41 protein-coding genes (1 of these 41 running past the window's edge) are annotated in these 50,374 nt (G+C 41.9%); 20 read left to right on the plus strand and 21 right to left on the minus strand.

The window, feature by feature from the left end; translation table 11 throughout:
• Nucleotides 1-2,496 carry the 5' portion of a M16 family metallopeptidase gene (locus A9Z07_RS08895; protein WP_069577990.1) on the minus strand. The gene continues 273 nt to the left of window position 1, outside the view, so 2,496 of the gene's 2,769 nt are visible here — the first part of the coding sequence; its start codon is at nt 2,494-2,496; its stop codon lies off the left edge, out of view.
• Between the two features lie 144 nt (nt 2,497-2,640).
• Nucleotides 2,641-3,459 (minus strand): PhzF family phenazine biosynthesis protein, encoded by an 819-nt coding sequence (locus tag A9Z07_RS08900; RefSeq protein ID WP_069577995.1) that lies wholly within the window; start codon nt 3,457-3,459, stop codon nt 2,641-2,643.
• Between the two features lie 273 nt (nt 3,460-3,732).
• Between A9Z07_RS08900 and A9Z07_RS08905 the strand changes: the two genes are divergently transcribed.
• Nucleotides 3,733-4,344: a DJ-1/PfpI family protein gene (locus A9Z07_RS08905; protein ID WP_005258986.1), complete on the plus strand. Its 612-nt coding sequence runs from the start codon at nt 3,733-3,735 to the stop codon at nt 4,342-4,344.
• Between the two features lie 13 nt (nt 4,345-4,357).
• Nucleotides 4,358-4,522: a DUF1427 family protein gene (locus tag A9Z07_RS17610; RefSeq protein ID WP_081402415.1), complete on the plus strand. Its 165-nt coding sequence runs from the start codon at nt 4,358-4,360 to the stop codon at nt 4,520-4,522.
• Between the two features lie 79 nt (nt 4,523-4,601).
• Here A9Z07_RS17610 and A9Z07_RS08910 read toward each other — a convergent pair whose 3' ends face one another.
• A complete protein-coding gene (locus A9Z07_RS08910; protein ID WP_069577999.1) occupies nt 4,602-5,222 on the minus strand; it encodes a pentapeptide repeat-containing protein in 621 nt (206 codons plus the stop codon).
• Nucleotides 5,223-5,359: 137 nt separating this feature from the next.
• Nucleotides 5,360-6,616, minus strand: coding sequence for an NADP-dependent isocitrate dehydrogenase (gene icd / locus A9Z07_RS08915; protein WP_062846502.1), 1,257 nt, complete (start codon nt 6,614-6,616; stop codon nt 5,360-5,362).
• Between the two features lie 194 nt (nt 6,617-6,810).
• On the opposite strand from icd, the gene A9Z07_RS08920 reads away from it, so the two are divergent.
• The gene (locus tag A9Z07_RS08920) at nt 6,811-7,614 is read left to right on the plus strand and encodes a pseudouridine synthase (protein WP_004770289.1); all 804 of its coding nucleotides are present in this window, start codon (nt 6,811-6,813) and stop codon (nt 7,612-7,614) included.
• 133 nt (nt 7,615-7,747) lie between these two features.
• Here A9Z07_RS08920 and A9Z07_RS08925 read toward each other — a convergent pair whose 3' ends face one another.
• The 3 genes from A9Z07_RS08925 to A9Z07_RS08935 form a co-directional block, all read right to left on the minus strand.
• The gene (locus A9Z07_RS08925; RefSeq protein WP_047426813.1) at nt 7,748-9,979 is read right to left on the minus strand and encodes an NADP-dependent isocitrate dehydrogenase; all 2,232 of its coding nucleotides are present in this window, start codon (nt 9,977-9,979) and stop codon (nt 7,748-7,750) included.
• A 327-nt stretch (nt 9,980-10,306) separates the two neighbouring features.
• Nucleotides 10,307-11,674 (minus strand): heavy metal sensor histidine kinase, encoded by a 1,368-nt coding sequence (locus A9Z07_RS08930; RefSeq protein WP_069578075.1) that lies wholly within the window; start codon nt 11,672-11,674, stop codon nt 10,307-10,309.
• A complete protein-coding gene (locus A9Z07_RS08935) occupies nt 11,667-12,353 on the minus strand; it encodes a heavy metal response regulator transcription factor (protein WP_069578002.1) in 687 nt (228 codons plus the stop codon). The genes A9Z07_RS08930 and A9Z07_RS08935 overlap by 8 nt, the downstream gene beginning before the upstream one ends.
• 150 nt (nt 12,354-12,503) lie before the next feature.
• On the opposite strand from A9Z07_RS08935, the gene A9Z07_RS08940 reads away from it, so the two are divergent.
• Both A9Z07_RS08940 and uraH read left to right on the plus strand, forming a co-directional pair.
• Nucleotides 12,504-13,196 carry an outer membrane protein gene (locus tag A9Z07_RS08940; RefSeq protein WP_062846506.1) on the plus strand — a complete coding sequence of 231 codons (693 nt, stop codon included), beginning with the start codon at nt 12,504-12,506 and terminating at the stop codon, nt 13,194-13,196.
• A 117-nt stretch (nt 13,197-13,313) separates the two neighbouring features.
• Nucleotides 13,314-13,715, plus strand: a complete 402-nt coding sequence (gene uraH / locus A9Z07_RS08945) for a hydroxyisourate hydrolase (protein ID WP_069578007.1) — start codon at nt 13,314-13,316, stop codon at nt 13,713-13,715.
• 36 nt (nt 13,716-13,751) lie between these two features.
• On the opposite strand, the gene A9Z07_RS08950 is transcribed toward uraH, so the two are convergent.
• The gene (locus A9Z07_RS08950) at nt 13,752-15,455 is read right to left on the minus strand and encodes a M61 family metallopeptidase (protein WP_069578011.1); all 1,704 of its coding nucleotides are present in this window, start codon (nt 15,453-15,455) and stop codon (nt 13,752-13,754) included.
• A 170-nt stretch (nt 15,456-15,625) separates the two neighbouring features.
• Here A9Z07_RS08950 and A9Z07_RS08955 point away from each other — a divergent pair, with 170 nt between their 5' ends.
• From A9Z07_RS08955 to A9Z07_RS08995, 9 genes are all read left to right on the plus strand, one after another.
• Nucleotides 15,626-16,945, plus strand: coding sequence for a D-alanyl-D-alanine carboxypeptidase PBP6B (locus A9Z07_RS08955; RefSeq protein ID WP_069578077.1), 1,320 nt, complete (start codon nt 15,626-15,628; stop codon nt 16,943-16,945).
• Nucleotides 16,946-17,038: 93 nt separating this feature from the next.
• The gene (locus A9Z07_RS08960) at nt 17,039-18,325 is read left to right on the plus strand and encodes an NAD(P)/FAD-dependent oxidoreductase (RefSeq protein WP_005259002.1); all 1,287 of its coding nucleotides are present in this window, start codon (nt 17,039-17,041) and stop codon (nt 18,323-18,325) included.
• A 125-nt stretch (nt 18,326-18,450) separates the two neighbouring features.
• Entirely contained in the window at nt 18,451-18,933 is a 483-nt protein-coding gene (locus tag A9Z07_RS08965) for an FKBP-type peptidyl-prolyl cis-trans isomerase (protein ID WP_004770302.1), read from the plus strand.
• A 119-nt stretch (nt 18,934-19,052) separates the two neighbouring features.
• On the plus strand, nt 19,053-20,495 hold the full coding sequence (phrB, locus tag A9Z07_RS08970; protein ID WP_069578015.1) for a deoxyribodipyrimidine photo-lyase: 1,443 nt from the start codon (nt 19,053-19,055) through the stop codon (nt 20,493-20,495).
• Nucleotides 20,496-20,673: 178 nt separating this feature from the next.
• Nucleotides 20,674-21,423, plus strand: a complete 750-nt coding sequence (locus A9Z07_RS08975; protein ID WP_069578018.1) for a hypothetical protein — start codon at nt 20,674-20,676, stop codon at nt 21,421-21,423.
• Complete coding sequence (locus tag A9Z07_RS08980; RefSeq protein ID WP_069578020.1) at nt 21,423-22,328, plus strand: hypothetical protein; 906 nt, start codon at nt 21,423-21,425, stop codon at nt 22,326-22,328. The genes A9Z07_RS08975 and A9Z07_RS08980 overlap by 1 nt, the downstream gene beginning before the upstream one ends.
• Nucleotides 22,315-23,565, plus strand: a complete 1,251-nt coding sequence (locus tag A9Z07_RS08985) for a glycosyltransferase family 2 protein (protein ID WP_004770306.1) — start codon at nt 22,315-22,317, stop codon at nt 23,563-23,565. The genes A9Z07_RS08980 and A9Z07_RS08985 overlap by 14 nt, the downstream gene beginning before the upstream one ends.
• Nucleotides 23,566-25,413: a hypothetical protein gene (locus tag A9Z07_RS08990; protein ID WP_069578022.1), complete on the plus strand. Its 1,848-nt coding sequence runs from the start codon at nt 23,566-23,568 to the stop codon at nt 25,411-25,413. It abuts the gene before it with no gap.
• Nucleotides 25,391-26,278 (plus strand): hypothetical protein, encoded by an 888-nt coding sequence (locus A9Z07_RS08995; protein ID WP_171258962.1) that lies wholly within the window; start codon nt 25,391-25,393, stop codon nt 26,276-26,278. The genes A9Z07_RS08990 and A9Z07_RS08995 overlap by 23 nt, the downstream gene beginning before the upstream one ends.
• An 18-nt stretch (nt 26,279-26,296) precedes the next feature.
• Here A9Z07_RS08995 and A9Z07_RS09000 read toward each other — a convergent pair whose 3' ends face one another.
• Nucleotides 26,297-27,511, minus strand: a complete 1,215-nt coding sequence (locus A9Z07_RS09000) for a tetratricopeptide repeat protein (RefSeq protein ID WP_004770309.1) — start codon at nt 27,509-27,511, stop codon at nt 26,297-26,299.
• A gap of 231 nt (nt 27,512-27,742) precedes the next feature.
• On the opposite strand from A9Z07_RS09000, the gene A9Z07_RS09005 reads away from it, so the two are divergent.
• Together A9Z07_RS09005 and A9Z07_RS09010 are read left to right on the plus strand one after the other, a co-directional pair.
• The gene (locus A9Z07_RS09005; protein ID WP_069578029.1) at nt 27,743-28,444 is read left to right on the plus strand and encodes a VIT family protein; all 702 of its coding nucleotides are present in this window, start codon (nt 27,743-27,745) and stop codon (nt 28,442-28,444) included.
• A 118-nt stretch (nt 28,445-28,562) separates the two neighbouring features.
• Nucleotides 28,563-29,606: an NAD(P)H-dependent flavin oxidoreductase gene (locus tag A9Z07_RS09010; protein WP_069578032.1), complete on the plus strand. Its 1,044-nt coding sequence runs from the start codon at nt 28,563-28,565 to the stop codon at nt 29,604-29,606.
• A gap of 53 nt (nt 29,607-29,659) precedes the next feature.
• Here A9Z07_RS09010 and ppk1 read toward each other — a convergent pair whose 3' ends face one another.
• Together ppk1 and mtgA are read right to left on the minus strand one after the other, a co-directional pair.
• Complete coding sequence (ppk1, locus tag A9Z07_RS09015) at nt 29,660-31,738, minus strand: polyphosphate kinase 1 (RefSeq protein WP_062846519.1); 2,079 nt, start codon at nt 31,736-31,738, stop codon at nt 29,660-29,662.
• A 113-nt stretch (nt 31,739-31,851) separates the two neighbouring features.
• Nucleotides 31,852-32,526 (minus strand): monofunctional biosynthetic peptidoglycan transglycosylase, encoded by a 675-nt coding sequence (gene mtgA, locus A9Z07_RS09020; protein ID WP_069578036.1) that lies wholly within the window; start codon nt 32,524-32,526, stop codon nt 31,852-31,854.
• A gap of 72 nt (nt 32,527-32,598) precedes the next feature.
• On the opposite strand from mtgA, the gene A9Z07_RS09025 reads away from it, so the two are divergent.
• Nucleotides 32,599-33,405 (plus strand): rhomboid family intramembrane serine protease, encoded by an 807-nt coding sequence (locus A9Z07_RS09025; RefSeq protein WP_069578040.1) that lies wholly within the window; start codon nt 32,599-32,601, stop codon nt 33,403-33,405.
• On the opposite strand, the gene A9Z07_RS09030 is transcribed toward A9Z07_RS09025, so the two are convergent.
• Nucleotides 33,402-35,888, minus strand: a complete 2,487-nt coding sequence (locus tag A9Z07_RS09030) for an ABC transporter permease (protein ID WP_005259039.1) — start codon at nt 35,886-35,888, stop codon at nt 33,402-33,404. The two genes, A9Z07_RS09025 and A9Z07_RS09030, sit on opposite strands and share 4 nt — an antisense overlap.
• Nucleotides 35,885-36,589 (minus strand): ABC transporter ATP-binding protein, encoded by a 705-nt coding sequence (locus A9Z07_RS09035; RefSeq protein WP_069578044.1) that lies wholly within the window; start codon nt 36,587-36,589, stop codon nt 35,885-35,887. The genes A9Z07_RS09030 and A9Z07_RS09035 overlap by 4 nt, the downstream gene beginning before the upstream one ends.
• A gap of 42 nt (nt 36,590-36,631) precedes the next feature.
• On the opposite strand from A9Z07_RS09035, the gene A9Z07_RS09040 reads away from it, so the two are divergent.
• Nucleotides 36,632-37,255: an arylesterase gene (locus tag A9Z07_RS09040; RefSeq protein WP_171066973.1), complete on the plus strand. Its 624-nt coding sequence runs from the start codon at nt 36,632-36,634 to the stop codon at nt 37,253-37,255.
• 27 nt (nt 37,256-37,282) lie between these two features.
• Here the strand turns inward: A9Z07_RS09040 and aac(6')-I are convergent, their stop codons facing one another.
• Nucleotides 37,283-37,723, minus strand: a complete 441-nt coding sequence (aac(6')-I, locus tag A9Z07_RS09045) for an AAC(6')-Ighjkrstuvwx family aminoglycoside N-acetyltransferase (protein WP_069578049.1) — start codon at nt 37,721-37,723, stop codon at nt 37,283-37,285.
• Between the two features lie 104 nt (nt 37,724-37,827).
• Entirely contained in the window at nt 37,828-38,442 is a 615-nt protein-coding gene (locus A9Z07_RS09050; RefSeq protein ID WP_032810306.1) for a carbonic anhydrase, read from the minus strand.
• A 236-nt stretch (nt 38,443-38,678) separates the two neighbouring features.
• Between A9Z07_RS09050 and A9Z07_RS09055 the strand changes: the two genes are divergently transcribed.
• Both A9Z07_RS09055 and A9Z07_RS09060 read left to right on the plus strand, forming a co-directional pair.
• A complete protein-coding gene (locus tag A9Z07_RS09055) occupies nt 38,679-39,692 on the plus strand; it encodes an alpha/beta fold hydrolase (RefSeq protein ID WP_069578053.1) in 1,014 nt (337 codons plus the stop codon).
• A gap of 25 nt (nt 39,693-39,717) precedes the next feature.
• Nucleotides 39,718-40,728 carry a hypothetical protein gene (locus tag A9Z07_RS09060; RefSeq protein WP_069578058.1) on the plus strand — a complete coding sequence of 337 codons (1,011 nt, stop codon included), beginning with the start codon at nt 39,718-39,720 and terminating at the stop codon, nt 40,726-40,728.
• 27 nt (nt 40,729-40,755) lie between these two features.
• Here the strand turns inward: A9Z07_RS09060 and A9Z07_RS09065 are convergent, their stop codons facing one another.
• The 6 genes from A9Z07_RS09065 to A9Z07_RS09090 form a co-directional block, all read right to left on the minus strand.
• The gene (locus tag A9Z07_RS09065; RefSeq protein ID WP_069578061.1) at nt 40,756-42,801 is read right to left on the minus strand and encodes a TonB-dependent receptor domain-containing protein; all 2,046 of its coding nucleotides are present in this window, start codon (nt 42,799-42,801) and stop codon (nt 40,756-40,758) included.
• Between the two features lie 448 nt (nt 42,802-43,249).
• Nucleotides 43,250-44,335, minus strand: coding sequence for an agmatine deiminase (gene aguA / locus A9Z07_RS09070; protein ID WP_069578064.1), 1,086 nt, complete (start codon nt 44,333-44,335; stop codon nt 43,250-43,252).
• 72 nt (nt 44,336-44,407) lie between these two features.
• The gene (locus A9Z07_RS09075) at nt 44,408-45,736 is read right to left on the minus strand and encodes an APC family permease (RefSeq protein WP_069578067.1); all 1,329 of its coding nucleotides are present in this window, start codon (nt 45,734-45,736) and stop codon (nt 44,408-44,410) included.
• Between the two features lie 112 nt (nt 45,737-45,848).
• Nucleotides 45,849-47,264 carry an aldehyde dehydrogenase family protein gene (locus tag A9Z07_RS09080; protein ID WP_069578069.1) on the minus strand — a complete coding sequence of 472 codons (1,416 nt, stop codon included), beginning with the start codon at nt 47,262-47,264 and terminating at the stop codon, nt 45,849-45,851.
• A 206-nt stretch (nt 47,265-47,470) separates the two neighbouring features.
• Nucleotides 47,471-48,871, minus strand: a complete 1,401-nt coding sequence (locus A9Z07_RS09085; protein ID WP_069578071.1) for an aminotransferase — start codon at nt 48,869-48,871, stop codon at nt 47,471-47,473.
• Between the two features lie 77 nt (nt 48,872-48,948).
• A complete protein-coding gene (locus A9Z07_RS09090; protein WP_069578073.1) occupies nt 48,949-50,208 on the minus strand; it encodes a Zn-dependent hydrolase in 1,260 nt (419 codons plus the stop codon).
• Between the last annotated feature and the right edge of the window lie 166 nt (nt 50,209-50,374).

Consider the following 50,374-nt stretch of genomic DNA (forward strand, 5'->3'; position numbering starts at 1 on the left):
TAACAGCTCATTCAAGACTTTATGTACCGATTGCGATACTTGTGCCGAACGCCCCGACGTGTAGTTTGCAGTAATACTTAACGTACCATCATTGATATCTGGATCTAAGTCCAAACCACTGCCAAAACCATAGACTAAGGCATTTTTCTCACGTAATTCTTGTGCCAAACGCGATGAAAGCTGCGAGTTACCCAAAATATGGCTCAAGATAATTAACGCTGGCGCATCTGCATGATAAGAACCGACGGGTAAGGCTAAAACACTTTGGTAACTACCAAATTCACGTTGTTCCGATAAAGCATGCACTTTTTGTGCTTTATAAACCGTATATTGACCTGTTACTTTGGTGTAAGGCTGTTTTGCTTTCCAAGAACCAAATGCCTTTTGTAAGGTTTTTTGCATTTTCTTGGCATCAAAATCACCCGTCACCGCAATCTGTGCATGATCAGTCACAAAGAATTGATCATAGAATTGCTTCACTTGCGGTTGAGTCACATCACTGATCTGTTTTTTCGTGAAATCAGGTTCGAAGTGATAACGCAAATCGCCGGGTTGATAGATTTCCAGAATTTTAGAGAGCGTCATCGAAGCCACAACTGCAGGCTCGGTATAAGGACGATCGAGTACAGATAAACTTTGATTTTTGGCAAGATCAAATTCTGTTTGCGAGAATTTTGGCTGCTTCAATACATCGACAATAAAGTTAAAGAAGTCTTCAAACTTGTCTTTTTTGGCCTGAACCACGATGGTAAAACCATTGCCATTTGAGCTAACAGATGCACCACCACTAGCAGCAATGGCTTTATCGGTAATTTCTTGCAAAGTATGCTTTTCTGAACCACGCAACATCAGGTAACTGGTTAAGTCCAGCGTTACGCCTTTACCAAATAACGCTTTTTCATCACCAAAATCCAGACTAATCGTGGCATAGGTTTTATCGTCACGGGTTGCAGTTGGGAATAAAGCATAGCGAATGCCATTCTTCAACTCGCCACGCTGGATTTTCTGCTCATTCTTCTGCAACTGCTGAGCAGACTGTGCCATAAACTGGGTGACTTCCTGTTTATAGACATTCGGATCTTTTAAAGGTTCAGGCTGTTCATTGCTTTGATCTAAAGTTTTTGGCTTCTCTTCAGCCTTCAAAGTCATCGCTTTCTTTTGATCTTCTGGCGTTGGCAAAATATCACCAGAAATACGATGTGAAGCGGTTAAAAATGCTTTGAGTGTTTCATTGGTATCTTTCAGCTTTAATGCTTGAACTGTCTTTAAGTCCTTGAAATATTGATCCCATTGTCCCTGAGAAGAGACGGCGTAGTCACTAAGACGTGAACCTAAAGCCACTGCATCATTGGCAATGGTATCAGCCGTATTCTGGGTAATATTCTTAATGCGCTGTAATTCAGCCTCGGTAAATGGCTGGCTATTTTCCACGCCAGTTTTCAATGCATCATCAACTTTTTTGGGATCATGACTTGGTGCATAAACTGCGCCCATAAACACCACGTTAAAGTCCTGATCTAACCATGTTGCAGATTGAACTGCAGTACTGATGCCTGTCTCGACCATATTTTTATATAAAGGCCCGCTAGGCTGCATGGTATAGAGAGAAGGTGCGAGTGCCAGAATCGGTTGTAACTCGGTATTTTTTCCATTCATATAAATATGGAATTTGGCCAGATCACTGCCCTTTTTCACGGTAAATTGACGTTGTTCAATCTTACTCGCATCAAGAACTGGCACTTTCACCTGAGCAGGTACGGCGCGTGCAGGAATTGGACTGAAATACTGATCTATCTTATTCAAGACTTCAGTTTTATCAAATTTACCAGAAATGACCATGACCGCATTATTCGGCGCATACCAAGTCTTATAAAACTGATTCAGTTCATTCAACTGAATTGATTTTAATTCAGGTAAATCACCAATCGGTAAACGACCTAAATACTGGTTGCCATACGCGGCTTTCCACACCTGATCTATTAAAACTGCAAACGGCTGATCCATACGGATTTCACGTTCACGTTTTACGATTTCAATTTCAGAGGGTACAAATTTTTCTTGTAAGACCAATTTATCCATTCGCTCAGATTCGAGATACAGGATTTCATTCAGTGCATTTTTTTCAGGACGAACAATGTTTAAGTATTTGGTTGAGTAATAATCCGTACTGGCATTGGTCATCAAGGTATATTGATCTAAACGGCGCTGAAACTCTTCACCTTTAACGTTTTGCGTCCCTTTAAAAGCCAAGTGTTCTAATAGATGTGCCAGCCCACCTTTACCTTTTGGATCATTCAGTGAGCCCGTCATGTAAACTGTATTTACATAGACTTTATTTTCTTTATCGTTTGGCGCAAGAATAACTCTGAAACCATTATCTAATTTATATTCTTCAATATTTTTTTCACTTTTTACGAGCACTGTCTGAGACCAAGACGTCGCACTCAACCCAATCAAACAAAGCGAGAGAGTAAGCTGCTTAAAGCGCATTAACATAATTTATCCAAGTATTTATGGTGATTTAAATCATACAGACAAGCTATGGTAGAGAATGATTCGCATTTTTAATAGTTACGTTTTGAAAAAAGCTGTTTATTTAAACAGCTTTTATCTTTGTTTTTGCACAATTTAAGCTAAAAATCAGATTGCCAGTTCAGCCTGCATATACAATTTTGCATAACCTGAAATTTCGATCCGTTCGTCAGATTCAATCACACAGTCTAAAATTCCACCACGTGCTGACGCCTGAAAAGCCACGAGTCGCGTCTGGTTCAACTTCTCGGCCCACAGCGGCACAATCGCAGTATGGATAGAACCTGTTACAGGATCTTCATCAATCCCGATCGCAGGTGCAAAGTAACGAGAAACACAATCAAACTTCCCCTCACCTCGCGCTGTAATCGCTACATCAGGTTGAGAGGCAGTAATCGCGGTCCGGACTTTACCTAAGCGTTTTAGTACTTCCAGATTAGGTTGTTCATCCAATACATCCTGTACCGTTTCATATTCAATAATATAAGCTTGAGGATTGCGATACACCGCTTTAAATGGTTTTGACAACCCTTCACGTAGTTCTGACGGGTAGTCAGACACTTGCTCTGCTCTACGAATCGGGAAGTTCATTTTGATTTTTCCATCAGCATCTTGGCTAACGATAAAAATACCCAGATCACGTACATGAAATTGAATTGTTGTTGCTTGGGTGAAATCCTTAAAAAGAACAAACGCACTGGCTAAGGTGGCATGCCCACAAAAGGCAACTTCCTCTAAGGGTGAAAACCAGCGAATCTCGTAATTACTCTCATCAATTGTCTTTACAAAAGCAGTCTCGGAAAGATTATTTTCCATTGCAATATTCTGCATCAACTGCTGATCCAACCAATCATCTACTACGATAACGGCTGCTGGATTTCCTTTAAATAATTCTTGGGTAAAAGCATCAACTTGATACATTTTCATGGCATAACGCTCGCTCTATTTTTCCATCATTTTGAACATCTGCTTGATAAATGATAGATACAGATTTTTCTAAATTTACGATACACCCATTATTTTGTCTTAATAGGCTACTAAATGCCTAAAAAACAAACCAAAATCAGCATCCGCTTGCTAACAGATCAGGCAAAAAGTCCAATGATTTAGCATAATTCAAAATAAGCCATACATAATATTCACAAACAAAAATTCACAGCTCTCTATGGTAGTACGCAGATGAAACTAGCGAGAAAAGAAATGCGTATTCCTGTTAATGCCATTGTATTTGAAGACTTTGAAACCCTCGATATTATGGGGCCTGTCGAACTATTCGGTTTGCTGCAAGAACATTATCAAGTGCAGTTTTATAGCCTGAATGGTGGTCTGATCTCCAACAAACATGGCGTTATACTGCAAACACAGCCATTTAAAGACATGACCGTCAATCAACATAGTATTTTGTTAGTTCCAGGCGGAATTGTCACTTTTGATTTAATCCAGAATCAGCCACTTCTCGATCAATTAAAAACGCTTGCGCTGCACAGCGGACATGTACTGACCATTTGCACAGGAAGTTCTTTGCTGGCTGCGACTGGTGTACTGGATGGCGTTCAGGCGACTTCTAATAAAATGGCGTTTGAGTTTGTACAAAAACTCAATGATAAAGTGCGCTGGCAAGCTCAGGCACGCTGGGTGATTGATGGAAAATTCTATACCTCATCGGGTGTAAGTGCGGGTATGGATATGACGCTTGCTTTTATTCGTGATACACAAGGCGAAAAAATGGCGCAACTTTGTGCCGAAGAAGCTGAATATATCTGGAATTGTAACCCTGAAATTGATCACTTCTGTAAAGTTAAAGCGGACTGATCAAGCATAGTTTATGAAGATTTACCTGTTATCACTTGCAGTAGGTATATTGGTTGGTGTGCTGTATTACGTTTTAGATGTCAAAGCACCTGCACCGCCAATTGTTGCTTTACTGGGTTTATTGGGCATCGTGATTGGTGAGCAATTTATCCCTTTTATTCGACTTTATTTCTCTTAAAGCAGCAATTTTTACTCAATCTCCCAAAAATGAGTGGCCCAAAACCACTCATTTTGAGCAAAAAATCATTCAACGATCCTTAGTCAATTCGGACATCAAAACCTAAATTTTCTGCAATCATTAAAGTTTGATCAAGGTTGATAATCGCCTCTTTAATTTGAGTCTCTTTCGGATCTAATGCACTCAAATCACTGCCTCTTAAATCACACTCGGTAAAATCTGCGCCGTGCAACCATGCACCCGATAAGTCGCTCTCTCGAACTGAACTTCCATGACATCGTGCCCCTGTCAAATCGGCCTCTCTTAAACGCGTTCGAAGAAAACAAGCTTTTTCTAAATCAGCACCCGGCAATCCAACAAAAGCCCAGTCACTGTCTTCGACCCGCATATGATGAAACTGGCAATCACTAAACATGCTGCCCACAAACTTACAGTCAGTAAATTTACTATCAAAGAAATTACAGAAGGCAAAGGTACAATTGATAAAAGCACTACTTTGATGAGATGAACCATTGAAACGCGCACGGCGAAAAGTACATTCATTAAATACTGCGCCAGTGCTGTGAGCCTCAGACATGTCTAAATCGACAAATAAAGTACGCTCATATTTTTGGTTACTGAGTACTTGCTCATACCAATCTAAACTGGCAATGCTGTCTGTCGTTTTAGGTGCAGCTTCACCATATTTTCTCTCAGCCATGATGTTCAATTTTTTATTTTAGAAGATTTAAAAAATATGCCATGCATTCAGATTTGTACATGCTTTTTCTGCATATCTTTAGTGCTTGATCAAATAAAAAGAGCGGATAAAACCGCTCTTCTGGTGAAAACAAACTATCAATCTTCCATGTGCTCAATAATAGCTTGTGCGAACTCTGAACAACGTAGCAAAGTTGCATTTGACATGAGACGTTCAAAATCATAGGTCACGGTTTTAGCCGAGATTGCACCTGAAATCCCCGTAATAATTAAATCTGCAGCTTCTGTCCAGCCCATATCACGTAGCATCATTTCCGCAGACAAAATAATCGAACCGGGATTCACTTTATCCTGTCCTGCATATTTCGGTGCTGTGCCATGCGTTGCTTCATATACGGCAATAGCACCACCAATATTCGCACCTGGTGCAATGCCAATCCCGCCCACTTCGGCTGCAAGTGCATCGGAAATATAGTCGCCATTTAGGTTCAGTGTGGCAATGACAGAATAATCCGCTGGACGCATTAAAATTTGCTGTAAGAATGCATCAGCAATCACATCTTTAATAATGATCTCTTTGCCCGTTTTCGGATTTTTAATTTTTACCCAAGGCCCACCATCCAGCAACTGTCCACCAAAACGTTCCATCGCAAGTTCATAGCCCCACTCTTTAAACGCACCTTCGGTGTATTTCATGATGTTGCCTTTGTGAACCAAGGTCACAGAAGGTTTATCATTATCAATCGCGAACTGAATTGCTTTACGAACTAAACGCTGAGAACCTTCTTTAGACACGGGTTTAATCCCGATCCCACACTCTTTTGGAAAACGAATATTGGTTACGCCCATTTCTTCTTGTAGGAATTTAATCACTTTTCTCGCTTCAGGAGAGTCCGCCTTCCATTCAATCCCCGCATAGATATCTTCCGAGTTTTCACGGAAGATCACCATATCGGTCAGTTCAGGATGTTGTACTGGAGAAGGCACACCTTTAAACCAGCGAACTGGGCGCACACAGACATATAAATCAAGTTCCTGACGCAATGCGACATTTAAAGAACGAATTCCACCACCTACAGGTGTGGTTAAAGGGCCTTTTATTGATATAATAAACTCGCGTAAAGCATCAAAAGTTTCTTCAGGCATATAGCTGCCGTAAATTTTGTCTGCTTTCTCACCGCAGTAGACTTCCATCCATTCGATCGAACGTTTGCCACCATAAGCTTTTAGCACGGCGGCATCTACTACTGCTTTCATTGCTGGTGTAATATCCACACCAATACCATCACCTTCAATAAAAGGAATGATCGGACGATTTGGAACATTCAGTGACAGGTCTGCATTTACTGTGATTTTGTCTCCGTCTGCAGGAACCACGATCTTCTGATAACCCATTTTGCAGGTTCTCCCTCATGTATTTAATGATTATGTCTATGCCTTCTATGGCATGCTTTTCGTTTTTTATTACATGAAACAGTTTAGTTCAAAACTGGTTTTTTTGAGATTTATACGGGAAATAACAACATTTTCCCATTAAATAAAAACCTTTATTGTTATGATGCCGCCCATAGCCAAAGCAGTATACAGATATGAAAATAGTCGTATTTAATAAACCTTATGACGTTTTGTCACAGTTCCGTGAGGATTCCGCTCACCTCACCTTTTCTCATTTTATCCATGATCCTGATTTACGTCTTGCGGGTCGACTTGATCTCGACTCAGAAGGCTTAACCTTCCTGACGGATCACGGCGGTCTGAATCAATACATTACCAATCCAGCCAATAAGAAATTTAAAACCTATCTTGCGCAAGTCGATGGCGATGTGACTGAAGAAGCATTAGAGCAACTTCGTAAAGGTGTGGAACTGGCTGATGGCATGACGTTACCAGCAAAAGCGCTTAAAGTAGATCAACCAGAATGGTTATGGGAACGTGATCCACCAGTACGTTACCGCGCCAATATCCCGACCAGCTGGATTGAACTACAAATTTGTGAAGGTCGTAACCGTCAGGTGCGTCGTATGACTGCTGCTGTGGGTTTCCCAACACTACGTTTGATCCGTACTAAAATTGGTGCAATCGATCTGATTCGTCTGGGCTTACAACCTGGTGAACAAACTGAAATTGAACCATTGCTTTATCCTGATTTTAAAGACCTGCCTGAAGATAAACCTTATCGCTCTCGTTCTTATGTGAAAAAACCAGGTGGTACGGGCGGTAAGCCAATGCACCAGAAAAAGAAAGAAGGTGATAAAAAAGACGGTGACAAGAAAAAATCAGGCACCAAGCGTATCTGGCAAATGGATGAAAGCGAAAAGCCACGTCGTAAGACCAATGGTACGACTCGTCCAAATACCAAAGCACCGCGCGGTCGTAGCCGTAATGGTCGTTAATCTTTAGAGATTATTTTAAAGCCCACGGAATGGGCTTTTTTATGAGAATCATCTGAGTCCTCATACACAAAAAAGCCGATGCTTTCGCATCGGCTTTTTAAATTACCAACAAAACTGTCAGTAATATTTAAACTTAAGCTGTTTCAAGTGTTGCATTAAGCGTAGCACTTGGACGCATCACTGCGTTTACTTTTGCAGGATCAATTGCATAGTAACCACCGATATCAGCAGATTGACCTTGTACTTGAGCAAGCTCAGCAACGATCTTCTCTTCATTTTCAGCAAGTGCTTTTGCAAGAGGCGCAAACTTCGCTTTTAACTCAGCATCTTCGTCTTGAGCAGCCAATGCTTGAGCCCAGTACAATGCCAAGTAGTAGTGACTACCGCGGTTATCAAGCTCACCTGTACGACGTGATGGAGACTTGTCGTTATCAAGAAGTTTACCTGTTGCCTGATCAAGTGTCTTCGCAAGCAATTTCGCACGGTTATTGTCTTCTTTAAGACCAAGCTCTTCTAAAGAAACAGCTAACGCAAGGAACTCACCAAGAGAATCCCAACGCAAGTGGTTTTCTTCTACCAACTGCTGAACATGTTTCGGCGCTGAACCACCTGCACCTGTTTCATACATGCCGCCACCCGCCATTAACGGCACGATTGACAACATTTTAGCTGAAGTACCCAATTCCATGATCGGGAACAAGTCAGTTAAGTAATCACGTAAAATATTACCAGTCACAGAAATGGTATCTAAACCACGTGCTACACGCTCAAGCGTATAACGCATTGCACGTACTTGTGACATGATCTGGATATCAAGACCTGCTGTGTCATGATCTTTCAAGTATTTTTCAACTTTCTTGATCAATTCATTTTCGTGTGGACGGTATGGGTCTAACCAGAAGATTGCTGGCATACCAGAGTTACGTGCACGTGTTACTGCAAGTTTCACCCAGTCACGAATTGGTGCATCTTTCACCTGACACATACGCCAGATGTCGCCTTCTTCCACATTTTGGCTCATCAACACTTCGCCAGTGTCTAGATCTGTGATGTTGGCAACGCCTGCTTCTGAAATTTCGAAAGTCTTGTCGTGTGAACCGTATTCTTCTGCTTTCTGCGCCATCAAACCAACGTTAGGTACAGTACCCATCGTACGTGGGTCGAAATTACCATTCCACTTACAGAAATTGATCATTTCCTGATAAATACGCGCGAAAGTTGATTCAGGCATAACTGCTTTACAATCGTAAGGTTTGCCGTCAGCACCCCACATTTTACCGCCACCACGGATCATTGCAGGCATAGAAGCATCTACAATCACGTCATTTGGTGAATGGAAGTTCGTGATGCCTTTCGCAGAATCAACCATTGCAAGTGCAGGACGGTGTTCTTGGCAAGCATGTAAATCTTCGATAATTTCTTCACGAAGTGAAGTTGGTAAAGTTTCGATCTTCTCGTAAAGACCCGCCATACCGTTATTTACGTTGATGCCTAACTCGTCAAATAATTTGCCGTGTTTTTCGAAAGCATCTTTGTAGTAAATTTTCACACAATGACCGAATACGATCGGGTGTGATACTTTCATCATGGTTGCTTTTACGTGTAACGAGAACAGGATGCCCGCTTCACGACAATCTTCAAGTTCTTTCTCATAGAAATCGCAAAGCGCTTTCTTGCTCATGAACATTGAATCGATGATTTCACCATCCTGAAGTGCAACTTTTGGCTTAAGCACAATCGTTTCACCAGACTTGGTGATGAGCTCCATTTTCACATTACGCGCACGGTCTAAAGTCATTGATTTTTCACCGTGGTAGAAGTCGCCTTCATCCATGTGAGAAACGTGAGTTTGTGACCATTGTTTCCACTCGCTCATTGAGTGCGGGTGTTTTTTCGCATAGTTTTTAACAGCAGCTGGTGCACGGCGGTCAGAGTTACCTTCACGCAATACTGGGTTTACTGCTGAACCAAGGCATTTACCATAACGCGCCTTAAGTTCTTTCTCTTCTTCAGTTGCTGGATTTTCTGGATAATCAGGAATCGCATAGCCCTTCGACTGGAGCTCTTTGATACATGCGGTTAACTGAGCAACAGAAGCACTGATGTTTGGAAGTTTAATGATATTTGTATCTGGGTCTTGCGTAAGACGACCTAACTCCGCAAGGTTGTTGTTTACCTTTTGTTCATCTTTAAGGTAATCTGAAAATTCTGCAAGTACACGTGCTGCAACTGAGATATCACTTTTCACAATCTCGATGCCAGCAGGCTTGGTAAAGGTCTCAATGATCGGTAGCAATGAATAGGTCGCCAATAACGGCGCCTCATCAGTCAGTGTATAAATGATTTTTGACTTTCCACCAGCCATATATAGCCCCTTGTGTTGGATTGAGTTATGGAAAACTGCGCTTGTGGCCCAGCTCCTAGAACCGATTTGCTTAAAACAAACTTGAGAGTATCAGTCTTCATAGCATACTAGTCAACGCCCTATCCCGTGATAACGACATTTCGCTAAAAAATACTACAATTTTATATAATAGATACTGTTAGTTCATATAATTTGGGCCAAATGTTGCCTTTTCAACTACCAAAGCGTTAGCGAGCTGAAAATGCCCAGTAAACTGATCATTTAGCAAACAAATAGGTGTTTACCTACAAATGTGCCTTATTTTGTCAGAATTTTATGAAACTTAGGTTAATTCTTTAGTGGTAGTCTTAACGTAAATGCCACACCTGCTGTCTGATTTTCAACTTCAGCACAACCACCATGCAACTGCATGATGGATTGAACAATCGCGAGTCCCAGCCCACCTGTTTGTGCTCTCTTATGTCGACTCTCATCAATTTGATAAAAACGGTCAAAGAGATAAGGTAAATGTTTTTCTTCGATCCAGATGTCATGCGTCACAATACGAATGACACAATCAGTCTGTTCCCGTTTTGCCTCTAAAGTAATCCGCCCCTTTTCTACACCATAGACAACCGCGTTACTGATTAAATTCGCAATCGCACGCTGGATAAGGGCTTCATTCACTCTCAAATTCATTTCATCAGGAAGTTGAAGCATCAAGCTCATCTGCCGTTCTTCGATCAGATAATCAAAATAATCCGTCACATCCCGAATCAATTGCAGGATATCTACGCTGCTTTTCTCAAGCCCTGCTTCCGTATATTCAGAACGTGCAATAAATAGCATGCTCTCAATCATTTTGGTCAATCGCTCGTATTCTTCCAAGTGCGAATACAGGAGATTTTCCAGTTCCTCAATCTGACGCGGTTGAGACAGCAAAATCTGTGTTTGGCCCATCAAATTATTGAGTGGCGTTCTCAATTCATGCGCAATATCTTCAGAAAACTGCGCCAACTTTTGATAATCCTGCTGAATTTTATCCAGCATCTCATTCATGGCATGACTGAGTTGTTGTACCTCGGTATTTGTGGTCTTGATCTGAATACGCTGATTAAGTTTTTGCACGTTGATTTTACTGGTTTCTGCAATCAATGCCCGCATCGAACGGAACATATAATGCCCGACCATAAAACCCAATAAACTCGATAATAGAATGCCCAACCCAGTATAAAAGGCGATTTTCCAAAAATATTGCTTCAGGGTTTGATTTGCTGCATACCATTGTTGACCTGCAATCAATTGATAATGCTGATCGCCATGTTGTACCAATTGAAATGCAAGCCGTGTCGTTGGCTGTTCAGGGCTATTATTCGTAAACTGGATTTTACTGGAATAATTTAAGCTCGGGATTTTGATGTTTAACGGATTGATTCGAATCAGGTCTTTACCTGCCTCTTTGACAATAAAAATACTGTCCTCATGCCCAACCATATTTTCATAAAGTTTAGGATATTTGCCCAAGATCTGAACGGTATAAGCATCTGTCAAAAACACTTCCATACGCTTAATCCGTGCGGCAAGTGCTTTGTCTTGCTGGATATAAACCATTTCACGAAAACTTTGATAAGACAATGTCCCAATACTGATAAAAACCACACATGAAATCAGGCTAAACGCGATTCTCAGACGCGAAGCCAGAGACAATCTATTCATCAGCATGGTCTTCTTTTAAATCAAATTTATAGCCCATCCCCCGAACTGTATAAATCAGCTTGGGAGAAAAGTGGTCATCAATCTTTGCGCGTAGACGACGTATCGCGACATCGACCACATTGGTGTCGGTATCAAAATTAATATTCCAGACCATAGAGGCAATTTGTGTGCGGGTTAACACCTCACCACGATGCTGTATCAACAATTGCAACAGCACAAACTCTTTGGCTGTTAAATCAATTTTAATCTCTGCACGATGGACTTCCCGACTTAAACGATTCAGGCTGAGATTGGCAATGCTATAAATTTCTTGTTCAATCTTGGGCACACGGCGTAATAAACTTTTAATGCGTGCCAATAATTCGATATATGAAAATGGCTTAACCAGATAGTCATCTGCTCCCAATTCCAGACCTTTCACCCGATCCATGACCTGATCTTTAGCCGTGAGCATGAGCACAGGAATTTTTGAAAATGTACGGAGCGTCTGCAACACTTGCCAGCCATCCAGTTTCGGCAACATTACATCCAGAATTAATAAATCAAAAGCTTCATCTTGCAACCGCGACAAAGCCTCCATGCCATCTTTTGCGATCGCACTGGTATAGCCTGATTCATTTAATCCTTTTGCCAAAAACTGCGCAATTTTGGATTCATCTTCGACAATTAAAATATGCATCCCACATCTTAACCTTTTTTATTCAGCGCAAAGATTACAAATCGGTAATTCAATTGTCATCATGAGCAGATGCATTTCTTCCTACCATGTCCAGAGGAAATAAAGATTTTTATCACCAAACACTCCTTCACGAATTTTGGAAAATTGCATATGGACAAAGGATTTACCCGCTTCGCTATTGGCTCTGTTTTACTTGTGACTGGCTCATTAAGCTATGCTCAAGATGCTGCTCTTTCTGGCTATTATCTCTCAGCAAAAGTCGCAGCAGCCCAACTCAAAGCTGACAATATGGAAACCAGCTTACGCCCAGGGATTGGCAAATTTATCGCAGGTGACGATCAAAAAGATCTAACCAATGCATCACTAGGGTTCGGTTATGACTTTGGCAATGGCTGGCGTACCGAAGGAGAATATACCTTTAAAAATGATGCAGAATTTACCAGCGGTTCAACCAACTTTCCAACCAGTCTCAACCATCATAAAGTCGAGACGCAGCGCCTGATGCTGAATGCTTATCGTGATTTTGAAGTCATGCAAAATGTCGCTGTATACGGCAATCTGGGATTAGGTGTTGCACGTACAGAATCTTCAGGCTGGCAAGGTAACGCCTCTCGCCAATATCTTTCAAATACCGAAACCCAACTGGTGTATAGCGTAGGTGCGGGTGCGAGTTATAAAGCAATTGATAACCTAAACCTTGATTTGGGCTACCGTTATGTCGACTTGGGTAAAGCCGATAGCGGTTTAAATAACTTCACCAATGCACGTAACTTGCAAGATGAGCAGATGAAAGCACATCTTTATTCAAGTGAGTTCTATCTCGGTGCAAGATACTCATTCTAAATTTGAAAGGCACTGATCAGCAGTGCCTTTTTTTGCGCTCGTATCCCATGTATTGCCCTCACAACAACTGATGGCGATACATACGAAAATATTAATCAAGAAAGGTGGAATATTGTGATGTATAAAAATCTATTCGCCATCGCAGCACTATCGGCTTCAAGCAGTTTATTCGCAGCGACAAACCCATTAAGTGTACATGTTCTCAATCAGCAAAATGGTCTACCTGCTACTGATGTCACCGTTGTGCTCGAAGCACAACAAAAAAATCAATGGGTGAAAATCAATCAGGCCAAAACTGATCAGAATGGACGAATTACAGCCCTTTATCCGACGCAACAACAACTAAAGTCGGGTGTTTATAAAGTGACGTTTAAAACAGGTGACTGGTATAAAGCGCAAAAGCAAAGTAGTTTTTTTCCTGAAATTCCAGTTATTTTTGAAGTTGACGGCACTTTACCGCACTATCATATTCCATTACTGCTCAGTCCTTATGGTTATTCCACTTATCGTGGCAACTAATAAAAAGGACGCTTGCCGCGTCCTTTTTATCAAGTCTTAACCTTTCAACCAGCGATCAACTTTTTGCTGGTCTTCAACTTTTAATTCAACCGTAGTCAATTCACTTTCACCCGCTTGAAGTTCAAATTGTAAAAGCTCATCACGACGGAATGCATAAACCGTAAATGTGCCTTGTTGTTTTGCATACTTGGCTAAAAGCTTCTCGGAAGCCTTCACACCATTAATCGCAAGGATCACATCATTTGCAGACAAACCTACTTGAGCGGCTGCGCTGTCACGACGTACTTGTTGTACCACCACACCTTCTGCTTTATCTACCACTTTCAAGCCAAAAGCCAAAGCCTTGTCATTTTTAAGCGTATAACTCAATCCAAACTCTGGGAACAATTGATCGAGTGGCAATTCATCGGTGGTGTTGATCAAGTGGTTGATTTGCTCAATCCAGTTATCACCTGTCAGCTCATTACATAATTCAAAAATGGTTCGTTCATTAACCTGAATACCCTGTTGGGTATTTTCATATAAACGACGCATTAAGGCATCAAGATTTGAACCACGTAAACGCAAGCCTAAATCTAAACAAAGTGCCACTAAACTGCCTTTGTTATAGTAACTGGTGCCTGCATTATTTGAGTTTTCATCCTGACGGTAGAACTTGATCCAAGCATCAAAACTCGACTCTGAAACCGATTGAATCAAACGGCCCGGATTCTGCAAATAACGATCAAGCTGTGCTTTTAAGAGATCTAGATAAGACTTCTGTGAAATCACACCGCTACGCAATAAAATCAGGTCATCATAATAAGAGGTAAAACCCTCAAAGATCCATAATAAGCTGGTATATCCCTCTTTATGTAAATCATAATTGGCAAAGTTTTCAGGGCGAATAAATTTAACTAACCATGAATGGAAATACTCATGGCTACATAAACCCAAGAAACGTTGATAATCTTTAGAAGGTTCTTCGGCTTCATCTGCTTTTGGTAAATCGTCGCGCGGTGTAATCAGGCTGGTGCTATTACAATGTTCCAGACCACCATAACTATTTCCAGTCGCCATGGTCATAAAGGTATAGTTCTGGAATGGCGCAGAACCGAACATATCAATTTCAGTCTGACAGATCTTTTTAATATCCGCTTCTAAACGGCTCATATTGGTCGTGTGTTTGCCCGAAATCACAAACTCATGAGGAATCCCGTTCGCATCAAAGCTGAAACGACTCTGCTCTGCCAGTTCAAACGGACTATCAATCAATTGATCATAGTTGTCTGCTTTTAGAGTAAAGCGTCCTTTAACCAGACTTTTAGTAGCCAGACCTGTTGCGATCTGGAAATGTTTTAATTCATCTGGCAGGAAAATTTCAACTTCACAAGGTGCCTGTTCCTGATCTTGCAAGCCCAAACAGATACATGCGGGATTAACATAGAAACGGGTCTGATCGACATAGGCACCACGCACCGATAAATCATAGGCATAAACGTCATATTCAACAGTAATCAGTTCATGATCGGTATTGAATAAACGCCAGCGATTCTTCTCGGTTTTTTTAATATTCAGTAAACGCCCTGCTTCATCAGAGGCTTTCACCGACTCAATATGCTTGGAAAATTCCCGAATCAGATAGCTTCCAGGAATCCAGGTTGGTAACCACAACTCTTGATTGGGATTGGCTAGAAAACGTAAGGTGACATGAATCAGGTGCTGGCGATAATCGTCGAACTCAATTTGATAGTGCAACATAATTTCTAATCATGAAAATAGGAACGGTTTCACACAGCTTAGCATTTTTTTACAAAGTCATGCGCAGATGTCGTAATTGTCAGCAAAAGTTGCTGGATTCTTCAACAAAAAAGTCATAGCATTCTCCTCTCACATTTAAGGCCACTGGATCGGCAATACAAGGTATGCACGTGAAATTTCTCCTCTCTCTCTTTACGTTGTTTAGTCTCGTTTGTGCAAATCTCGCACATGCAAACTTACTTAACATTGCCCCTGAAACAGTTGAAGCTGAAGCATGGTCAATCATCGATGCCCAGTCTGGACAAATCATTGCTGAACATAACAGCCATGTTCAGCGCGCCCCAGCTTCACTCACTAAAATGATGGTGGCTTATATCGCTTTAAAAGATATTGAAGCAGGTAAATTACGTAAAGAAGAAGTCCTGACTGCAACGCCTGTGGTCAGCACTGTGATGTGGGATGAATCACAAATGTATTTAAAAGCAGGTGAACAGATTTCTGTTGATCAGCTTTTAGCAGGTCTGATCGTGATGTCTGCCAATGATGCTGCTGTGACGCTTGCTGAAAAAATTTCTGGCAGCGTGCCACAATTCGTCGCGCGGATGAATCAGGAAGCACAGGCATTGGGAATGAAGGATACGCATTTCAGCAATCCAGCTGGAATCACCATGACCGATCATTACTCAACTGCCGCAGACTTGAGCCTATTAGCCAAAGCCATTGTGAAAGAAACGCCTGAATATTTGTATTATTCAAAAATGCCAAGCTTTAGCTACAACCAGCGTTTTCACCATGCCACTAACCTTGCCTTGAAAATGGATCCGACATCCGACGGTCTGAAAACAGGTTATACCAAGGCGGCGGGCTATAACCTTGCCCTGACAGCTGAACGTCCAACATTCAATCCACATGTCGAAAAACGTCGTCTGATTGTGGTGGTATTGGGAACACCAAGTGCAGTAAAACGTGCAGAAGTTGCACATAAACTGATGAATCTGGCCTACACCTATACCCGTGATGAAGAAGTGATTCCAAAGCAGAGACTGATTGCAGAATTGCCTGTGATTAAATCAACCTTGAAAATGTTTAAAGTCGAAACTCAGCAACCGACAATCGTGACTACATCGTTATATGGTCAGTCTGCTCCGATTGATTTGAATAGCTTTGATCTACTCACCCAACGTATTCATCTGATTGATGCGAACCAGCAAGTTACGACTGTTGAGCCGCTTCAAACCACCAATACTCGCATCAATATTGAACTGAATGAACAGCATTTGACTGCGCCTTTGACTCAGGCAATGAATCTGGCAACAGTTTCGATTTATCAAAATAACCAGTTGATTCGCAGCTTACAGATTGAAAATGATGTACAGATTGAAGAAGCCAATATTTTCCAGAAAATTGTGATCTGGTTCTCAAATCTGTTTTCATTCTTTTCGACCAGCGATAGCAAAACTGCCAAACTTTATCCTTTAAATCAAGGATAAAAAACCCACTATTTTTATCAAGATTAAACATACATTATTGAAAAAAGGATGGCATAATCCAGCCATCCTTTCACAAAAATAATTAGGTTAATCATGAGCAAAACCTTACATCATATCGTGATTGTGGGCGGTGGCGCAGGTGGTTTGGAACTTGCGACACAGCTAGGTGAACGTTTTGGCAGACGAGAGAAAGCCCGAATAACCCTAGTCGATCAAAATCTCACACACATATGGAAACCTCTCCTCCACGAAATCGCAGCTGGCTCGCTGAATCCTCACGAAGAACAAACCAATTATTTTGCCCATGCAGAAAAACATCATTTTGAGTTCGTGCTCGGCACACTTGTTGATGTGAATAAAGATCAAAAACAAATTAACCTTTCTCCCCCGCAGCTTTCTAAAGAACACACCCCACAAACTCAAACACTCAGCTACGACACTCTAGTACTGGCCGTGGGTTCTGTTTCAAATGACTTTGGTACAGAAGGCGTGCGTGAACACTGTCATTTTCTGGATAGCCGTCAACAAGCTGATATTTTCCAGCAGGATTTATTTCACCTCTATATCGAGGCACAAAATCAGTCAAATGAGCGAGCTTTGAATATTGGCATCGTCGGGGCTGGTGCAACAGGTGTTGAACTGGCAGCAGAGTTGATAGAAACCACCAAGAACTTCTATCGCTATGGATTAAAGAAAATTAATCCGAAGCAAGTCAAAATCACTCTCATTGAAGCCTCTGACCGCATCTTACCTGCCCTAAATGAAAAAACAGCAGCGCATAGCGCCAAGCAGCTTAAGAAAATGGGGATTGAGATTCTGACTCAGCATAAAGTCCAGAAAGTCGATGAAACCAATGTCTATTTCAGTAATGGAAATGTCATTCACTCAGATATTACGGTGTGGGCGGCAGGTGTTAAAGCGCCGAAAGTTTTAGAGTCATTCACTGATTTTAAACGGGATAAAATCAATCGCCTGATGGTGTACGCGACCCTGCAAACCTATTCTGATCCGAATGTTTTTGCTTTTGGTGATTGTGCAAATTGTCAGTTAGATGCACGCCAGCCACCGTTAGGTCCTCGTGCACAAGTGGCGAGTCAGCAAGCCACCTTCCTTGTCGATGCGATGGCAGCACGTTTATCAGGTTCTCCACAACCGATGTTCACATTTAATGACAAAGGTTCACTGGTTTCACTGAGTCGTAATCAGGCCGTAGGAGAATTGTTAGGCGATGTTAGCGTACAAGGCTTCATTGCCAAAACCATGTATGTTTCACTTTATCGAATGCATCAGGCCAATATTCATGGTTACACCCAAGCAGGCATGCTCACCATGAAAGATTTCCTGACGCGTCGTGTCCGTCCAAAAATTAAACTTTATTGAGTTGAAATTTGATATTTCGTCTCAATATTTAACTAAATCGTTTCAAAAAGTGGAAAATAGTCAACAAAAACTGTTTTTCACTTTATGATATACAGCTAAAACTATTGATGACATGGATTCAAAACATGACTGCTATTGCAAATAACCACGTGGTTTCATTCCACTACACTTTAACAAACGCTGAGGGTGAAACACTTGATCAATCTCAAGGTGAACCACTTGCATATTTGCACGGCGCGGGCAACATCATTCCTGGTTTAGAAAATGCACTTACAGGTAAAACTGTTGGCGAAAAATTCACTGTAAACGTTCCAGCTGCTGAAGGTTATGGCGAATACAACCCTGAACTTGTTCAAGAAGTTCCAGCTCAAATGTTCCAAGGTGTGGACAACATCCAGCCTGGTATGCAATTCCAAGCTCAAACTGATGACGGCGTACAAATCGTAACTGTTAAAGCGATTGAAGGCGACAACATCATCGTTGATGCGAACTTCCCGCTTGCTGGTCAAGACCTTACTTTCGAAGTAGAAATCGTTGAAATCCGTGATGCTTCTCAAGAAGAATTAGATCACGGTCACGTTCACGGTGCAGGTGGTCACCACCACTAATTCATTTTTGAATTAGATGGAAAAAGCAAAGCTTCGGCTTTGCTTTTTTATTGCCGCTACTTTTATAAAATAAAAAAATCGCTTATGGTCATGTCAATTTCTTTAAAATAAACAGAATTATGTCGACTGCTTATCAACTGATTTGGTTTCGCCAAGATTTGAGAATTCAGGATCATGCTGCGCTCTGGCATGCGACTCAGGCTGGCCCCACGATTGCCGTAGTCATTTTATCTCCTGAGCAGTGGCAATTACACGATGATGCGCCGATTAAAACTGAATTCTATCTCAGACAATTGCAAAGCTTAAAAGACGAACTTGCAAGTCTGAATATTCCCTTGCTGATACACACGATTCCGGTCTGGAAAGATGTACCAGAGTATTTCGCAACCTTAATGCAGCAACTGCCGATTCAAGATGTATATGCCAATATTGAACTGGGGGTAAATGAATTAAAACGCGATCAAGCTGTACAAAAACTTTTAAATCAGCAAGGAAAGGAACTGGTGCTTTTTCATGATCGCACCTTATTTCCTGTCGGCTCGATCCGTAACCAGTCCAATTTGCCCTATCAGGTTTTTGGCGCGTTTAAAAAGACCTGTTATCAGCGTTTACAACCTGCACTACCGCAATGTTATCCAACACCTGCTCCCCAACAAGTGATAACGGATTTAAAGTCGAGCTCACAAACCGATCTCGAGACACTGCAACTTAAATATAAACAACAGATCAAACATACACAGGATCTTGAATGGCAGATCGGCGAAGCCTATGCCTTGAAGCAACTTGACCAGTTTGTTGAGGAACAGCTCAATGAATACACCACTGGACGGGACTTCCCTGCACGCTCTGGCACCAGTCAGCTTTCAGCCTACTTAAATATCGGGATCATTTCGATTCGCCAATGTCTTCAAGCGCTATTCAGACAACAGCAGGGCCATTTTGAAATTCAATCCGATGGACAACAAAGCTGGTTAGATGAATTGTTGTGGCGGGAATTTTACCAACATATTCTGTTTGATTTTCCCCGTGTCTCACGGCATTTACCCTTTAAGCAATCGACTCAGAATATTCCTTGGCGTGATGACCCAGTCGCTTTAGAAAAATGGCAGCAGGGTCAGACAGGCATTCCGATCATTGATGCAGGCATGCGACAAATGTTGGCAACAGGCTGGATGCATAATCGAGTAAGAATGATCTGCGCCATGTTCCTGAGCAAAAACCTGCTGATTGACTGGCGTAAAGGTGAGCAATGGTTTATGCAGCATCTGATTGATGGCGATCTTGCAGCCAACAATGGCGGATGGCAATGGTGTGCCTCGACAGGCACAGATTCCGTACCTTATTTCCGGATATTTAATCCGATTAGCCAATCACAAAAGTTTGATCCTGAGGGGGAATATATTCGAAAATGGATGCCTGAGCTGGCCCAAATTGATAAAAAAGTAATTCATGAACCTTATGCAAAAAACCATTCTTTAACACTAGATTATCCGCATCCAATGGTCGATTTAAAGCTCAGTCGTACCCGTGCAATTGAAGCGTTTAAAGCCCATTTATCTTAGTTACATAAAATAAAATTTATTTAAAATACAAAGCTTTTCAATAAACAGTTAGACAGACTATACTGTATGTTACTGTTTATAAGATTATTTTACACAATCCATAACAGAAAGTTTATCGTCAAAACCGTAAAATAATGTTACCTTCATCACAAAAGACATTTATTAAAACTAAAAAATTATGCAGAAAAATCCGGCTTCAGCACTCGTCTTATGGATTATCTCAGCCCATGTTTTTATGGGCATCGTCGCGTATGAGTGGTTACCAGCAAGTTATCGTGGCAGTTGGGTTTTCCTTCTCATCCTTTTAATCGCGGGCGCATTTTTAAATGTCGGTCTGGCCATCATACTTGGGTTAATCACCTTCATTGGGGTTGCAGTTTACTTCCTGCTCGACTTAGCCAATCAAACTTATGTCGAGCGTCAGCTGTTGTTATTGTTTGTACTGCCCATCACTCCGATTTTTTTAAGCGCCATTCGTCACAATATCCAGAATGCACTGAAAACCTTTCGCGCAATTCAAAGTTATGATCGTAATTATCAACATGATATTTTGCCGCTAACTGCGTTAAAACACTTTCAGGGCGAGTTAAAGAAGCTGCTTAAACTCACGCAAAAAGATCATTACAAGATTATTACCACCCAGATCGACAATACCGTACTGATTCGGGAAATGCTTGGTGAAGATATCTGGAAAGAAACTCAGAATAAAATTATGGCGATTCTCTCGACCGAAAGAGATAGCGTCATTTACCATTTTATTAATGAAGAGCTGAGCCAGATTAAGAGTATCGTCATTCATGAACCTGTGATTGAAGAAAATCAGATCTATCCTGTATTTATTCAGCAGCTTCAGGAACTCACTGTATTAAAGCTCAAAATTGAACAACATACTGAATATTTGAGCCCTCAAGATCAAGAGGTGCCTTAATGTCAGTATTGCTTAATATTTGTGGTTTGCTGGTGAGCACTGCAAATTTTCCAGATACCACCATACGAGAATTCTATCAGCAGTATTATCACTGTTCGATCCAGCCTGCGCAAAATCAGGTCGCCTCTCAGACCGAATTACCCAGAAATATAGCAGCACTATTCCCGCAACCTTCAACATGGTGGCCCGTGTTCACCTCAGATCAGCTTGAATCTGAAAGTTTTAAACGCCTCATTGATAAGGGAATAAAACCTGGCGTTATCCTGCCCAATGAATATTTTAGCGCCATCAAATATTATAAAATCAAAAAAGCGGTGGATGAAGGTGCAATTCCTGTTGCCTTTTACCAAATGCAACATTCGAAATATTTTGCTGCCAAAGCCACCTTTTCAACAGCATTGGGATTAAGACCCCTCGCCGCCCTGATTGAAACTGGCTGGGATGAAAATCTGATTTCACAACCTGCGGGCAGCTATATCATCCAGTCCGATAGCCCGAACGAGCTACGTATCCCTGCGCGTAAAATTCAACATCATCAACATTATTTTTATCAGGCCATTAAAGATCCATCACAAGCATCGGGTTATCAGGTGGTGATTAACCCTCCAGCAGATATGCCTGTCAATAATATTGAATATCCACATCTGGGCATTTCATGGGACATCAATAATATTCAATACACTAGTACAGCAGACGGTGTAGAAACCAATATTTTTGGTTATTTACTGATTGCATTGAGTACAGTCGTGATTCCACTAGACTATGTCTACTCAGCACAGTATCCAAGTTTGCTCAGTACCTTTGGTAGCTCTATTTCCTGGATCTCATTATTACTTGGCGGCGGATTGCTCCTGATTTTGATCATTTCCATCATTCGCAGGAGAAGAATAAATGCCCGCAATTGATATTCTTTTCCTGTTCGGTTTTCTGGGCATCTGGATCCCTCAAGCCTTTTGGGCATGGCTCAGTTATCAAGCTTGGAAATATTCGAAAAATGCAGCCAAAGAACTGGAAAATATGCCAGTTCCAGAACACTGGCCTGTATTAAGTGTCTTAATTCCAGCCTATAACGAAGGTGTGGTCATTGAAGATACCTTACATGCCATTGCGCAACAGGATTATCCAGCCCATGCTTATGAAGTTTTACTGATTAATGACGGTTCCAAAGACAATACTTTAGAAATTGCGGAACGCATGGCAGAGATTTACCCTTGTATAAAAATCGTCAATGTACCCAAAGGAATGGGCGGAAAAGGAAAATCGCGCACACTGAATAATGGTTTACCACATGCCAAAGGTGAATTAATTGTGGTCTATGATGCAGACAGTACGCCCGAACCCGACTGTGTGCGTTTATTGGCGCAAACATTACTGGCAGATAAAAAACTGGTTGCCGTCAACGGTAAAGTACGCACGCGTAACTGGCGTGACAGTATTCTGACCCGTTTCATTGCGATTGAATTTATTTTCTTTCAATGGATTTTCCAAGGTGGACGCTGGCAGCGTTTCGAGCTTTCTACCCTGATGGGAACCAATTATGTGATCTGGCGTGATGCGCTGGAAACACTGGGTGGTTTTGACGAAAAATCTCTGGTCGATGATACCGAGATGAGTTTCCGAATTTTTCTAGGTCAACGCCGCATTAAATGGGTGCCTTATGCCGTCGGCTGGCAACAAGATCCACCATCCTTAAGTGTCTTTGTTAAGCAACGTTCCCGTTGGACACAAGGAAATTTCTACGTCACCAGTAAATATTTACCGATTGCGTTAAGAAAACCGTTCCCGATCGGGATCGAAATTTTTAACAATATTATGTGTTATGTCCTGTTTGTGCCCGCACTGATCTGGAGTCACATTACTTTAACCCTTGGTTTACTGGGTATTGCCGGGATCACTGTTCCTGGCCCATTTACCTTACTTTGGGGCTTATCGTTCTGTCTATACGTCGCACAAATGTGGTTTACCTTATCCCTAGAAAGAGCCAAACCTCAACTATATTTCTTCTCGGTTTTATCTTATGTCACCTATTCACAGGTCTTTCTATTTATCGTGTTTAAAGCTGCCTACGACATGCTGAAAAATAAGATACAGGGAAATTCATTGCAGTGGTACAAAACTGAGCGCAGCAAGGAGAAAAAATAAATGAAAAAGAATCCATTACATCATCAGATTTTTAAAATACTGGTCGCAAGTGCAGCGCTTTCCTTGCCCGTGTTGGGCTCTGCTGACACACTGAATACCTGGACATTTGATAATATCAATACCTCCAACAAATACACAATTGAACCGCATTTCTTTTATGTAGGCAAAGGCTCAGAATGGCAAAACATTCAGTTTAGCAGTGAATATTCGACTGAACATTTCACCACTTTACTGGTGAAATTTGATGACAAACTGATTTATAACACCACTTTGAATGGTGATGGAACGCTGAACTTTAATATACCAGCGACCACGAGTGGTTTTCACCGCTTAGATTTCATCTTGCAACAATACTCGCCAACCACATCACCTGCGGCTGATCGCACCACCTTCTGTAGTGAAGATGTGGATCAGGTGACTTATCTTAGTAATTCAAAAATTGATTACATGCGTCATCGGCCAATTTATCGTTTAAAAGATTTACCTGATGCCTTGTTTAACCCACAAGTGGTACGCCCTACACCATTCGTCGGGGTCTTAAAATACAATCGAGCCAATATCAATGAAGCCTCTATGCTGGGGCGTTTAATCAGTGCATGGGGCTCAGTCACCCCGATCCAGTGGTATGAACAAAATGCACCAGAGAATCAGCCAGCCAACTTTTTTATTGAAATTGCAAAATCTGCAACGCCTTTACCCAACGGTACTTTAGTTCAAATCAGTGCTGAGAATGAGGTTCCGACTTTACGTATTCAATATGACAATCCGGAAAAGCTGGTTTCCGCTATTAACGGTTTATTAAATCCAAATTATTTACAACAGCTCGATACCTCATCCACCTATCTGCCCAATAAACTGGCTGCGCCTGCTTGGGCACAGATCAAGCAAATCAAAACCCTTGCTGACTTAGGTATCAGTGATTTCCGTTTAAATCAGGCTGAAAAGAATCTATTCTTAAACTTCCCTGCGGTCTGGCAACCGACCGATATTCTACAAGGACAAATTGCCTTACGTGTCCAAAGTGGATTACTCGAAGGCTCAAACATTACTACATGGATTGATGGTGGCTTGGCGGGTAGCTTAAAAACGGCAGAGCTAGATTCTGATCCAGTGAACCGACAATTTAACTATTTCGCTAAAACCATTTCCAATAACACCAACTTTAGCCTCAAGCTGGAAAACTCGGTCATTGTAAACTCACAATGTCTGCCAACTGCCAAAGGTTCACTCTGGATTGATACGCAAAAATCGACCGTGAAACTGCCGCACAAGCTCAAAAATGGGGTTGCTTCACTTTCCATGAGTTTTGCCACACACCCAACCATTGCGATTGATGAAAATCCGGGCAGTCTGGAAATTGCCATGACCATGAGTCAGGTGGCTAAAAAAATGCTGATGACCAATGATCCGATTCCTTTGAATCTGGTCAAGTTTGATCCAGCTAAACCTGAACTTTTAAATGTGCAAGTCAACCCAAATATATATCGTCAACAGGTATTGATGCATAAAGATATTCTTTATGCTCCAGCAACTGCACGGGGTTTTCTGGTAAGTTTCCATGACCAACGTTTCAATGTCATCACAGACTCGATTGCGGGCGCGCAGAACTTCACCAAGCTTTGGGATAAAATCCAGACAAATATTCCAAATAATGCCAGCAAAATTTTGGTGGCAGAAAATGGGCAAGTGTTTATTTTACAAAAAATTATTGTGGGTAATCAGAAAGCACCTTTAGTCCAGCAGTCATCATTCTTTATCTTGGTTGTTATAATCTCTGCTATCATGATTCTTGCAATTTTGCTCTGGTACTGGCGTAAACGACCGAATGCTAAAAATAAGGCAGATTAAATTTATACTTTTAAAAATTATTACATTATCAGCCTTATTCAGTTTAGGGGGTTGCATGCACTTCTTTCAGGCAGACGTGCAACCTCCCCAGATTGAAGGAATTTTTTGGCAACCCGATTTAGCCACCACCCCGCCTTCAGGTAACTGGAATTTACTTGGTGTTTCAACCTTTGTCCCACAGTGGTCCACTGTACAATCCAAAGCTTGGTTCGATCATGACATGGGTTTTGAAAAATGGGATAAAACCCTCAACTTAAAACAGCTCAATCAGCAACCGTGGTCTCAACATATTATTTTGGGGCTGGCGGGTGAATATGATGAAAAGCTTGCCCGTTCAAAAGTTCTGCAACTGGCAGAAAACTCGAAACAGATCATTGAGAAAACCAAATCAATTCCATTAAAAGGTTATTACTTTCCTGTTGAAGCAGATCCGACATGGTTAGGTGTAGGTGTATTGGCACAAGCTTTAACGACCTTACCTCAACCCGTCTGGGTCAGTATTTATAGTGCAGAGCAGTCTCCTGAACATCTGGATTCTTGGCTGAAAAGCTGGTTACCGCACAATACCCATGTATTTTTTCAAGATGGCGTCGGTGTAGGAACCCGCTCTCCCCAGCAGGCAAAAATTATTCTGGAAGATCTTCAAAAAGAGTTCGGTAAAGATAAGGTCGTGATTGTTTTAGAAGCTTTCCGTCCAGTAAAAGCAGGCCAGTTCCGCTCAGCTTATCCATGGGAAGTGATTGAGCAGCTTAAAGCCTATGAAGGACAGAAAGTTTATATTTTTGATGGCCCACATTATATGAACCGTATTACCGTTTATGCCGTGGCTTTATGGTATAAACTGAAATACGGCTCAACTACCTGACTATATTTATAAGCGCGATTAGAAGCTTTTATAGAATACCAGTTCAGTGCGCGTGTTGTTATAGGTATCTGTTCCATCAGCTAAAGCATCTTTGAAATAACGTCCATATAAACGCTCAACACGTAGCTTTACTGGAACATAGTTAAAAGGCTGCCATGCAACACCCGCACCATATTCAAATAAGTTATTGTAATTTTCACCTTCTGAATCGGCCAAAGTATGTAGCTTGCCATAAGCTTGTACGGTACCCGCTTCACCACGATAGACATTAAAACCAGAGCGCAATCGTAAATCCGCAATAACGTTATAGTCTTCTCGTGAATAGCTTGCGACATTACCGTATAAATCAGTGAAATAATCATTCCAGATGGTACGTTGTTCCACCGCAGGATTGGCATACCATTCCTGATATCCCGTTACACCACCGACCACACTTTCACGGAACTTATCTCGATTACGATCAATAAGATCATAGCTGCCACCCACTTCTAAATAGGCACGAACAGGAATCGATAGCCAAGGCTGATAATTTGCACCAACACCGACGGTTACTGCATTTTCGTCGATAATCTCAGGACGTACCCCACCTTTCGATTTGGTATCACGGTTCAGGTTCACAAAGCCATATACCTGCGCCCGACCATTATCCAGATTTTTACCATATCGCATTTTCAATGGGAAAATGAAATCGTCATAACGCGACTCATAAGAAGGTGCAAAATAAATATCTTTAAACGTTGATGGTACGGCTGAAGCACTGAGATTCTGAACCGCTTGTTGTGCCTTGCTCGCCATTTCCGGATCAGATGAAGCTGATAAATCTTTAAAGATCACCAACGCTTCTTTATTTCTTTTTTGCTGGTTGAGTAAATACGCTTCCTGCAATTTCAATTGTTCATCCTGCGGTGCAAGCTGTTCTGCTTTACGCACACTCTGGATCGCTTCATTTTGCTTGTTCAAACGAATTTGTAAATAGGTCAGGCTCTTCCAGACTTTAATATCTTGTGGTGTGAGTTGCCCCAATTCAATCAGGATTTTTTCAGCTTCTTCTGGCTGGCTTTGTTCAATTTTATAAAATTTATCCCAACGATCATAAATCGGATTACCGGGTTTATATGCCGCATCCCCTTCTTTCACAAAGTCAGGCTCAGCACTCACCGCCTGTTGTACAGGTACGATTAGACCTAAAAGTAATAGTGTATGACTCAGCAGCTTATTTTTGGAATTGTTCATCGCAAATCTCAACTAAAAATATTCACAATATGGTCTATCGCAAGAAGGCTTAATTAGCATTTAAAATGTTAAATTGTTCACATATTATAACTAAATCATCGTTATGCTATCGTTAAAATAAGTTAATTTATAATAGATTAAGTTTATGAATCAACAATAGAATTTTACAAGCAATTGAACTGTTATAGAACTAGACGCGAACAAATTAAATTGATTTAAAAGAGCAAAATTATGTCTTTTTCACAACATGCAGAACCACATGTGATACAACGTTCAGGCTGGCTCCGTGCGGCTGTGTTAGGTGCCAATGATGGCATTATTTCTGTTACCAGCCTGCTTATGGGGATGGCAGCCAGTGGTGCAAGTTCTCACACCTTATTGATTACCTGTATCGCTGGCCTAATCTCGGGCGCAACGTCTATGGCAGCAGGTGAATATATCTCAGTCAAGTCTCAAGAAGATATTGAAAAATCGGACCTGAGATTTGAAGCACGTGAACTGGAAAAAAATCCGCATGCCGAATTAACAGAACTGACCCAAATCTATATCTCACGTGGCTTAAATCCTGAACTTGCTCATGAAGTTGCCAAACAACTCACTGCACATGATGCACTTGGTGCACATGCACGAGATGAGATCGGCATTCATGAAAATACTGCCGCCAATCCTGTTCAGGCCGCGCTGTCTTCTGCCGCCTCTTTCTCTTGTGGTGCAGCCTTACCTATGTTGGCAATCTTGCTTAGTCCAGATACATGGATCGCACGGGCTGTGTTAATTACAGGAATTATTTCACTGGCTTTATTGGGTGCATTATCGAGTTACTTTGCGCATACCTCCATGCTTAAAGGCAGCCTGCGCATTACCTTATGGGGCATCTTGGCAATGGTATTTTCCAGCTGGGTGGGTTCCTTATTTAATGTCACCCCGATTTAGGCCAATATGCTGTCATTCTGAAAATAGCGTCTATATTCAATAATTAAATAGCGATTATTATTTGCAAGCCTTTTTGTTTTTACGTTAAGGTGATTAAAAATGCAGTGAGTCATCCACCATGTCAATTTTAGAATTATTAGAAATAAAACATCCGATTTTACTTGCGCCGATGGCTGGGGTTTCTACACCTGAACTTGCTGCTCAAGTATCGAATCAAGGTGCATTCGGTTCTTTAGGCCTCGGTGCCAATACGCCTGAAGCAGCCAAAGCACAAATCTTAAAGACACAAGAACTGACTGATCACCCCTTTCAGGTGAACTTCTTTTGTCATCAATCAGAACAGCTCAATCCTGAAACTGCCCAACAATGGATTGAGTACCTTCGTCCCCAATTTGAGAAATTTGCTGCAGAAGTCCCAACCCAGCTCAACTGTATTTATCCCAGCTTTTTAGACAATGATGACTTTCTCAATGTGGTGCTTGAAACACGTCCCAAAGCAGTCAGTTTTCATTTTGGTATCCCACACCCGCATCAGATTCAGGCTTTAAAACAAGCTGGCATCATGACCATGGTGTCCGCAACCAATTTACTTGAAGCCCAAGCAATTGAAGCAGCAGGTATTGATATTATTATCGCGCAAGGCATTGAGGCTGGTGGGCATCGCGGGATTTTCAATCAGCATGTTGATGCTGCGATTAAAACCATCGATCTGGTGCAACTCATTACAAAACACTGTACCCTCCCCGTAATTGCAGCAGGCGGCATCATGAATGGTGAACATGCCAAAGACATGCTGAAACACGGCGCTGCAGCAGTACAATTAGGGACAGCGTTTGTACAATGTAAAAGTTCCAGTGCCAATGCCGCCTACCGCAAGGCATTATTTAATCAAACAATCACTCAGATTAGTGCCAGTCTTTCAGGCCGACCCGCACGTGGTTTAATTGGCACGTGGCATACACAGATCGACGCTCCAAATCGCCCTCAAGTGCCTGCCTATCCATATACCTATGATCTGGCGAAGCAGTTGATGGGTATCGCCAGTGCTCAAAATGACTTTAGTTATGGTGCTTTCTGGGCAGGCAGCAATGTCAGTCAAATTAGAGAGCTGGAAGCAGCCGATTTAGTCAATCAACTAGTACTGGAAATAAAAACCAATTAAATTTTGCGCGTAAAAAAGCCGACCATAATCGGTCGGCTTTTTAGTAAATCAATTTATTTGATCGCCTCAAGTAAAGTGTGTTGGGCATTATGCGGTGCTTCACCTTCCATCGGTCGCGCACGTTCCCATACGCCATCTCCTTGTAGCAACCAGGCTTGCTGATTGTCTTTGAGGTAATTCAATAAACCCAGTTGGTAAATACGCTTTTTCAAGGCTGGATCTTCAATTGGGAAACACGCTTCAACACGGTTAAACAGATTACGATCCATCCAGTCAGCACTTGAACCGTATATACGTGGGTTACCATTATTGCTGAAATAATAAACCCGTGTATGTTCAAGGAAACGTCCAACAATCGAACGCACACGAATATTTTCTGACAAGTTTGGTAAGCCCGGACGTAAACAGCAAATTGAACGAATAATCAGGTCAACCTGCACGCCCGCTTGCGAAGCTTCATACAGTTTATTAATCAGTTGAACTTCCGTTAAGGCATTCACTTTAATAATAATTTGTGCAGGTTTGCCTGCTTTGGCATTGGCAATTTCGTCATCAATATAATTGATCAACTGGGCATGCAAAGTGAATGGTGCATGAAGCAACTTCTTCGGCTTCGCCATTTTGCCCATACCCGTCAATTCCTGAAAGATACGATGTACATCTTCACACAGGTCTTTATCGGTAGTCATGAGGCCATAATCGGTATAAATACGGGCGTTGGTGGCGTGGTAGTTCCCCGTACCTAAATGCACATAACGCACCAGTTTATTATTTTCACGGCGTACCACCAGAATCATTTTGGCATGCGTTTTATAACCCACGATGCCATATACCACCACGGCGCCTGCTTCTTGCAATACGTTCGCTACTTCAATATTGGATTCTTCATCAAAACGGGCACGTAACTCAATCACTGCCGTGACTTCCTTACCATTACGTGCAGCTTCGGCAAGTACTTGCACGATTTCTGAGTCAGCTCCACTACGATAAAGTGTTTGTTTGATAGCCAGCACTTGCGGATCACGTGCAGCTTCACGCAACAACTGAATCACAGGCGCGAAAGATTCAAATGGATGATGCAATAAAATGTCCTGTTTCTGCATTGCTGCAAAAATACTTTCAGACTTTTTAAAAGCTTTTGGAATCACAGGTGTATGTGAGTCATAACGTAAATGCGGACGTTTGAAATTTGATAATAAACGCGCCAGATTTACAGGACCATCTACACGATAGAGTTGTTCTTCATTTAAATCAAACTCATTGAGCAGATATTCATAAATATGTTTTGGACAGTTATGGGTTACTTCCAGACGGACTGCACGACCAAAACGACGTGAACTCAACTCACCTTTTAAAGCTTTTGCCAAATCTTCAACATCTTCGTTTAGCGCTAAATCGGCATTACGGGTGACACGGAATTGATAGCAGCCTGTTGCGGTCATGCCAGGGAACAGATCAGAGATATGTTCATGGATAATCGCTGAGAGCATGACATGATGTTCTTTCCCATCAGTCAACTCATCTGGCAAACGCACGACACGCGGTAATGAACGTGGCGCAGGGACAACCGCCAAATCAATTTGACGACCAAAGGCATCTTTCCCTTCTAGCGTCACAATAAAGTTCAGGCTTTTATTCACCAGTCGTGGAAATGGATGCGCAGGATCCAGACTGATTGGCGTAAGCACAGGTGCCACCTGTTCATGGAAATATTTCTTGATCCATGCCGATTGTGCAGGTGTTAATTCACCACGACGTAAGAAGCAAATATCTTCTTCACGTAATTTCGGCAAAATCTCTTCATTTAAAATACGGTACTGACGTTCAATTGCCGCATGTGTTGTTTTTGAAATTTGTTCTAAAACCTGCTTTGGCGTCAAACCATCTGGAGTGCGGCTTTCATTGCCCAACGTCAGTTGTTCCATCATTCCCGCAACACGGATCTCAAAGAATTCGTCCAGATTACGTGAAAAGATCAGAAGGAAGTTCATCCGCTCTAATAATGGATGAAGTGGATCGACAGCCTGTTCCAGTACGCGTAGATGAAAATCGAGAATCGAAAGCTCACGATTTATATAACGATCGTTGTAACTGTATTCTATTGGCGTTGTTGTCGTCACTGCAGTATTCATACCCAACCTTGTTGCTTTATCATTCATCAAGTGATGATTTAAGTATGCTGCAAAATTATGTCAATTTGGTAAAAAAGCCCAAAATATTGGGCTTTTTTTTAAAATTTGGCGAATTATTGCGGAAGTTGTATCCCATTCATATATTTTAAGATCACCCGCTTGCGATATTGCAACTTACGGTCATTGTGGTTGTCTTGATAATACTTTGGATTTGGCAACAATGCGGCTAAAAATGCAGCCTGCTCTCGGGTTAAACTTTTAGAACTTTTGCCATAATAAAATTGAGCTGCTGCTTCAACACCATAAATGTTCTGACCAAACTCAACCGAGTTCATATAGACTTCCAGAATGCGTCGTTTTGACCACATCCGCTCCATCATCCAGGTTGCTACAGCTTCCTGCCCCTTGCGAATGAAAGAACGTTTATTATAAAGAAACAGATTTTTGGCCAACTGTTGTGAAACCGTTGAACCACCCGCGACCAGTTCACCTTTTTTGCTATTGCGCTCCAGAGCAAACTGGATTCCCGCCCAGTCAAAACCATGATGATGAATAAACTTGGCATCTTCACCCGCTAAAATTGCGCGTTTGAAGTTATCACTAATATTGTCATAGTCACGCCATTCCTGCTTGATCGGTTTAAAGTCGGTAAAGTAATCCCAACGCATAAACATGGTCGTATTCACTGGATGGGTTCGCCACCAGACCAGACTACTAAAAATCCAGAGCTGGATCAGTAGAATGACGCCAATAATCAACATTACTGCGCGTGCTAAAAAGGCTTTCATTAAAGTGCATCACTCCATCATGCAATGAATTCATGCTAAGCTATTTTTTATATCAATAACTAGCGTAAACATATGACTGAAACGACTCCACCACAAATCAATCAAAAATTGCAAATACAAACATGGTGGTTTACTGCATTGTTAATCGCAGTCAATGTCGGATTATTTGGCTGGCAAATTCTTTCAGGGGTGAATATTACCGACCCTGTCCCTGTTGATGCAATCGCTTGGGGAGCAGATTTTACACCGCTCACCTTTACTGGGCAGGCAGAACGCTTATTCACCAGTATGTTTTTTCACTTTGGCCTGATCCATTTAATGTTAAATATGTGGGCTCTGTATATCTTTGGCAGTGTGGCAGAACAATTATTTGGCCGAAGCTATTATATCGGTTTGTATTTTCTGGCTGGCCTCATGGGCAGTGTCTTGTCCAGCTATCTGAGCATCCGTGATGGCTACGAACTTTTACAACATTTTGATCCGAAATTACTCCCGCATATCAGTGCAGGCGCCTCAGGTGCCGTGATGGGGCTAGGTGCAGCACTCACCGTCATTTCCCTGTTTCCACCTTTGCCACAGCAACGCTTCTTGCTGGATAAAAAATCATTATTAATGATTATGGCGATTAACCTTGTCTTCGGTTTTACCGTTTCAGGGATTAATAATGCCGCACATATTGGTGGTATGATCATGGGTGCATTGCTAGCCGTGACATGGTATTTCAGCCAGAAAACGCCAAGAAATACACTGGCTCAAGTCATTGCCTTAATGATTGGTGCCTTACTGCTCAGCGCATTCTATTTTTATTGCACAGAATTAAGCACAGGACTCAATCCTCTCTGGAATGAAATCCTGCGTCAGAACCAGCTCTCTTTTTAAGACTGGTTCATTTCTCTTAAACTTTGTAAGGGCGGAATATCGCATAAGTAACTCAAGCGATAGCGCCCGATCAAGGTACAAATCAGCATCATGCTTAACGGCAAAATCAACCAGATCTCAGCATGCCACTGAATGGCCATTTGCATCTTGTAACTGGCAATCGCGCTGATCACCTCTGCAAACAGACAGGCCACGACACCCGCCAACAAGCCGATAAAGCCAATCTCAAGACTGAGCATACGTTTTAATTTATTCTTGGCAACGCCAAAAGAGCGTAATAGAGCCACCTCTTTACGGCGTTCATCCATCAGTACATTTAAACAGGCAATCAGTACCAGTACACCCGATAAACCGACCAGCATGGCTAGAACCGTGACAATCTGCACCAGTACATTGACCAGACGTTTCACCTCTTCCAGAATACGCCCGACATCAATAAATACCGTGTTGGAAAATTGCTGAATCAATTGCACCATTTTCGGCTGATCCGCTGGCGGCACATAGAAGCTTCCTAAATAACTGCCCGCATTCTCATCCATAGTTTTGGGTGAAAAAATAAAGAAGAAATTAGGACTAAAACTTTCCCATTCCACGCTACGCAGATTGATGACGGTCGCATTCATTGGCCCTTCGGGTAAGCTAAAACTGAGTTGATCCCCAATCTTGATCCCGAGTTCAGTGGCCAGTTTTGCTTCCACAGACACCTGCCCGATCTGGGTAAAATGGGAACTGCCCTGCGTAATCACATTATCTTTCGGATACACTGCGGCTTGAGTCAGATTCAATTCACGACGCAACGAATTATTTTGTTTTACCAGTTCTGCTGCAAAAGGCTGACCATTTTTGGCCACCAGTCGGCCCCGAATATTCGGATAAAGCGGAGTGGACTGCCATTTATTTTGCTCAAGCTGCTGTTTCAACTGAGGCATATCAAACGGCGGTAGGCCATAAACAAACTGATTCGGTGTCCCTTCTGGCAATTGTTGCTGCCAACGCTCCAATAAATCTGTTCTTAATACACTCAATACCGTAATCAAGCTCAGGCCCAAAGCGAGGGCTGTAATCTGTAAAGCAGTTTGATGTGGAATCCGTACATAGGCTGATACAGGATGTTTGAGCTGTTTAATCGCTTTTAACAACAACCAGATCACGGCAAAAAGTGTCGCACACAAAATCAAGATCGCGGCTAAGACCCATAGGCTTAACTGTAAATTATCACTGAGCACCAAACTAAAAATCACCAGACTGGCAATACCGACTGCAAACATGGCGAAATACGACTTACGTGAACGCTCCTGCTGACGGATCACACGAATCGGCGGTGTATTTAATAGCTCCCAGATACTTGGCAAGATAAAACCAATCAGCACCATCACACTGGTAAAAATGGCGACAGGCAAGGCAAACAGCAAATCAGCCAGCGCAAAGCTTAATTGTAATTGTGGAATCAGCTGCAACATCAACTGCAATAAACCATAACCTAATGCAATACCGATCAGACTACCCAGCACAATCGATAAAGCACTGACAATTCCAAGCAAGGCCAGATAAGCCAGCAAAATCTGTCTCTTACTTGCCCCCAGACAGCGCATCAGGGCAATATGGTCCTGATTCTGTTGCACATAACGTTGACTGGTCAATGCTATCGCAATACCACACAGCAAAATGGTTAACAAATTGGCAAGCTGTAAAAAAGTATCCAGATTTTCAATCGGTTTCATTAAGCGCGTATTGGATTGGCTGGCATCGCGTAACTTCAATGAACCTTGTTCGCCCTCACCCAACTGCTGATCATTGGGTTGATCGAGCGTCTGTTCATGCTGTGTTTGCTGCCTGAAGATATTTTTAAATGCCTTGATCTGTTCAGGCGGCCCTGCCATCAATAACCGATATTCAATCCGGCTACCCACTTGAACGGCATTGGTTTTGGCAATATCTGCCTGATGGATAATCACTGTCGGCGAAAATCCTGAAAAGCCAAGCTCCTGATTAGAATCATGTTCAATGATCCCCGTCACTTTAAACTGTCCATCCGCAATCGCAACCTGATCCCCTACTTTCGCCTGTAGAAGATCAGCTGCACGAGGACTCAGCCAGACCTGTCCAGTTTGAATGCCTTGTGGCTTGGGCTGAATTTCCAGTTCCCCCCGTAATGGAAAATGCGCATCAACGGCTTTCACATTGACCATCACAAACTGATCCGAGGTATGTGCCATCGAACTAAACACAGTCACAGCGGCCTGTTGCAAATCCAGTTTTTTGGCTTGCTGTAACCATTCAGTCTGAATTGGATCTTGATCGTATAACACCAGATCCGCAGCCAACATTTCAGCGGCCTGTAACGTCACGGCATTTTGTACTTGGGTATTACTGAACTTGAGTGCTGTGGTGGCACTAATTGCTAAAGAAAGTGCAATGATTAATAAATATAACCCACCCGTACGAAAACTTTGCAGCAACAGCGGCTTGAGAACTGAACTCATAAGCCCACCTCAAGCTTTACAATTTCCTGAATCTGACCATCAGCCAGTTTGACATGACGTTGACATAAAGCAGCCAGATTCTGATCATGCGTCACCAGAACCAAAGTTGTTCCTAATTCTTTATTAAGCTCAAATAATAGCTGTTCAATTTCTTCAGCCGTTTGCCCATCCAGATTACCCGTGGGTTCATCGGCAAAAATAATTTTTGGCTCTGCAATCAATGCTCTGGCAATCGCAACACGCTGCTGCTCCCCACCAGAAAGCACTTTCGGTGTTTGCTGGGCCTGACGTACCAGCCCAACTCGCTCTAACCATGCCAATGCTTTTTGTTCTGCTTGCTTGAAATTAAAGTCAGGTTGTAAGCGTAATGGCAACATGACATTTTCCAGTGCACTGAGCTGCGGCAATAGCTGAAAAGACTGAAATACAAAGCCTATATTTTCCAGACGAACCTGCGCGCGCTGTTCTTCCCACAAACTATGCACCGCCTGTCCACACACCCATAACTCCCCAGCACTGGGACGATCAAGTGTTGCCAGAATACCTAACAAGGTCGATTTTCCTGAACCTGACCGACCTGTAATGGCAATCTGTTCACCTTGATAAATTTCCAAATCGATATCTTTTAAAATCGTTAAACTTTGCTGATTAATTTGAATATTTTGTGTAACTTTTTGGGCAGAAATAATCGGTTGTGGCATGATGTCACGTATCCTTTAGGACAAATTTGAAGTGCAATGCAAATATCTAAAGTTATCTTGTCAGTATCTAAAACGCTTGCAATGATCAGTGTCTGTTTGATCCCGACACTGGTTTCAGCAAAGACTATTTTAATTTTGGGTGATAGCCTGAGCGCAGGTTATGGCATAGATGCAAAACAAGGTTGGGTTCACTTATTACAACAACGTTTAGACCAACAGTATCCGAAACAGCACAAGGTGGTCAATGCAAGTGTCAGTGGAGAAACCACCAGTGGTGCGCTGGCAAGACTGCCAAAATTATTGCAAACCTATCGACCAGAAGTGGTGGTGATTGAACTGGGTGGCAATGATGGCTTACGCGGTCAGCCTCCACAAATGATTCAAAAAAATCTTGCCCAACTGGTGCAGCTGAGTCAGAAGCAGAAAGCCCATGTTTTACTGTTTGGGATGAAAATACCGCCTAACTACGGCACAGCCTATAGCAAGGCTTTTGAAAATAATTACAAGGTGATCAGCCAGCAATATAAAGTGAAATTACTGCCTTTCTTTCTTGAAGGTGTCGCGGGACAAAAACACTTGATCCAGAACGATCAGATTCATCCAAATGCGAAAGCACAGCCAATGATGCTGAATCTGGCTTATCCTTATATTAAAGGCGCGTTATAAACTGCGCCTTCCACTCAATAGACGATTTCAACTGATCTTTTTCTTAAAATAAACCACACGTTCGGTTTCCTGAAAACCCAGCGCGCGATGCATGGCATGACTGATCGTATTATCAATTGCTGCATCTGAAGCAAATTCGGTACAGGAAAATTGCTTTGCCCAGTCTTCTACTTGCTGTACCAAAGTGGTAGCAACACCTGAACGTCGATATTCAGGCAAGACATAAATGCCTTCCAGAAAAGCCACAGGTGAGGTTTGTGTACCATTTACATATTCATATCGAATCGACGCTTCCAGCATGGCAATTGCTTGCTGCTGATCGTTATAGCTTAATAATTGCAAAGTATGTTTTTGTTCAAGTAGCTGCCGCATTTCCAGTAAATGCGCGTCTTCATGATCAGGCCAGAGTAATATTCTTAATTGCAGCCAGTCGGCTAATAACGGCTCGGTTACAGGCATGATTTTCATATCGATTATGCCCTTTTGCTTCACTTATTTTTCTAATTCAATAAAAAATTAAAATTTATGCTTCCAACAGCGAAATTAAGGCGAGTTAAAACCCGCCCTGATTCTTAGAAATCAAAAAAAGAAACTTCACCTGTTTCTAGCGAATATTCTGCACCAACGACAATCATTTTGCCCTTTTCAATCAGGCTTTCCAGCACAGCAGAGCCATGACGGAGCTGATTCACAGAAGCAAATACATTTGAACGTACCGCATGCGCAGACAATTTTTTCAAATCATTTTTGAGTTCGGTTTGCATCAAGATTTCAACCGACGGACGGACACGGTTTACGATCGACATTAAATTCGATGAAGGCGGCTGATCAGGGTTCATCAAGGTATCAATCGTGGCTTGAATCGCACCACAATGACTATGACCCAGTACCACCACAACAGCACAATCATAACGCTCTGCTGCAAATTCAACACTGCCGACCTGTGAAGGCGCCACAATATTGCCTGCCACACGAATCACGAACAAGTCACCCAAGCCTTGGTCAAAAACCATTTCAGCAGGTACACGTGAATCAGAACAGCCTAAAACAATTGCAAAAGGATTTTGATCACTTGCCATCTCGGCACGTTCTTGGTGAGATAACAATCTTTGTTGAACTGCCTCTCCTTTTACAAAACGGGCATTACCAGCTTTTAAACGTTCTAATGCTTCTTGTGCGGTGAGCATGTGTGTATCCATGTGTGATTGACCTAAGGCAACAGTTTAATGTGCGCCCGTTTGAAAGTCACTGACAAAAATAGAAACGATCAGCATACTTGCTAATCTTTTGAACCGTAAAATAGCGGAAAATTGCTGATTTCATTGGCAAGAATTTCCATACATCTGTAGATTATGCAAATGACTCGCGTCGTCTCTTCCTCAATAATCAATTGGTTTAAAAATAGATCAAGGATTGAACAACGATGATAAATACCCGACTTACCCAACCTTTTCGTCAGGCTTTTGGCGCTGCTTTGCTGGTGTGTAGCTTAAGTACACTAGCAGTAAGTACAACTCAAGCTGCCGAAATAGAAATGAATTTTCAAAACCTGTTGCAACAAGAGCGTGCATGGGCTGGCTTACAAACCAAGACCTTAAAAGTAGGTGACATCACCTGGTCGTATAGTGAAGGCGGTCAAGCGGGTAAGCCAATCGTCATTTTAATTCATGGTCTTGCAGGCAGTCGTGACAACTGGAACCGTGTTGCACGCGCCCTCACGGCAAACTACCACGTCATCATTCCTGATTTACCGGCCAGTGGTGAAACATTAGTACCTAAAGATTTTGACTATTCTGTTCCGAATGTCACAGAGAAATTACGCCGTTTTGTAGAAGCTGCCAATCTGACAGGCCCAGCGCATGTTGCTGGTCATTCACTGGGTGGTTCTATCGCGATGCTCTATGCAGGCCAATATCCTTTTGAAACCAAGAGCCTGTTCCTGATTGATGCGGCGGGTGTCTATAAAGCAGCGACCACGCCTTATTTAAAAGATCCAAATCAGGTGAAAAACATGATTGTGAGCAAAAAAGGTGATTTCAATTTCCTGATGCAACAAGCCATGTTTACTCCGCCATTCATTCCAAAAGAAATTGCTCAGGCACAAGAAAAAATGATGATTGGTCAGGTTGAGCAAACCCAGAAAATGGTCGATCAGGTGATTGCCTTAAATAAGCTCTATACACCTGATTCATTTGCCTTGCTGGCAAGATCAATTGATGCACCGACCCTGATTTTATGGGGTAAGCAAGATAAAATTGTCAATGTTGAAGTGGTCCCTGAATTAAAAGCATTACTGAAAAATGCCCAGACACCTGTCATTCTGGACAATGTCGGTCATATGCCGATTCTGGAAGCAGATCAATTGGTAGTTCAACAGTATCTACCTTTCCTCAGCAAGATTCAGGCACAAAAACCTGCTGCGGCTCCAGCGCAATAAACTTAATTTAGCGATTTGAGAATATATGTCTAAACATCCAATGATAGAACAACTGATTGATGCACAGCTCGACTTTCTTGAGCATGAGTTTGCACAACCAGACACCATTCAATCGGAATTTAAACAGTTCTATCATTGGTTGCGTTTACAGCCGTTACAGCAGATCTGGTCTTTTGAACAAATTTTTAACCTGATTGAAAAACAGATTCTTGCGACACCCGCAAGTGCATTTCTGGTTGAGCAGATTGCAGAACATATTCGTTTTGCCCTGATTCACCCGATTAATGACCAAACCACGATTGAAGATGTTATTCCTGTTCTTACCGTAGATTCGATTGCCCAGTATGTTGCCAGTAAAAGTGGACATCGCCAGCGTTTAATTAAAACCGTGGTGAACAATCCCGCGTTCTCTGCACTGATTACACAGCTAATCCAGCACTCGATTCAGGATTATCTGGATAATTCCGTCATGTCAAAACGCGTCCCAGGTGTCGGACATTTTATGAAAATGGGCAAATCTGTTTTAGAAACAGTAACAGATTCCAATCTCAACGAAACCATTGCGCATTATTTACAAAAGAATATTTTAAAAATCAGTCAAATGAGTGAGAGAGTGCTGAATCAGCATTTTAATGATGACAAGCTCTATCATTTTCAGGCCAATCTCTGGCATAAAATTAAAGTCATGCCCTTATCGGTCTTGCGTAATTATGTAGAAGTACAGGACTTACCAAAAACCGTCGAGATGGGACATGAGATTTGGGATCATATTCGTCAAACGCCCTATCTAAAACAACAAGTACATGATGGTGTGTATGCATGGTATGCACGTAATCAGGAACGGACTTTTGATCTTTTATTACGTGATCTGAATATTGATGAAGCCCTGATTGAAAATGAACTCAGCCATTTACTTGCGCCTGTACTGCAACAGGTGATCGAAACAGGTTATTTGCGTCAGCGTGCTCGCGTATATTTAGAGAAGTTTTATTATTCTGAAAGAACACAAGATATTTTAAGCCAGAAAGATCATTAAGTTATCTTTCTGGCTTGTTTCAAAAGATTAGTATTTAACAGTAACACCAACAAAAGCCCGTTGGCGTTCAACTAAGTATGAATCACTACCATTTGATAAATTCTTATCAAACAAGTTATTGATACCTGTTCTAAAGGTCAAATTATCATTGTAATCATAGTTTGCAGAAACTCCGAAAATGGTATGAGGTTTTTGCAAACTGCTAGTTGTTACATTGTCACCAAAATATTGCTTACCTAGATGTCTAGCATTGAACTCTAATGCCAAAGCATCCGTAGGTTTCCAATTTAACGCCGAATTTACTGTAATTTTAGGTGTGGTAATTAACTCTTTACCAGTATCTAAGTTCTTCGCTTCAAAGAAGTACGTCATATTATTATTCCAGTTCACAGTATCTGTAATCGGGAAATTTGCGACAACCTCTAAGCCACGAGTACGTGCTTTACCAATATTTTCATAACGGGTATACCAACGACCATTGATCTCTGCCAATGGTGCATAATCAATTTTATCTTTGAAATCTGTATGGAAATAAGTCACACCCAAATCAGAATTGAAACCGTTGTAATTTAAACTGATTTCATAGTTTGTACTTTCTTCTGGTTTTAAATTCGGGTTGCCAGCCATATAGCAACCACCCGATACATAACCCAACGGAATTAAAGAACTACAGCCATTCCCACGCGAGAATGTTGCTGCACCTGGCGTTGTTTCTTTTAATGACGGCGCTCTAAATCCTTTTGCCACTCCCCCTTTAATAGTAAAATCATTTAAAGGATGATAAACCAGATAAGCTCTAGGACTATGGTGCGAGCCATATTTATCATCGTGATCAAGTCGATTGCCAACCGTCAAATTTAAGTTATCTAATAAACTTATATTATCTTCTAGGAAAAGTGCCCAAGTTTTGTTCTCAACGGTTGGATCAGAATATTTCTGCCCGTCCCAGCTTCCATCTGGTAGTGTGCCGATTGTTTGTGTATTTGTTAGTTCATTTTTCTTCCACTGCCCACCAACAGTCAAGGACTGCTCAAATAAGGCATTAAATGGAATATTTAAATTTCCTTCAATGATCGTTTCATTTGATTTAGCAATGCCACTCGCATTACTACTATCATAATCATTGTAATAGGCAGACAGTTTTGATTTACCAAAACCCCAATCACCATCATGTGAAATACTATACGTATGATGTTCTAAATCATCTGGCCCCCAAGCAACCTCTCCCTCACTAATCGCACCACCACGTCCAACGACCTCACCAAATCCTGCTTTATTTTTTTGTGTTGAAATTCCTGCCTCAACAGCAACTTGATGTTTATCATTAATTTTATAATTCAATAATGCATTATAATTTTCATCGATGTATCCAGAGGTACCTTGTCCAGCTTTAATATTCTGGTCTGCTTCACGTTCAGTACGGCCTGCGGTCAAACGTAAACCTAGATTTTCTGTTAATGGGCCTGTCACCATGACTCCCATTTGATCCGTATGACCAAGATCTCTCGACGTTGTTGGAACTGTATAATTACGGGTTAGGCTTCCTCCCCATTTATTTGGAATTTTTCGGGTAATAATATTAATTACCCCACCCATTGCATCTGAACCATAAAGTGATGACATTGGACCTCGAACGACTTCAATTCGTTCAATCATTTCAGGTGTAATCCAGTTTAAATCCTGACGACCTGAGTCTGGACGATAATTCGTATCACGAGAGGATCCAATACGTTTACCATCAATCAAGATAAGTGTGTAATTATCTGGCAAACCACGTAATTTAATTTTTGATCCATCACCATTTGGGCTAATACCACCTGTAACACCAGGAACCTTACTCAGCAAATCACCAATACTTGCCACTGGCTGTTTTTCAATATCTTCACGCGTAATGACACTAATACTCGCTGGCGCATCTTTTACATCTACAGCTTGGCTGCTCGCAGTCACAACAATCTTTTCCAGTTGTATGGCATCTTTATTTGCTTGAGTTTCTGCTGCATGTGCAAGCGCCATCATACCGCCCAATACGGAAATAGTAAGGAGTGATTGACGTGCTATTTTGTTGGACATATTCCCACCCGATTCAGAGAGATCTTAAAGATTATTTAAAATTTATGGGAATTCTAACAAAAAATAAATACAAATGATAATTATTATTATTTATATCTTCATTTTTTATTCATAATTTAATAGTGATTAGCTAAGGAAGAAAGTTTAATTTTTTAATTCTCAGTCAAAAATAATTCTCTCAATCCATTAATTTTATTTAAGAATAATATGAAATTCTTATATAAAAAATATGAAGATGAAGCTTACATGATTTTGTCATTCTTATCACAATCATCAACTGAATAAAGATATTCAAATTTTTAGGCATTTTATGCTTTAGATGATCTCTTTAAAATTATGACACTTTTCCAGTAATTTTTATGATTATTACATCCACTCGTTGCTTGAGCAAGTTGAAAAGATCTACAGATGTATAGACTCTGTTTCAACTTGCTTACAGCATCGTTACTTAAGCTGGAATTTGCTGGGTAATGCAGTGAATATTTCCACCACCCAGTAAGATTTCTCGCGCTGGTACTCCTGTGATGAGATAGTCTGGATACATCTGCTGGAACAATGCTTTTGCCTGTTCATCGGTACGTTCATCCAATAATGGGAAAATAATCTGCTGATTGCTGATCAAATAATTCACATAAGAACCCGCCAAACGATTTCCTTCAAAACGTTCAATCGCATTACCCTTATCAACATCAACCGTCTCATTTCCACTGGCATAGAGTGGGCCTGGAGATGGTAACTTCCATACTTTCAATTGGCGGCCTTTCGCATCTTTCGTATTTTCAAGCACTTTCAATGCGGCTTGTGAACGTGCGTATTGCGGATCATCGATATCATCTGTCCAGTGCAATGCAACTTCACCCGGACGAACGAAACAGCACATATTGTCGACATGCCCATCGGTTTCATCATTAAATACACCTTGAGGCAGCCAGATAAAAGTCGTTACCCCGAGACATTCTTGCAGAATGTTTTCAATCTGAGTCTGAGACAGATGTGGATTTCGATTTGGATTGAGCAAACATTCTGCTGTAGTCAATAACGTTCCTTCTCCATCGACATGAATTGCCCCGCCCTCTAAGATCAGCGGCGTCGAGTAAGTCTCAATGCCATGCTGAGCAGCGATTTTGCCTGCAATCAACTGATCCTGATCCCATGGGAAATACAATCCACCATTTTCCCCGCCCCAAGCATTAAACACCCAATTAATGGCTTTTTTCTGGCCTTGTGCATTCTTGACAATGGTTGGACCCGTATCGCGTGTCCATGCATCATCACTTTCCATTTCAACCAGAGTCACCTGTGCAGGCATAACCTGACCTGCTTTTTCCATTTCAGCTTGAGGAACAGCCATAAATACTGGCGTTTTCTGGGCAATTGCAGCCGCAACCTGTGCAAAAGCCTGTTGTGCAGGCGCACCATTTCCACGCCAGTTATCTGTACGATAAGGCCAGATCATCCATACAGCTTCTTGTGCAGACCACTCGCCGGGCATGCTATAACCTTGCTGATTTGGGGTTTTCGCATTCTGTTCCATATATTCTGTCTCCATATCTTTAAGTTTTTAGAAATCAAATCTTCAATTATCAAATCAATTGATTAAAACGGTTTAAGTCGTGGCCCCGAACGAAAGTGGCTGTTTGCGGATACGCTTATAAAGCAACAGTAAAACGCCAGCCAATAACCACACGCCACCAAATTCCAGCGCTGATTTTTCCAGATGTACCCACAGACCTAATAAGCACAACACCGAAGCCAGTGGTAGCAATAGATTGAAGAAAATATTTTTTAAACCTGCGCGCTCTTTACGTATCACAAAGAATTTCATGAATACAGAGAAGTTCACCATAGTGAAGGCGATCAAGGCACCAAAACTCACCAGACTCACCACGGTTGCCAAATCAACAGTAATCGCTAACAGAGAAATCAAGCCGACGAAGAAAATCGAATATAACGGCGTACCTAATCTGTGATTCACATAACCGAATATTTTTTGGTTAAACACCCCATCACGTCCCATGATGTAAAGCAAACGCGAAGCGCTGGCATGAGAAGCCAAACCAGAGGCAAATGCATTCATGATCTGTACGGTAAGTAAAGCTGACTGGAAAAATACGCCCCCGACAAAAAGTGCAATTTCAGGTAAGGCTTCATCTGGATTTTTAAACTGTTCCAATGTCGGAAAGGACAATTGGACAAACCAGGAAACCGTAATAAAAATAAGGCCGCCTAATAATGTTGTGAGCATAATTGCCCGAGGAATGGTCTTGGTTGGATTGCGGCTTTCATGGGCTAAGGTTGATACCGCATCAAAACCTAAATAAGAGAAACACACCAATGACACACCTGTCAGCAAGGTTAGATATTCAGGATTGCCATTAAATAAAGGTGTCATTGTCGCTAGGCTTTGATAACCTTGCGAATGCCCCATTCCAGTAACCACCAGAAAAATAAACACCAGCATCATTGAAATCGTGGCTGCAATAAAGATAAAGCTGAAGTTCGCCAGAATATTGATACGAAAGCTGTTGATTAGCGTAATGATCCCGACCATGATCACCACCCATGTGGTATAGGCAATGTCAGGCATCAATGCATGGAGATAAAAGGACGCGAGTAAAACATTAACCAGCGGAATAAGTAGATAATCAATAAGCGAACACCAGCCCACAAAAAAACCCGCTGTCTTGCCGCATGTTTCCGTGGTGTAGGTATACGCTGATCCTGATTTTGGGGTGAGTTTACTAAAGCGTGCATAGCTAAATGCCGTCAATAGCATTGCAAACAAGGCCAAGGTATAAGCTAGAGGAACCCGCCCCTCAGTGACTCTTGAAATAATACCAAAGGTATCAAATACGGTTGCTGGAGCCATATAAGCCACACCAATGACAACGACTTGCCATAGTGAGAGCCCTTTTCGTTTGTTTTCGCTTTCCATGCACGTTTCTCCTGCATCAATGCAAATATTTTCGCAGTACTTTTTTATTCATCTTGGATGGTGCTATTGAACAGAGAAGTCCCTTTCCCGATTCAATCAGCAGTTGGAAAAATTAGAGCGTAATCACGTTTTCTTCGAGATAACTTTGCATCCCCGACTGCCCTAGTTCTCGCCCAATGCCACTCTTTTTGAAACCACCCCATAACGAGCCAGGTTGAATCATTTGATGGGAATTAATCCAGATATGACCAGAGCGAAGTCGCTTGGCAATTTTTTTACCATGCTCCAAAGACCCTGTGATAATGGTTGCAGCCAGACCAAACTCAGAGTCATTGGCAAGGCGAATGGCTTCTTCTTCAGTTTCAAAGCTTCGACAGCAAATCACGGGGCCAAAGATTTCCTCTTTCCACAATCGACTGTCAGTCGGAACATTGACAAAAACATGCGGCTGAATGAAAAAGCCTTTTTCAGGTACAGCAATTTGCTCAAAATCAATTAAAGTTTGAAGTTTTTCGTCTTTCGCAATACTTAAATACTCACGAACTTTCTGGAATTGCTTTTGTGTGGTCATCGGCCCCATTGCAAATGGACCGCTCAGATCAGAACCCAAAGTGATTGATTCCACCGCAGCCTTAAACTTCTGGTAAAAACGTTCGGCAATCGATTGATGCACCAGTAAACGTGAGGTCGCAGAGCACATTTGACCACTGTTATAGAACATGCCACCGAGTGCTTTATCGACTGCTTCATCCAGATCTGCATCTTCAAGAATAAGGATCGGCGATTTTCCGCCGAGCTCTAATGTGACGCGTTTAACCGAACGGGCTGCGGCCTGCATCACATGAATGCCTACCTCTGTGCTACCAGTGAAAGAGACTTTATTCACCTCTGGATGTGTCACCAAATGCTGCGCGGCAACTGCATCTCCCAAAATCAGGTTAAATACACCCTGAGGAAACTGGATCTGATCCAAGAGCTGAGTAAATGCATATTCAGGCAACGGCACCAACTCGGAAGGTTTAAAGATGAGCGTGCAACCTGCGGCAAGAGCGGGTGCTATTTTCCATGCGCTGGTGATTAACGGGAAATTCCACGGCGTAATTAAAGCAACCACACCGACGGGATTTTGCTGATGCGTCAGTTCAATACCACCGTCACATTCAGTCACCTGACTAAATGCAAAGCTTTTGACTAAATTGGCATAATAGCGGTAACACTTAATGCTGTTGTCGACATCGACTTGTGCTTGTTCCGAAGATTTACCATTGTTACGGTGGGAAAGTTCAATCAAGGTGTTTTTTGCTGCTTCAATCGCATCGGCAATTTTATTTAACCAATTCGCGCGTTCTTCAGGGCTTGTCAAACTCCAGCTTTCCAATGCCTGTTGCGCGGCAGCCACAGCAGCATCTACATCCTGTGGGGAAGCCGTAGTAAATTGGATTAATTCCTCTTCGCTGCCTGGATTGACCACCGTAATCTGGGATGTTCCTGTCGTGTTTTCCCATTTTCCATTGATATAATTCTTCATCTGCTTGCTCTCATACGAGTTCTAAAGCGGATTCATCGTGACCGCCCACAGGATTTCAGCCTGCTTCATATCACTAATGTCCGTTTTATTCTTCATTCATTCCATCGACATCATCTGTTGTTGTCCCGCTATTTCTATCGATCAGCGAGATTCAACTCACCCCGCGAGGCAAGTTGATTTTTCATTGGGAAACAAAGAGATTCAGCTTATAAATGCCCTTCAGCTTTTAATTCCTGAATGGTATTCTGAATCGCATGACGTAAGGTTTTCACAGCAAAGTCAATTTGATCGCGTGTCAGGATCAATGGTGGAGACAAGACATTCATGTGACCCACTGGACGAACAATCAAACCGAGTTTTTGGCAATGGTTCGCAATACGTTTACCAACGCCAACAGAACGGTCAAACAGTTCTTTGGTTTTTTTATTACGTAAGTTTTCGATACACATCATGAATTTTTTGCCGCGTACTTCACCGACAATTTCCAGATCCGCAAGCGTCTTTAATTGCTCTTCAAAGTAAACGCCCATGTCTTGAACATGTTCACAAATCTTTTCTTTTTCCAGAATTTCAATATTCTTCAGTGCAGCAACACAACTCACTGGATGGCCTGAATAGGTAAAGCCATGCGTCAGCAAACCACCTTCATGATGCGGCTTGCTGATGGCATCATAAATTTCATCAGAAATGATGGTTGCACCTAAAGGTAAGTAGCCTGAAGAAAGCCCTTTTGCACAGGTAATAATGTCAGGAACAATGCCAAACACGGCTTCTGAAGCAAACATATGACCTAAGCGACCAAATGCAGTGACCACCTCATCAGACACATACAGAACATTGTATTTCTTACATACTGCCAAAGTTTTGGCATGGTAGCCTTCTGGTGGAACAATCACCCCGCCTGCACCCATGATTGGCTCGGCAAAGAAAGCAGCCACATTATCTGGGCCAAGTTTCAGAATCGTATCTTCCAGTTCCTGAACCTTTTCATTACAGAAATCTTCCATCGACTGTGATGCAGGCTTACGGTATGGATTTGGGCATGACACATGATGAACCAGTTCGTTGTGAATTTCGAAACCGACATGATCGGCTTCAATTCCCGTCAAGGTCATACTGATGTAGGTACTACCGTGATAAGCATCTTTACGAGCAATCAATTTTTTCTTGGATGGCTTACCGATTTGATAGAAATAGTGGTGAATTAAACGTACCGCCGTATCATTCGCCACAGAACCACCACAACCATAAAACACATGATTTAGGTTACCCGGTGCCAACTCAGCAAGTTTAGCGGCCAACTTGGCTGCTGGCGCTGTGGTTTGATGACCAAAAGGTGAAAAGTAAGGTAATTCCATGATCTGTTCAGCAACAGCATCAGCAATTTCTTTGCGTCCATAACCGACATTGACACACCATAGGCCGCCAATACCATCTAGATATTTATTGCCTTGTGCATCATACACATAGACATTTTCACCTTTAGACATAATTAAAGAACCTTCGTCTTTAAATGTCGAAAAATCTGTCCACGGGTGAATCACATGATCCTTATCTTTTTGCCAGATATCCTGAATATCTACTTCTACTGGTAATTTTGAGTTCATCTTCTATCCATCCATCTTTATTGCAATGCTCCATTCCAGCAGCATGCATGTCTTACACATTGTTAATTTGTTGATAATTAAACTGTTGCTGTATTTTTTTGAGCGACTTGTGCGGCTGACTGTGCGTCATAATTTAAAATGGCATTCAGCAGCACATCGGCACCTTGAGCTGCATCTTGCATATAAATATCTTCTGCCTCGTTATGGCTTAAGCCATCAATACAAGGGATAAAGATCATGGTCGTTGGACAATGTTTTGCGATATTGATCGCATCATGTCCTGCACCACTCACAATTGTCTGGTTGCTATATCCCAAACTGTTTACAGCATCTTGAACTGTTGCAACGCAAGTCGGATCAAAATAAGTCGCTGGACTCAGCCAATGTTGAGATACGCGAACTTCCAGATCTCGTTCCATTGCCAGACGAGATAAGATTGCTGTTGTTTCGATTTCCATTGCTTCCAGTGCTGCATCATCAGGATGACGTAAATCAATGGTCCACTGAATCTGGCCTGGGATGGTATTTCGTGATGAATTGGCGACCTGCATTTCACCAAATGTCACCAAGCCTTGTGGGAATTTCTCAAGAATGCATTTTTCAATAGCGACAATCATTTCTGCCGTGCCGACCATAGTATCTTTACGCATATTCATCGGAGTCGTACCAGCATGCGCAGCTTTACCTTGGGTTTCGACATCTAACCAGAGAATGGCTTGACCACCTGTCACCACGCCAATCGAGATCTGGTTTCTTTCCAATACAGGTCCTTGTTCGATATGCGCTTCGTAATAAGCCTGAAATGGACGAGCCAGCGGGTAATCGCCCAATTGCCCTGTACGAACCAGCTCCGAATAAACAGAAATACCGTTTTTATCCGTGGTGTCATAAACTTGCTGTTTAAGTAATACGCCAGCGAATGCTGCTGAACCCATCATTGCAGGAGTGAAACGTGCGCCTTCTTCATTCATCCACACCACCAATTCAAGTGGATGGTCAGTAACAATATTCTGTTCTTCTAAGCGCTGTAACACTTCCATGCCAGCCAGCACACCATAAATTCCGTCAAAGCGACCACCCTTTGGCTGGGTATCTAAATGGCTGCCCATAGCGATAGGTAATGCGGTTTGGTTTTGCCCTGAACGCCGTAAAATCAGGTTACCAACTTCATCATAATGAATAGAAAGATTAATCTGCTTGGCCCACTCAAGCAGTAAAGCCCGGCCTGAAATATCTTCATCTGTGAGCGCCAATCGTGTATTTCCGCCTTTCGTGGTCGCACCAATCTTCGCCATATCCATGAGCATCTGCCACAAGCGCTCTGCATTCACTCTCATTGTTTTAACATCCCTTTTATCGATATATTTTAAATATCACTTTATTCACGCTACTTTGATTAATTCTTCAATTAAAAACGAGTACCAATTCTTCCAAAAAAACAGGTACCAATTTAAGTATGAATGAATAAAAAACAATTCCTTTTGTTTTTCAAACAAATAAACC

The sequence above is a fragment of the Acinetobacter sp. YK3 genome (assembly GCF_001729365.1).
Taxonomy (GTDB): Bacteria; Pseudomonadota; Gammaproteobacteria; order Pseudomonadales; family Moraxellaceae; genus Acinetobacter; species Acinetobacter vivianii.

Coding starts and splice junctions, on each gene's coding strand:
- icd (WP_062846502.1), bottom strand. CDS start 6,616: ATGGGTTATCAGAAGATCGTGGTTCCTGCAGACGGAGACAAAATCACA.
- A9Z07_RS08900 (WP_069577995.1), bottom strand. CDS start 3,459: ATGAAAATGTATCAAGTTGATGCTTTTACCCAAGAATTATTTAAAGGA.
- A9Z07_RS09010 (WP_069578032.1), top strand. CDS start 28,563: ATGTCAATTTTAGAATTATTAGAAATAAAACATCCGATTTTACTTGCG.
- A9Z07_RS09065 (WP_069578061.1), bottom strand. CDS start 42,801: ATGTCCAACAAAATAGCACGTCAATCACTCCTTACTATTTCCGTATTG.
- A9Z07_RS08910 (WP_069577999.1), bottom strand. CDS start 5,222: ATGGCTGAGAGAAAATATGGTGAAGCTGCACCTAAAACGACAGACAGC.
- A9Z07_RS08990 (WP_069578022.1), top strand. CDS start 23,566: ATGAAAAAGAATCCATTACATCATCAGATTTTTAAAATACTGGTCGCA.
- A9Z07_RS17610 (WP_081402415.1), top strand. CDS start 4,358: ATGAAGATTTACCTGTTATCACTTGCAGTAGGTATATTGGTTGGTGTG.
- A9Z07_RS08965 (WP_004770302.1), top strand. CDS start 18,451: ATGACTGCTATTGCAAATAACCACGTGGTTTCATTCCACTACACTTTA.
- A9Z07_RS08960 (WP_005259002.1), top strand. CDS start 17,039: ATGAGCAAAACCTTACATCATATCGTGATTGTGGGCGGTGGCGCAGGT.
- A9Z07_RS09000 (WP_004770309.1), bottom strand. CDS start 27,511: ATGAACAATTCCAAAAATAAGCTGCTGAGTCATACACTATTACTTTTA.
- A9Z07_RS09035 (WP_069578044.1), bottom strand. CDS start 36,589: ATGCCACAACCGATTATTTCTGCCCAAAAAGTTACACAAAATATTCAA.
- A9Z07_RS08905 (WP_005258986.1), top strand. CDS start 3,733: ATGCGTATTCCTGTTAATGCCATTGTATTTGAAGACTTTGAAACCCTC.
- A9Z07_RS09050 (WP_032810306.1), bottom strand. CDS start 38,442: ATGCTCACCGCACAAGAAGCATTAGAACGTTTAAAAGCTGGTAATGCC.
- A9Z07_RS08980 (WP_069578020.1), top strand. CDS start 21,423: ATGTCAGTATTGCTTAATATTTGTGGTTTGCTGGTGAGCACTGCAAAT.
- A9Z07_RS09055 (WP_069578053.1), top strand. CDS start 38,679: ATGATAAATACCCGACTTACCCAACCTTTTCGTCAGGCTTTTGGCGCT.
- A9Z07_RS08935 (WP_069578002.1), bottom strand. CDS start 12,353: ATGCATATTTTAATTGTCGAAGATGAATCCAAAATTGCGCAGTTTTTG.
- ppk1 (WP_062846519.1), bottom strand. CDS start 31,738: ATGAATACTGCAGTGACGACAACAACGCCAATAGAATACAGTTACAAC.
- A9Z07_RS08995 (WP_171258962.1), top strand. CDS start 25,391: ATGCTAAAAATAAGGCAGATTAAATTTATACTTTTAAAAATTATTACA.
- A9Z07_RS09060 (WP_069578058.1), top strand. CDS start 39,718: ATGTCTAAACATCCAATGATAGAACAACTGATTGATGCACAGCTCGAC.
- A9Z07_RS09005 (WP_069578029.1), top strand. CDS start 27,743: ATGTCTTTTTCACAACATGCAGAACCACATGTGATACAACGTTCAGGC.
- A9Z07_RS09090 (WP_069578073.1), bottom strand. CDS start 50,208: ATGAGAGTGAATGCAGAGCGCTTGTGGCAGATGCTCATGGATATGGCG.
- phrB (WP_069578015.1), top strand. CDS start 19,053: ATGTCGACTGCTTATCAACTGATTTGGTTTCGCCAAGATTTGAGAATT.
- uraH (WP_069578007.1), top strand. CDS start 13,314: ATGTATAAAAATCTATTCGCCATCGCAGCACTATCGGCTTCAAGCAGT.
- A9Z07_RS08920 (WP_004770289.1), top strand. CDS start 6,811: ATGAAAATAGTCGTATTTAATAAACCTTATGACGTTTTGTCACAGTTC.
- A9Z07_RS08950 (WP_069578011.1), bottom strand. CDS start 15,455: ATGTTGCACTATCAAATTGAGTTCGACGATTATCGCCAGCACCTGATT.
- A9Z07_RS08985 (WP_004770306.1), top strand. CDS start 22,315: ATGCCCGCAATTGATATTCTTTTCCTGTTCGGTTTTCTGGGCATCTGG.
- aguA (WP_069578064.1), bottom strand. CDS start 44,335: ATGGAACAGAATGCGAAAACCCCAAATCAGCAAGGTTATAGCATGCCC.
- mtgA (WP_069578036.1), bottom strand. CDS start 32,526: ATGAAAGCCTTTTTAGCACGCGCAGTAATGTTGATTATTGGCGTCATT.
- A9Z07_RS08925 (WP_047426813.1), bottom strand. CDS start 9,979: ATGGCTGGTGGAAAGTCAAAAATCATTTATACACTGACTGATGAGGCG.
- A9Z07_RS09080 (WP_069578069.1), bottom strand. CDS start 47,264: ATGAAGAATTATATCAATGGAAAATGGGAAAACACGACAGGAACATCC.
- A9Z07_RS08940 (WP_062846506.1), top strand. CDS start 12,504: ATGGACAAAGGATTTACCCGCTTCGCTATTGGCTCTGTTTTACTTGTG.
- A9Z07_RS09030 (WP_005259039.1), bottom strand. CDS start 35,888: ATGAGTTCAGTTCTCAAGCCGCTGTTGCTGCAAAGTTTTCGTACGGGT.
- A9Z07_RS09025 (WP_069578040.1), top strand. CDS start 32,599: ATGACTGAAACGACTCCACCACAAATCAATCAAAAATTGCAAATACAA.
- A9Z07_RS09085 (WP_069578071.1), bottom strand. CDS start 48,871: ATGAACTCAAAATTACCAGTAGAAGTAGATATTCAGGATATCTGGCAA.
- A9Z07_RS08930 (WP_069578075.1), bottom strand. CDS start 11,674: ATGAATAGATTGTCTCTGGCTTCGCGTCTGAGAATCGCGTTTAGCCTG.
- A9Z07_RS08975 (WP_069578018.1), top strand. CDS start 20,674: ATGCAGAAAAATCCGGCTTCAGCACTCGTCTTATGGATTATCTCAGCC.
- A9Z07_RS09075 (WP_069578067.1), bottom strand. CDS start 45,736: ATGGAAAGCGAAAACAAACGAAAAGGGCTCTCACTATGGCAAGTCGTT.